The organism is Blautia sp. AM28-27, assembly GCF_003480905.1.
Classification (GTDB): domain Bacteria; phylum Bacillota; class Clostridia; order Lachnospirales; family Lachnospiraceae; genus Fusicatenibacter; species Fusicatenibacter saccharivorans.
The window spans coordinates 1-47,781 of sequence record NZ_QUJK01000022.1 but is presented as its reverse complement, the minus strand read 5'-3'; the positions used below and the strand labels follow the sequence as shown (position 1 = coordinate 47,781).

General features: G+C 44.9%; 40 protein-coding genes, 1 tRNA gene and 1 CRISPR repeat array. Of the genes, 20 read left to right on the top strand and 21 right to left on the bottom strand.

From position 1 onward, the window contains the following. The 18 genes from DW743_RS16490 to DW743_RS16400 all read right to left on the bottom strand — a co-directional run. Nucleotides 1–875 (bottom strand): conjugal transfer protein (locus tag DW743_RS16490; protein ID WP_147398982.1); only part of this gene is annotated, 875 nt, incomplete at its 3' end. 15 nt (nt 876–890) lie between these two features. Continuing rightward, the gene (locus DW743_RS16485) at nt 891–1,898 is read right to left on the bottom strand and encodes a bifunctional lytic transglycosylase/C40 family peptidase (protein WP_118753772.1); all 1,008 of its coding nucleotides are present in this window, start codon (nt 1,896–1,898) and stop codon (nt 891–893) included. Continuing rightward, nucleotides 1,895–4,105 carry a CD3337/EF1877 family mobilome membrane protein gene (locus tag DW743_RS16480; protein WP_117762162.1) on the bottom strand — a complete coding sequence of 737 codons (2,211 nt, stop codon included), beginning with the start codon at nt 4,103–4,105 and terminating at the stop codon, nt 1,895–1,897. The genes DW743_RS16485 and DW743_RS16480 overlap by 4 nt, the downstream gene beginning before the upstream one ends. Further along, nucleotides 4,105–6,555, bottom strand: a complete 2,451-nt coding sequence (locus DW743_RS16475) for an ATP-binding protein (RefSeq protein WP_118760268.1) — start codon at nt 6,553–6,555, stop codon at nt 4,105–4,107. Before DW743_RS16475 ends, DW743_RS16480 begins: the two co-directional genes overlap by 1 nt. Beyond that, a complete protein-coding gene (locus tag DW743_RS16470; protein ID WP_003061368.1) occupies nt 6,533–6,931 on the bottom strand; it encodes a conjugal transfer protein in 399 nt (132 codons plus the stop codon). The genes DW743_RS16475 and DW743_RS16470 overlap by 23 nt, the downstream gene beginning before the upstream one ends. Nucleotides 6,932–7,039: 108 nt before the next feature. After that, entirely contained in the window at nt 7,040–7,543 is a 504-nt protein-coding gene (locus DW743_RS16465; RefSeq protein ID WP_002323345.1) for an antirestriction protein ArdA, read from the bottom strand. A gap of 17 nt (nt 7,544–7,560) precedes the next feature. Further along, the gene (locus DW743_RS16460; RefSeq protein WP_117762160.1) at nt 7,561–8,064 is read right to left on the bottom strand and encodes an antirestriction protein ArdA; all 504 of its coding nucleotides are present in this window, start codon (nt 8,062–8,064) and stop codon (nt 7,561–7,563) included. Beyond that, nucleotides 7,983–8,279 (bottom strand): conjugal transfer protein, encoded by a 297-nt coding sequence (locus DW743_RS16455; protein WP_117762159.1) that lies wholly within the window; start codon nt 8,277–8,279, stop codon nt 7,983–7,985. The genes DW743_RS16460 and DW743_RS16455 overlap by 82 nt, the downstream gene beginning before the upstream one ends. 102 nt (nt 8,280–8,381) lie before the next feature. Further along, a complete protein-coding gene (locus DW743_RS16450; RefSeq protein ID WP_055061723.1) occupies nt 8,382–8,705 on the bottom strand; it encodes a hypothetical protein in 324 nt (107 codons plus the stop codon). A gap of 1 nt (nt 8,706) precedes the next feature. Further along, a complete protein-coding gene (locus DW743_RS16445; RefSeq protein WP_117762158.1) occupies nt 8,707–8,910 on the bottom strand; it encodes a helix-turn-helix transcriptional regulator in 204 nt (67 codons plus the stop codon). A 170-nt stretch (nt 8,911–9,080) separates the two neighbouring features. After that, on the bottom strand, nt 9,081–9,302 hold the full coding sequence (locus DW743_RS16440) for a hypothetical protein (protein WP_009265886.1): 222 nt from the start codon (nt 9,300–9,302) through the stop codon (nt 9,081–9,083). Then, nucleotides 9,303–9,437 (bottom strand): DUF3789 domain-containing protein, encoded by a 135-nt coding sequence (locus DW743_RS16435; RefSeq protein WP_117762157.1) that lies wholly within the window; start codon nt 9,435–9,437, stop codon nt 9,303–9,305. Between the two features lie 12 nt (nt 9,438–9,449). Continuing rightward, nucleotides 9,450–10,646 (bottom strand): MobT family relaxase, encoded by a 1,197-nt coding sequence (gene mobT, locus DW743_RS16430; RefSeq protein ID WP_117762156.1) that lies wholly within the window; start codon nt 10,644–10,646, stop codon nt 9,450–9,452. 183 nt (nt 10,647–10,829) lie between these two features. Beyond that, nucleotides 10,830–12,224 (bottom strand): FtsK/SpoIIIE domain-containing protein, encoded by a 1,395-nt coding sequence (locus tag DW743_RS16425; protein WP_118760267.1) that lies wholly within the window; start codon nt 12,222–12,224, stop codon nt 10,830–10,832. 64 nt (nt 12,225–12,288) lie between these two features. Further along, complete coding sequence (locus tag DW743_RS16420; protein ID WP_117762155.1) at nt 12,289–13,047, bottom strand: helix-turn-helix domain-containing protein; 759 nt, start codon at nt 13,045–13,047, stop codon at nt 12,289–12,291. A gap of 98 nt (nt 13,048–13,145) precedes the next feature. Next, nucleotides 13,146–13,529, bottom strand: a complete 384-nt coding sequence (locus DW743_RS16415) for a YdcP family protein (protein ID WP_117762154.1) — start codon at nt 13,527–13,529, stop codon at nt 13,146–13,148. Nucleotides 13,530–13,544: 15 nt separating this feature from the next. Beyond that, the gene (locus DW743_RS16410; RefSeq protein WP_005339720.1) at nt 13,545–13,871 is read right to left on the bottom strand and encodes a YdcP family protein; all 327 of its coding nucleotides are present in this window, start codon (nt 13,869–13,871) and stop codon (nt 13,545–13,547) included. Nucleotides 13,872–14,109: 238 nt separating this feature from the next. Next, nucleotides 14,110–17,154 carry an SrtB-anchored collagen-binding adhesin gene (locus tag DW743_RS16400; RefSeq protein WP_117762152.1) on the bottom strand — a complete coding sequence of 1,015 codons (3,045 nt, stop codon included), beginning with the start codon at nt 17,152–17,154 and terminating at the stop codon, nt 14,110–14,112. Between the two features lie 391 nt (nt 17,155–17,545). On the opposite strand from DW743_RS16400, the gene DW743_RS16395 reads away from it, so the two are divergent. After that, nucleotides 17,546–18,202 carry an NAD(P)-dependent oxidoreductase gene (locus tag DW743_RS16395; protein ID WP_147345119.1) on the top strand — a complete coding sequence of 219 codons (657 nt, stop codon included), beginning with the start codon at nt 17,546–17,548 and terminating at the stop codon, nt 18,200–18,202. Nucleotides 18,203–18,204: 2 nt separating this feature from the next. Beyond that, nucleotides 18,205–18,726 (top strand): phosphatase PAP2 family protein, encoded by a 522-nt coding sequence (locus DW743_RS16390; RefSeq protein ID WP_055221420.1) that lies wholly within the window; start codon nt 18,205–18,207, stop codon nt 18,724–18,726. Here the strand turns inward: DW743_RS16390 and DW743_RS16385 are convergent. Then, nucleotides 18,662–20,224, bottom strand: a complete 1,563-nt coding sequence (locus DW743_RS16385) for a PucR family transcriptional regulator (RefSeq protein ID WP_055221422.1) — start codon at nt 20,222–20,224, stop codon at nt 18,662–18,664. The genes DW743_RS16390 and DW743_RS16385 overlap by 65 nt on opposite strands. 335 nt (nt 20,225–20,559) lie before the next feature. Here DW743_RS16385 and DW743_RS16380 point away from each other — a divergent pair, with 335 nt between their 5' ends. The 6 genes from DW743_RS16380 to DW743_RS16355 all read left to right on the top strand — a co-directional run bounded on the left by DW743_RS16380 (nt 20,560) and on the right by DW743_RS16355 (nt 29,252). Then, on the top strand, nt 20,560–21,507 hold the full coding sequence (locus tag DW743_RS16380; RefSeq protein ID WP_158568590.1) for a diacylglycerol/lipid kinase family protein: 948 nt from the start codon (nt 20,560–20,562) through the stop codon (nt 21,505–21,507). Continuing rightward, the gene (locus DW743_RS16375; protein ID WP_022463211.1) at nt 21,504–22,376 is read left to right on the top strand and encodes a glycerophosphodiester phosphodiesterase family protein; all 873 of its coding nucleotides are present in this window, start codon (nt 21,504–21,506) and stop codon (nt 22,374–22,376) included. Before DW743_RS16380 ends, DW743_RS16375 begins: the two co-directional genes overlap by 4 nt. A gap of 72 nt (nt 22,377–22,448) precedes the next feature. Continuing rightward, complete coding sequence (locus DW743_RS16370) at nt 22,449–23,120, top strand: phosphatase PAP2 family protein (protein WP_055268197.1); 672 nt, start codon at nt 22,449–22,451, stop codon at nt 23,118–23,120. Nucleotides 23,121–23,366: 246 nt separating this feature from the next. Continuing rightward, nucleotides 23,367–27,164, top strand: a complete 3,798-nt coding sequence (locus DW743_RS16365) for a phosphoribosylformylglycinamidine synthase (protein ID WP_117762150.1) — start codon at nt 23,367–23,369, stop codon at nt 27,162–27,164. Between the two features lie 278 nt (nt 27,165–27,442). Next, a complete protein-coding gene (locus tag DW743_RS16360; RefSeq protein ID WP_022463214.1) occupies nt 27,443–27,970 on the top strand; it encodes an RNA polymerase sigma factor in 528 nt (175 codons plus the stop codon). 223 nt (nt 27,971–28,193) lie between these two features. Beyond that, nucleotides 28,194–29,252 (top strand): lactonase family protein, encoded by a 1,059-nt coding sequence (locus DW743_RS16355; protein WP_117762149.1) that lies wholly within the window; start codon nt 28,194–28,196, stop codon nt 29,250–29,252. An 83-nt stretch (nt 29,253–29,335) separates the two neighbouring features. On the opposite strand, the gene aroC is transcribed toward DW743_RS16355, so the two are convergent. After that, complete coding sequence (gene aroC / locus DW743_RS16350) at nt 29,336–30,442, bottom strand: chorismate synthase (protein ID WP_117762148.1); 1,107 nt, start codon at nt 30,440–30,442, stop codon at nt 29,336–29,338. Nucleotides 30,443–30,660: 218 nt separating this feature from the next. Here aroC and DW743_RS16345 point away from each other — a divergent pair, with 218 nt between their 5' ends. The 3 genes from DW743_RS16345 to DW743_RS16335 are packed head-to-tail and all read left to right on the top strand — an operon-like array spanning nt 30,661 to nt 34,277. Continuing rightward, entirely contained in the window at nt 30,661–31,524 is an 864-nt protein-coding gene (locus DW743_RS16345; protein WP_055228519.1) for a hypothetical protein, read from the top strand. Nucleotides 31,525–31,539: 15 nt separating this feature from the next. Next, the gene (gene pyk, locus DW743_RS16340; RefSeq protein WP_022463218.1) at nt 31,540–32,976 is read left to right on the top strand and encodes a pyruvate kinase; all 1,437 of its coding nucleotides are present in this window, start codon (nt 31,540–31,542) and stop codon (nt 32,974–32,976) included. A gap of 23 nt (nt 32,977–32,999) precedes the next feature. Next, nucleotides 33,000–34,277, top strand: a complete 1,278-nt coding sequence (locus DW743_RS16335; RefSeq protein WP_055221426.1) for a diaminopimelate decarboxylase — start codon at nt 33,000–33,002, stop codon at nt 34,275–34,277. Nucleotides 34,278–34,433: 156 nt separating this feature from the next. Here DW743_RS16335 and DW743_RS16330 read toward each other — a convergent pair. Further along, a tRNA-Leu gene (locus tag DW743_RS16330) sits at nt 34,434–34,516 on the bottom strand. A gap of 413 nt (nt 34,517–34,929) precedes the next feature. On the opposite strand from DW743_RS16330, the gene cas9 reads away from it, so the two are divergent. The 9 genes from cas9 (at nt 34,930) to radA (ending at nt 47,302) form a co-directional block, all read left to right on the top strand. Then, nucleotides 34,930–38,907 (top strand): type II CRISPR RNA-guided endonuclease Cas9, encoded by a 3,978-nt coding sequence (gene cas9 / locus DW743_RS16325; protein WP_117762147.1) that lies wholly within the window; start codon nt 34,930–34,932, stop codon nt 38,905–38,907. Beyond that, nucleotides 38,904–39,770, top strand: coding sequence for a type II CRISPR-associated endonuclease Cas1 (gene cas1, locus DW743_RS16320; RefSeq protein WP_117762146.1), 867 nt, complete (start codon nt 38,904–38,906; stop codon nt 39,768–39,770). Before cas9 ends, cas1 begins: the two co-directional genes overlap by 4 nt. Nucleotides 39,771–39,781: 11 nt before the next feature. Then, entirely contained in the window at nt 39,782–40,087 is a 306-nt protein-coding gene (gene cas2 / locus DW743_RS16315; RefSeq protein WP_117762145.1) for a CRISPR-associated endonuclease Cas2, read from the top strand. Continuing rightward, a complete protein-coding gene (gene csn2, locus DW743_RS16310; protein WP_117762144.1) occupies nt 40,084–40,758 on the top strand; it encodes a type II-A CRISPR-associated protein Csn2 in 675 nt (224 codons plus the stop codon). The genes cas2 and csn2 overlap by 4 nt, the downstream gene beginning before the upstream one ends. 63 nt (nt 40,759–40,821) lie before the next feature. Continuing rightward, a CRISPR array of direct repeats spans nt 40,822–41,385; the repeat unit is 36 nt; unit sequence GTTTGAGAATGATGTAAAAATGTATGGTACTCAAAC. 225 nt (nt 41,386–41,610) lie between these two features. Further along, nucleotides 41,611–42,375, top strand: a complete 765-nt coding sequence (locus DW743_RS16305; protein ID WP_117510241.1) for a type III pantothenate kinase — start codon at nt 41,611–41,613, stop codon at nt 42,373–42,375. Between the two features lie 79 nt (nt 42,376–42,454). After that, nucleotides 42,455–42,841 (top strand): GntR family transcriptional regulator, encoded by a 387-nt coding sequence (locus tag DW743_RS16300; RefSeq protein WP_117510240.1) that lies wholly within the window; start codon nt 42,455–42,457, stop codon nt 42,839–42,841. Between the two features lie 16 nt (nt 42,842–42,857). Continuing rightward, a complete protein-coding gene (locus tag DW743_RS16295) occupies nt 42,858–45,332 on the top strand; it encodes an ATP-dependent Clp protease ATP-binding subunit (RefSeq protein WP_117762143.1) in 2,475 nt (824 codons plus the stop codon). Between the two features lie 103 nt (nt 45,333–45,435). Then, nucleotides 45,436–45,849, top strand: coding sequence for a hypothetical protein (locus DW743_RS16290; RefSeq protein WP_055221437.1), 414 nt, complete (start codon nt 45,436–45,438; stop codon nt 45,847–45,849). Between the two features lie 73 nt (nt 45,850–45,922). Further along, nucleotides 45,923–47,302 carry a DNA repair protein RadA gene (gene radA, locus DW743_RS16285; RefSeq protein WP_117762142.1) on the top strand — a complete coding sequence of 460 codons (1,380 nt, stop codon included), beginning with the start codon at nt 45,923–45,925 and terminating at the stop codon, nt 47,300–47,302. Nucleotides 47,303–47,781: the final 479 nt, after the last annotated feature.

Here is a 47,781-nt window from a genome sequence, read left to right as displayed (position 1 = left end):
ACAAGCTCATACTGCGATACCTGCGTCGCTTTTGTCTGATTATCAAGGAATTTCACAGCTACCTTGACTTTTACATTGTCCCCGTCCTTTGTAAAGATAGGGTTTACCAATTCAGAATAAAGGTAGTCCCTGCCGATAGGCTCAACCACATTTCCAGATACATAGTAAGCAAGCTCTTTTTCCGTAGCTGTCGGGTACAACTTAAAGAATGTTTCCAGAAATGCGGTAGCGTCGTTTACGGTATCAGCGTCTACGCTTGCGTCTGCTTCTGGTGTCTTTGGCTCATAGTCCGATTTTTCGATTGCTGGTGCAAGGGTAGGGTTCTGAACGATTACCATATCCCCGTCAGCGTCCACATGGACTTTTACTGTATAGGTTGCTTTCACATTGTTTGTCTGTTCTCCCTCTTTTATCTGCTGATCTACTTCGTAGGTAGCAGAAAAAGTGTCCGTTCCCGACTGTTCAATACTCCATACAATCACATTTGTAACCGTGGAGCTGGTCGGTATATCCGTTCTGATTGTATCAACATTCAAGTCCTGCAATTCCTTTGTCAGATAACCGTTGATTGCCTGCGTCCTTGCTTCAATCGCTTCTTTGCTGTTATTCCATGTGTAGTAGGACTTCGCAAAATTCTTCACGAAATTTTCAATCCCGTTGGTGTCCTGCAAGCGAAGCTCAATGATTTCTTTTTCGTGGGTCGTGTGCTGGTCGATAGCAGTAAAATTCTTATACACCCCAAAGCTCACGCTTGCAATAAGTACCACCCACAACGCAATCACGGCTTTCTTATGTGTGCCTACCTTAACAGTACGCACCTTTTTTTCTTTTGATTCTTTGATAGTTTCTGTCTGTTTCTTATTCTTCTTAAACATATTTTCAAGTCCTTTCTATTGTTTTACTCGTCCTGCACCGATTAAGTGCTGTTGCCAGTAACTACTACTTAGGTCTGCATATCCTATCGGGTTGCCTGCATGGTACATCTGTGTCGGCGAAACGAGAATACCAACGTGTGTTACATAACTTCCAGCATTATAGGTAGAATGAAAAAACACCAAGTCCCCAGCCTTTGCCTGCGAAAGTGGAAGATGTTGGGTAGCGTCATACTGTGCTTGTGCCGTTCTCGGCAAGGAGATACCAGCTTTTCCATAGCACCATTGAACAAGTCCGCTACAATCAAAGGAAGTGTTCGGGTTACTGCCACCATACACATACTTCCAGCCTTGATATTTCAACGCTTCATTCATAATCGCTTGTGCCGTTGCATTATCAAAATGTGCCACGGTCAGATATTGATTGACTAATTCGACGTAGAACATATTTCCATAGCCATATCGCCAGCCCCCGTTCTTCGCAACAGCTATCGGGTTGGTATAGGTTACTTTCTTTCCACCCGATTTCTCACGGGCAAAATTTTCCGCAAGATTAAAAGTGTGTTTCTTTCCTTTTCCTGCCACATATCCCACATAACCACCGCCATAGTTATAAGACTGTATCGCTACATTCAAATCGTCTATACCTTGATTTTTGCAAGAAGAAAGCAGGGACGCAAAATATTTACACCCCTGCTTGATTGAACTTTCCGTATCTAAAGAGTTGGGCGGTAAACCAAGACTTTCCGAACTCTGCATAACATCTTCTGCCGTACCGCCACTTTCTACTTGAATGATAGCCAACAGCACATTGACATACTCGGAAATACCGTTTTCTCTGGCGTATTTTTCTACCATAGGCTGATGTTTCAAGACTTCTGCGGATAAGTTCATACCCGTAATGCCAGAAGAAAAATTGCTGTTCTCGTCGTCGCTGTCCGCACTAATCAACACACCAAAGAAAAGCACCAGAGAAAAGAGGATAGGAAACAGACTGCCAATGATAGCGATATGTTTCAGTTTCATTTTTTCTTCTGTCCTTTCTTCATCACAAGGTTAGGAGTTTTCTCTGTTGTCTGCTGGTTCTTTTGGACGGTTTGCGTCTGCTGAACCTTTGTCCTACGGTCTTTTGTGTAATTCTGGCGTGTTTCCTGCGATACCACTTTTTCTACATTCTGCCTATGTACTGGCTGTGCAGGTTGGGTCGTTTTCTTATCAGAAGCACCAGAAGATAACGGACGCTCTTTCACAACATTTGTCTTGACTGGCTCACTTGCTTTCGGAGTTGGAGCTGTGGCAGGGCGTTTGACTTCCTGCATTTTTTCCGCACTCGATTTTGGAATGGTTGAAGCGGTGGCTGGTCGCTCATGGGGACGGGTAGCTCCCGTTGTCGCTGATCCGTCAGCCTTTCGCTGTGCCTGCCTTGCTTCTTGTGCCTTTTGAAGCTCCATACGCTTATCAGCGATATTCTTCTTACGCTGTTCCTGCTTTTCCAAGCGTCCCGACTGTCTGGACTGCTCTTCCTGCACCATGCCACGCTTAAAGTCGGACACGCTGGACTTTGCCTTTTCCTTTGCGGAATATACCGCATAAGCGGTCTGTGTCGGCATATCCTTGATATTCTCTTTGACAGCGTTTGCCTTGTCTTTCACTTTATTTTTCGTATCTAAGACAGCACCTACCTTTGAGCCTGCACGTTGTCCCATGCTGGAAGTGGTATTGCCCCGATTTTCTTTAGAAGCTGTATTTTTTCTTTCCGCTCGTTTGCCAGCAACGGCACTTCCAGCTACTGCACCAGCCACACCGCCCGAAATACCGCCAGCACTTACCGCCCTTGCAATACGGTGTTCCATACGTCTAGCCCTATGTCGCATAAACAGATACGGTCTGCGGAAAATTCTTCGTCCCATGCTTTGACTGTCGTTAGCATTAAGCGAGAACATACTCATTAAGTCGCCCAGCTTCATATAGATACCAGCGAAACATACTATCTGCAAGAACGCCACCATGAAAAACGGATAGTCCGTGGAAATATTGTAAAACATACTGGAAATACTGAACGCTACCGTTACAATGAGCGTTATTCCTGCACGTGTCATTATGGTATTAAATACCCTCACGATTGCCTGCTTTGCCATGCTTTCATAGCTCGGTATCATGGAAAGTAAAAAGCTGATAGGTAAAAACATAGCGAATATAATAAAAAGTATCTGGCTGAACAACATCATGCCTGTAAGCAAGAATACAAATATCGTTATCCCTAAGTTGAAGAACAGTAGGAAAAACACCATACCCAAACGGTTTACCACCTGCGGTATCGTCAGATTGTTGTTGTCGTTATCCTCGATTTCTGTTTTCACGACTTCCTCTCTGGTCTTTCCGTCCTCGTCCTCTGGGCTTGCCGATACCAGAGCTTCAACACGGTCTGTCCCGATTTCCTCTGCGTTGCTGTTACCGAATTGTAGAAGTAGCCACGGCTGTTGTACTTGAATAGAAAATAAGCTGTCCCGTATCAAGTCCACGCTGTCCTTGCCCTCGCTGTCAGAGTTGGGGAGCATGATTTTTGTTCCAAAGTCCAAAGAAGCGGTACTGATGTCTGATGAAAACTCATTTATCTTTTTGATGTAGTCGGGAGCATAAGCGATAAACGAAGCGGACAGCACGAACACCACCACAAAGTTGATAACAGCGTGAAGTGCCTTGCTGGTTTCCCGTTTTATCAGTCCCGTATAGGCAACATACATTCCCACCACTAAGATAATGAGAAGCAGGAAACCAACATAGAAGCCCGTAGAAGAAAAACCGTTCTGTGTTACGCCTGCAAGGGTCTGTATGCTCTTTCCGATACTGTCTGCCATATCGTTGATGAAGTCCAGCTTATAGGCTTCCTGCACCACATAACCCGTTGCATTGCTTAAATAAAGGCTTATCGTCCAGACAAAGTTGGTAATGCAGTAAAGCCCGTACTGTACCGATTTTCCAATACCGTCCAGCCAGTTCCACGGAAGCCACGACCAGCTATTATCGACGAAAAAATCAAGTTGGTAGTTGGAAAGCGGATATTTAGAATAAAGATTTTCTGCGTTTATGGTATCGTCCACAAGCCCCGTCGCATGAGCCACCGTCCCCAGAAGTGAAAGCAGGATAAGGGAAAGTGCCACGACAAACAGAGCCATTTTGAGAAAGTGGAAAATCTTCTTTTTTGTGAACGCACCTTTTATCCTTTCTTTCATCACTCCACCTCATTTCTCTGCACGGGCGGTCTGGTATCAAAAGCGTGTAGCAGTTCTTCAAAGACTGGGTGTATCTGCACCACGCCGACACGCCCGTATAAGTCCTGCAATAAACATTGTCCGTTTTCCAAATCACGAAGCCGTTTTTGGTTGTTCTCATCGTCCTTGTCAATACCGAAAAATTCTAGGGTCTGCTTTATCTCGTTGATGTCAGTAGAACGGAAAGCGAATTTCAAGCCGATATTATTTTTCAGACTTTCCTTCGATACGTCGCCAGAGGATTGTGTAACGAAATAAACGCCTGCCTGCATAGCTCGTCCAGCACGCACCAGCTTATTTGATAAAGTTTCGCCTTGTGCCACGTTTAAGAACGCCCACGCTTCGTCCAAATCTACAATCTTAAAAATACTTCTGTCGGAATGGATAAAATCAAGGGCAAAGGTACTAATCACAATGAGCATAGACACCGACAACAATTCAATGGTCGTGTATTCCTCAAAGGTCGTGTCCTTATCTGGCAGTACAAGGTCGGCTACTTGAATGATGTTAAGCTGGTTATCTAAACTGATAGCATTTTCTACCGTACCGTCTGAAAACAGCAGGTGTGCAAAGTCGTAGTCCGTGAAGCTGTCGATATGGTCTGCGATATTTCTTGATATGGGCGTATCTTCACGGCGTAGCTCGTCTATCACATGGAGCAAGCCCCGACTGTCGCTCTGGGTAACGGAACGCACCGCTTTACGAAGTACGGGGAATTTCTCGCCGTCCCTAGAGGAAATACCCGTAAGGAATGTTAAGATGTCGATTGCCAGACTTTCAGCGTCTTTTACATTCTTCATAATCACAAACGGGTCAAGAAGTCCTGCATTGCCTTTATCGCTTGTTAGGTTTACGATATTGATTTCATGGGCGATTTCTGGAAGTGTTTCTTTCCAGTTGCCACGCTCACTTTTAGGGTCTAACAGAAGTGCTTGACCGCCAAACAGCACCGCGTAATATACCAGAAGATTGTTACAGAACGATTTCCCACCGCCAAGCGAACCGACAAAAGCAGACGCTAAAGCGTTGGTAACTGTACCTTTTACACCTTGACTGGCAAGGGACGGTTGCAGGTACACATTTCTTCCCGTATCAACAGAATAGCCCATATAGATACCCGTAGTTTCTCCTAACTGCTGTGTCGCACCAAAACCAAGCCCTGCTAGAAAATCTGATTTTACATACTGCACATAATCATTGATATATCGCTTGCTGGCTGGTAAAAATTCAGAATGAAGCCCAAGCATATCCCCAGCAGGACGCACCAGCTTTACATTGAGGTCGTCGTAAAAGTCCTTGACTTCATCACAACGGCGTTTCAGCTCGTCAAGATCGGGTGCAGACACCCGTATGACGTAGCTTAACTTATACATACTTTCTTTTGTCTGGTCTAAATCAGTTTCCAGCTCGTCCACGCTGTCTAAAGCGTCCACCACATTTGAGCTGGTTTCACTTCCAGCTTGATAGGCGTGATTATCCAAATCTTTCAATTCCTTTTTCTTGTTGCGGACTGTCGTTAATGCTTTCCGATTTTCCACGATTTCTACATTCATAGAAGTATCAACGGGGAATGTGAATTGCTGTTGCTGGAAATAGAAGATTTCACTGGACGGAAAATCCAGCTCGCCCACAATCGCATTGACGGTAAAGTAGGACACATAGCTTTCCTTGTCCTCATGTTCCAATCGTAAATACCTTTGGCTTTCCTCAATCACACATCTTGTCGGACGAATAAGGTCGTAGTATTTTATCTGCGTTTCTCTCCTCAATTTCTTCTTTGGTAACTGATACTCATAATCTTCATAAGCGATACCGTCCCTGCCGTAAAGATGTTCCATGAGATACCCAAAATCATGGATTTCCAAGCGACGCACCTTAAAGCGACGGGAGATTTTATTTTCCAGTAACTTTTCCATTTTCATGTAACGGTTGATTTCATCATTCGGCATGGAAACAAAGTCATTCATCAGCGTGTGGTTTACTTCATGGAGAAATTCCTTGAATGTCAGCCACGCCGATTTTTTGATGTTCTTCAGATTAAGCTGTTCTTCTGTAACCATGAGCTTAAAGCCAAGAAAAAAGCGGTAGTCCACTTGATTGTCCCCAATCATAGATACTAACGCTTCGGTCTGTTCGTCTATCTTCTGATAGGCAACTTCCTTTAATTTTCCAGTTACCAGCTTCTTTGACTGCTCCTGCATACTTCGGATTGAGCTTTCTGTGGCAATCTGCAACGCATGAATTTTACCCTCACGGGACTGTGCGATAAGCTGGCGAAAGCTGTCATGCACGATAAATTTCTGCTCTGCGGATAGAAAAGAATAGTTGTACGGTATCAGCTCATAATAGGCAAACACTTCATTGTCCTTGTTCCAGACAAGGTTGTTGTCAATATATTTTATCGGGAACATAGTTCACACTCCTTACTGCCGTGATTGTTTCATTCAATATCTGCTTATGCAGTTTTACGGCTTTTCCTGCATAAGTGATTTTAGGTCGCAACGCATAAGTTATCTGTGATTTCAAAAAGCTGTACGGCTTCTTTCCGTCAAAAGTTTTCTGCGACATAAACCAAGTGAGAGCAACGGGAATACCGAAATATTTGAGAAATGCTCCCTCAATCATGGAAAGAGGGGGAATATCCCCAAACAGAATGATGATAAATTCTGTAATCACAAACCATGTAATCTGTGTAAAGGTAACGGGAAAGGGTAAGTTAAAGTCATTGATTGCATACAAGACTTTTTCCACGTTCCAGATACCCGTGTAGCTTTTAATCTTTTTCAAGTTCTTTCAGCTCCTTTCAAAATAGAAAAGGACAGCCATTTTCAGACTGTCCCTTAAAAGAGAAATACGCTGTCAGTAGCAACAATGCTTGTCGCTGATCTTCCAGCGTTAGTATGGTATCTCGCACATACCCCGGCTTGTTTCAATAAAGCAACCGCCCATATCCAAATCTCGCCCGTAGGCTTCATAGTCAATATAGTTCTGTAAGCTGGGTGGAATATCTCCTAGTGCCTGCAATTCGTCTATGTAGTAGTAGGCAACGTCTGTCATGGTTTCACAGTCGGGATAATAATAAATATCGTCCTTATGTTCCACGACTTCTTCCAGCGTCCCGTAGTGGCTGATAAATTCGTCCAGACATTCTACGATATAGTCGGGAAGTTCCTCTATCATTTCATACATCTCATTGAGTTCTTCAATGGAAACATACTCGCCAATCGCAATCGGAAAGTTGTCGGTATCATGGATAGCGTATTCCTCATACTGCTCATTCAAGCCGATTTTTTCTTTTACATCTTCCTCGTCAATGGGAAATGTGAACCAAGCACCGACTAAATAGCCCTCATTGTATTTGCCAAGATTAGCAATGTAAACCGCCATATCATCAATCATAAGCACCACCTCTTTTCCTACTCTGGGAGTTCAAAGATACCGTGTTCCGTTACTAAGAATTTCCCGTGTTCCTGCAAGTGAGAAGCGTAGGCTTCAAAGTCAAAGTAATATTCTTGACAGTCCTCGGACAAATGTTTAAATGTCGGGTCGTTCATCAGCTTTTGCCTTGCAACATCTATCATGCTTTTGCAGTCTGGATAAACGGTAATCACGTTCCTGCAAATATAAACTGCTTCTAAATTCTCAAATACCGTAAGTAGTGATACATATTCTTCCTGCATATCACTTGAAAGCTGGCGGTACATAAAATCTAATTCGTTGAGCTGATACACGCTGGTATGTTCGTGAACTTCATCAGCATAAGGCAACACCTTTTCGATAATGCGGTACTCTTGACTTTCCGCACCGACACCTAACTTTTCTTCAAATTCTGAAACATCTATCGGCAGGTCGAACCAGTATGACGTTGTTTCTTCGCCAGTTGTTCCTCTCGTTTCCACCAGCACCCTTGTTTCCTGCATTGTTCCTCACGTCCTTTCTGTTGTTTCATCACATCTTTTAAGGTCTGGTACGACATACCAAACACATATTTAGAAAAATCTTCTAACTGTCTTTCTTCATAGTCGGCAGGGTTCAGTCGTTTCATTTCCTGCCACACCTTACGCTTGTAAGAGGGCAGGTCGGAAATGTATTCACAGCCAACTTTTGCCTGCATATCCTTAAAAATATCGTTCATTTCATCACTCCAATCTGAAATTTTGGTAAGAAAAAAGCAGTCAATCCTAAGACTAACTGCTTTGTGTATAGGTGTATAAAATTATCATATTTTCCTAATGATTTATAACTGTTTATCAAAATACATAATTGCAATCAGTTCAAGCAAATTACGCAAACCAATAAAAAGTTCTCCAAAAAGAATTACTCGGTCAAGTGTAAACATAATTTGAATATCTATAAATAATGGTACTGATGTTGCAATCGCTAATAATATAATCAATGTCCAATTTGCTATATTAGCAGACTGATTTGCTTTTAGCTGTATCGTCAACCAGCGTTCATCACCCTTATATTCAACTTGCTTTTTTGCTTTCAATATATAAAGCCACAACGTTGCTCCTAATGCTAAAACAAGAAAAATCAAGATAATAATTTGCTCATTCATACTATTTGTCCTCCCTATGCTCGAAAACTTCACCAATAGAAACACCAAATACTTCTGCAATTTTAAATGCCAATTCTAATGACGGAGTATATTTATATTTTTCTATTGATATAACTGCTTGTCGTGAAATTCCAACTTTTTCAGCTAAATCTGCTTGTGTCCAGTCCCTTTCAGCACGTAAAACTTTAATTCTGTTCCATATCAAAGTTATCGCTCCTCTCCAAAATATAATGTACTGATTACTTTTAATGTAATGTATTCATTACATTTTGTCAACACAAGAATACATATAGAATTATGATTTAAAGCAAATTTTCAATTTTTATTTTTTAAATTTCTGTTCTAACATTCATAATTGATAATACAATATAAATCCTATGCACCGATAATCTTATTGAATAGCTCTAACAGTACATCTTTCACACCGCCAGCGTTGAATACCAAGCCGACAGCAATCAAGGCAACTACCAAGAAGCCGATAAGTTTGGAAAACTCACGCTTGAAACCTAAGTAGATACCGATAACCACAATCGCCATAAGCACTAAGCTCTGTGCATTGCTTAAAAACCAAGTGTATAAATTTTGTCCGAAATTCATTTAATTGTCCTCACTTTCTTTTAATTGTTTCATTTCACAGTCAGCTTCTTTGCCGACATTCAAAATACACATCAAGACTACGCCGATACCCATTCCTATAGATACCAGCAGGAAGTCTTTTAATAATACCCACATTTTTTATCACTCCTAACTTTCTACTAAATCTTTTGCAGTGGTCGTCTGCTGTTTGATTATCATTTCATGCTTTTCTGTGAGCTTTGCCTGCTGTTCGATTGTTTCCATGTAGTCTGTACCGTTTCCTTTATCAATCTTTTTCAGCATTTTCAAGGTCGGTGCTACCTGCCGTTGTACCCAACGCAATGTGCGGTCTAAAGTATAAGGCTCTGGCTTTGTCGTCAGCTTCAAGCTCTGTCTGTTATCGCCAATAAACCAAGCCCAACGGTCATTGAGTTTCCAGTCATTTTTGCGTTTGTCTGGTTCTTCATCAACAAACCGAACATACTGGTTGATGATAGAAAAAGCGGTCTGTTCTGCGTCATAATAGGTCAGCAAATCTCGTACTGCATAATAGGCACGTTCATTTCTAAGCCGTATCTCAAAACGGTTGATAATGTCGGCTTCTTCCAGCGGTGTCCCTAACTTGACGTACTGCTCATAGTCCTTTTCATAGATACAGAAATACACATCTGATTTCAGCGAACCAAGATAAAGGGTACGCCCCATATATTCTCTGTCGTCCTCTCTGTGCTTGATAAGCTCGCCCGACTGGTAAAACTTATAGCTTCTGGACTTTCCAATATATTCCCGTTTCCTGCATTTTTCCGCAAGCTCTGGAATATCCAAAATACCCGTATGGTCGTTGATAGCAAGGTCGATACGCTTCATCACGCCACCGTCTACGAGTGCGTCCATGAAGAAGTCATACCAGCTTCTTTGCTGTGCCAGCAGGTAACTTTCAAACTGCCTGCAACCACGCCCCTTTAACTCTAAAAGGACACCTTTTTCTTCGTCAGCCGACGTATAGATAAAGATGTCCCCTAAAGAATAATGCTCCGTATAACTGTAATGTCCGTAATCTTCATGGAGCATATAATTGATATTCAGTTTTAATATATCTTTGATGATGTGCTGTATATCCAGCGTAGGAAAACGAATTTTCACATAATCAAACAGCATGGTAAGCGGTGTTTCTGGATTGAACCTTGCCAATTCCTTATGCAAAGTTTCCAGAAGTTCCTTTGACGGCTTCATTTTTCCGCTTTCTATCTTGTTGAGATATTCCCTTGTGATACCAGAAGCCACCGCCAGCCTGCCTTGTGAGATACCGTAAGCAATCCGTTTCTCCCGTAATTCTTTTATCCATTGTTCTTCATTCAGAACCATACCCCCAATCTGTAAAGTGTGAAGTTTTTTAAGGCGACTTCACAACTGAATTTTGCAAGGAAATCATGCCAGAAGCCTTATGTTTCCTATGTTTTTTGTCTATTGTCTATTTGCAAACGTACCCCTCTGTTAGATACCGAGGGGTTTTACCTGCTGGCGTGGCTTACGCCACACCAGCAACGGCTAGTCCGTGCCGTCGCCTTTCGCTTCGCACGTCGCCGTCCCGTCCTGCCTTGCTTGTGCAAGAGAGCCGATAGTCTGCAAAAAATCATGTCCTTTCGGGACTAAAGGCGTGTAAAACTCACTGATAACACTTGTTCCCACATCACAATAGCCACGCCCCTTGATACGCTTCTGGAAAAACTGCTTTTTCACATCTGAACCAAACAGCATACCGTAACCTAATTCGCTGATACGCCCAAGTCCCACACGGAAATTGAAGTTATCTCTGATACCGTCCGAGAAATACTTTGCGTCTGGACGCTGGCAGGCAACGATAAGGAAATAACCTGCTTGTCGCCCTAACATAACGATTTTCTTTAACTGGCTAAGTAGGCTCACGCTTTCTTTTGTCCCCAGCATTTCAAAAAATGCCACATATTCATCAAAGATAAGAAAGCAGGGTGGCAGTCCCAGATAGGCATAGTTTTCGCCCGTCTTATAGTTCGGGTGTCGCTTCATTTCCTCACTTCGCTGTACCATGCCCTCATAAAAGGCATTGACGCAATCTATCATTTCTTCTTTGGTGTGATACACATTTCCCATAACTGTCCCTAAGTCTGCAAGGTCAGCGTTCTTCGGGTCTAAGATATAAAGGACAGCGTTGGTATGCAGTAAGGCTTCAATGAGCGTCAGCAGAAAATAGGTTTTACCGCCACCAGTCCCACCAGCAATCAGAGCATGAGGGAGTGCGTCATATTCCCAGACAAGATTTTTCATCAGTCTAAGACAGCCGTTTTCTGCCCGTACTTCATCAATGGTAATGCGGTTCGCTATCATATCATAAAGCAGGGTATATTCGATATAGCCGTCATGCAGGGTCTTGTCGGTCAGCTCACAATACAAGCCACTTTCCAATTTATCCTCTAACCGTAAAAGCTGGTCTTGATATTTTCCTAATGGGATTTCACATCGGATATGACGCAGTCCCTTTTCCATTTGATAATAAATCTTTGGAAACCAGACGATTTTTTCCCTTGATCTGCTTTGCAGGTCAGTAAAAAAAACGCTGTCTTGTATGGTATCGGCTTCATACCACTTATTTTCCAGTATCATTCTTGCCAGCTTTTGACGGTGCAGGAGCTTCTTGAAACTGTCGTAACAGAATCGGTAATACAGAAAAACGACCAATGCACAAACACCAGTCGCTATCAGTATGGTTATGAAGTTGTAAGGGGAGAGCGTCAAGCCGTTTTCTAACAAGCTGAAATGCTCCCAATCGGTACGCATGAGCTGTTTTATATTCAGTAGCAGAAGAACCGCCACGAATATAAACAGAAGCGTTCCTATGGAAAAATGGTAGACAAGGTGCTTGTCGCTGGCTCTGATACGGTGTCCTTTGTTCCAAATCTTACGCATAAATCAATCACTCCTTTCTGGGTAAGAAAAAAGCAGTCAATCCTAAGACTAACTGCTTATATCATTATTCGTGTTTTTTCCCAACAATATAGGTTGTTACTAACATTCCTATCAGCAAAATAATTATAGCTGGATATTTTACAGTATTCCATAATGAAATGCCACCAACTAAAAAACTGATATAGCAAATAATAGGATATAGAATAGCAGTTCCTAATGTAAATACTCTAAATACTGTTAATACATATCCCCAGTTTGCATTATTAAAAGATAGCCCTGCCATGTGTATTCTGAAAATTCCTTGTGATACAAAATTAACTTTATTTGTATCATAATATGTCGGTAATAATTCTTTCGCAAAAATGCAAAGCCAACTTGCAAACAAAAGCATTAACAAAGATATATACAAACTATCTCCCATTTGTTCTATGGAAATTCCAGAAACAGTTAATAATATTGCCTCTATAACTACCACACCGATTGAGATAAGAAATGCAAATATCCAGTTCTTTTTTCGTTGATGAATTGTATCACGCAACGACAAGTCTAACGAGTTTACAACAAGAGTTTCTACCACATCACTATTTAATGTCTTGTTCTCTTTTAATTTTTCTCCTTGTAAAAGTTCTGTTACTGTAATACCAAGTATATCAGCAATAGGGATAAGTAATGTAACATTTGGCATACTGTTTCCACGTTCCCATTTACTAACTGTTTTATCCGACACAAACAACTTATCTGCTAAGTCCTTTTGTGTCATTTGTTTTTCTTTTCGCACTTCGGCTAAAAATTGTCCAAATTTTTCATTGTTGATTTGATACATTTGTGCCACCTCCTATCGTTATTTTAACCATTTACGATAAGGTAGGCAATCTACTAACGGGAGAGTACCTCTATTTTTCTAACTTATGAGGAGAATTTTTATTTTTTCGGCTGTCCCTGCGGTGCATGGTTCTGTGGACTTCCTGCGTTCTGGTTTCCTTTATTCTTCAATACAATATCCTCTGCCTTTACATACCAGTCCACATCTGCACCCGTATAGGTCTTTCGTGATACCGTATCGGCTACGGGATTGACAAGTTCCACAACTGCATTGTACGGAAATTCTCTTAACGGTACTTCTGGCGGTACAGATACGGGGATAATTCCACCATGCAGACTGCACTTCAAATCATAGATACGCTTTTTAAGCTGGGTACTCGGTGTCCCGTCCTCATTCTGCAAGAATACATCACGCACTGCTGTAAATTTTAATTCTCCAAATGTTTTCTCTTTGTCAATAACAAATCCGTTTGATAATCTCATAACTTCTTCACTCCTTTACTTTTCTTCAACTGCTACAATATCATCAGCAACTAATACATAATCGGTATGTCCCATATCCCCGATTGCGTAACCTCTGCCGTATAACTTCGGATTGACAAGTTTTACTTTCTGCTCATACTTGAACTTCTTTTCGCCAGCCTGCACGGGAATTTCTACCACAACATTTTCGCCTTTCTGTACGTCGGAATAAAGGTTATAGCTTCGTCTGGCTAAGACCCTGCGATTATTTTTATCTCTTTCAAAGACTGGCTCGCTTTCGCCTGCAAATTCAAGAGTTCCAAAAGACTGTGCCATATCTGGCACGACATATTTCATTTCCATATTGTTTTACCTCGTTTCTTTCTATATTTGATAAGTTTTTTAATTGTGATTTCTTATTCTGGCGGTTTGGGAAGTACCAGCAATCCCCCAGATAGTAAAGGGTAAAATCAATGCTTACGCACCCTTGACTATCCGTGTTCTTGCAGGTTGTAGGCAGACAAGCCAGAATAAGCAAAAATCTGCCGTTTGACATCTTCGGCGGAGAGCGTGATTTTTCTTTCATCATACCGTTACCGCCTTATGATTTCTTCATTTTACGGCGTTTGTAAAGATATGTTCCAGCCAGTCCACCAGCAGACGCAAGCAACATCACAACAAATGCCATTACATTTGTACTGTCGCCCGTTTTGGGACTGTCGCTAGGTCTGTTAGGCTTTTCTGGTGTCGGTGGTGTTTCGGGTTTCTCTGGTTCTTCTGGCTTTTCCTTAAAGGTAATCGTCTGTCCCTTATCCTCAATATCCTTATGCTCGGTAACTTTCTTCGGCTCGTCTGGATTGCTTAAATCGTATAATTCCTCAAAAGTTACAAGCTGTTTGCCGTCAAGAGAAGTAGCGTCAAACGTAAAAGCAACTTCCACTTTCATAGTTTCGCTGTCAGCAATAAAAGTGTAATCACTTTCCACACGTTTTCCATTGATAAGAAGTTCTGCATTTTCTTCTTTCAACATCTGCCAGCCCACAAGTTTGTACTGTGTACCGACTTCTAAGCCCTCTAAGGTTACGGTATCAATGATTGTAACATCTTTTCCTGCTTTAAGCTCTTTGTTGCCGTCCTTATCGGTAGCGGTAGTATGTATCTTGATGATACGCTCTGTGATAAGTACCGTTTGCCCGTCGTCCTCAATGTCTTTGTGTTCTGCAACTTTTACGGGTTCGTCTGGATTGCTGAAATCATATAATTCTTCAAAGGTAACAAGGTTTTTGCCACCTAAAGCAGACGCATTGAATGTATAGGAAATTTCCACTTTCATTTCTTCATCATCAGCGACAAAGGTATAATCGTTTTCTACACGTTTCCCGTCAATGATAAGCTCGGCGTTTTCTTCCTTTAACATCTGCCAGCCTTTCAACTGATACTTTGTGCCTTTTGTAAGTCCGTCTAATTTGACAGTATCAACGATTGTAACCTCTTTTCCTGCAAGGATAGTCTTTTCGCCGTCTTTGCTGGTCGCTGTGGTATGAATAGAGATTTCTTTCTCGTATTCATCAGTCAAAGTCCCTAAATCAATTACAAGATTATTTCTTGATACCACGATTTCAAAAGGTGGGATAAGCTCAAAGCCTTTGTTGCTTTCAGAGCGTAATTCCTCGATGATGTAGGTATCATAAGGTAACGCACCCTTGCTGTCGTCTGGTTCAGAAGTTCCAAACCATACACCGTCCTCGCTGGTCTTGCCTGCGTTGGTATTGTGCTTATGTGAAGCCCAGTCAGAAGAAGTGGAGAATTGCCCGTTATTATCAGTTACCACTACATGATTTTCGCCCGTCGTCTTGCTTGTGATCCTAAAGGGAACATCAGCAAGACGCTTGTGTGTGCCTGCACCGATTTTTACACCCTCAATATCTCCACGCTTAATCTGATTATAGATAGAATGAGCTTTGTCGGTTAAGTCCACGATTTTTCCATTTTCTGTGATTGTAAAATCAATCGGTTTTGCACCGTCAGTTAAGTAACCGTCGGGAGCTTCACTTTCAACGATACGGAATTTTCCATAAGGTAAGAGGTCAGCAGAAGTAGAAGCGATACCCTCAATATCGGTACGAATTATCTTTACCACTTCATTTTTCTTGTATAACTTGCCCTCAACCAATACTACATTATCATTTAAGGAAATGATGTCAAAGGCAGTATCTTTCAAAGTGGCACTTCCTTGTGGTTTGGTATCGCCCGTTTCTAAATCTCGTTTCTGAATTTTGACACCGCCACGGATAACCTTGTCAGATACGGAAAACTGGTTATTTCCAGTTAATACGGCAAGGTCGCCGTCCTCGGTAATCTGTGTAAGGTATAAGCCTTTTATCTGTTCGAACTTATCGCCAGCCTGCATATATGCACCCTCTAACAAGTATCCGTTTGGAGCTTTTATTTCCTCAACGGTTAGTGTCCCAAGTGGAAGAAACGCTTTACCGTCCTGCATATAGAAACTGTCGCCAGATACTTGGTATGTGTCCGCTAATTTTGTGATGTAATGAGTTATCCCATTGCTATCAGTTTCAGCGATTGTCTTTGTAATCCATGTACGAGTAGCTTCGGCAGGGAGATTGTCTTTGTTATAGAAGCCTGCATAATACTTCCATGTAAATTCCGCACCTGCTAAAGAAGCATTCCCCTGCGGATTGTCTTTCTGTGTTTCCATATCTATCTTGAAAAGCTCAATCAAAGTGTCTGTTACTTTCGGTGTATCTGATACTTTCAAAGTCGCTGTTTTTCCAGCTTCAACCTTTAAGGAATATACAGTTTTATCTACTTTATATCCTGCTGGTGCGGATAATTCCTTGATATAGACTGTGCCTGCTTTTACCTCTACAACATCTGTATTTCCGTTTTCATCAGTCGTAAGGGTGGCAAGCTGTTTTGTGCAGTCCTTATCAGCAAAGACACCATAGGTTGCACCAGCGATTGAGTAATTCCCGTTACCGTCTGTAATGCTGGCATTACTGGAAGTCTTTTGTAATTTCGCATTTCCGACATTCAGTTTCGCCCAGAATTGTCCCAATTCCTGCCCCTCGCCAGAGTAGATATAACCGCCACATTCATAGCGTCCTTTATTTTCTTTGACAAAGGTTTTTGCACCAGAGAAAACTTCGTCCTGCGTAGTCTTTGGAATTTCATCATAAGAAGCTCGCACGTTATCACATTGCCAGCCAAGATGTACGCTCAATTTCTGCCAGACAACACATTGTTCCAACAGATAGACTTGTTTATAGTTCAATTCCTTGTGAGCTTCGCCATACTGTTTGACATACTCTAAGGATAACGCCACATCTGAAATCTGGTCGGCACTCATGCGTGAGCTTGCGTCAGCTCTGGTCTTATAGCCGTTCTTAAAATCTGTATTGATGTCAATACAATAGGCAGTTTCGCCCTCGACTTTCATATAGCCCTCATTGAATGTCGAACCAATAGAACCGTCATTCATTACTTTTTCAATGATACCGACACGTTCTGCACTTTCCGTCCAGTATTGCTTGCTTTCTGCATGAACGGGTGTAGTCGGTAAAGCAGTAACGACAGTTGCAAGAGCTAAGAAGCCCGTACACAATCGTTTCCATGTCTTTTTCATAAATCTAATGCTCCTTTCATTTTGGGTATAAAAATAGACGCTCATTTCTGAACGTCTACATTATTGAAAGGCTTGTCCTCTCACACATATTTTATTTTAATAGGTACAACAGTTGCCTTTCTCCTTGTATTTTCGTTGTTTTCATTACTTGCGTTATCTACAACCCCCATGTCCGGCATCAATTACGATAGTATAGGGCATAAGATCAAAGCTCCTGAAAATACGGTTCTACTTACGATATGAAGAAAGGACGAAAAAGGTTATACTTTTTTTAGTTTTATTTCATTGTATCGTATACGGGCGGTGTGTTAGAATAGGAGATAACATTAGGAAAGTGTGTCAAAAAATCTGCGGAGGATACAAAAGACACACAGATGAGAGTGAGGATTTCATGAGAATTACAATATTCAGTCTGGGGGGACTGCTTGGGCAGTATGTGACCAACACGGCGCTTCTTCACGGCGCACAGGTGACCGCCTACGTGCCGGATGCAAAAGCGATCTGGCCGAGAAAAAATATGACCGTGATTGAGGGAAGCCTTCAGAACCGGGAACGCGTGCTGGAGGCACTGCTGGAAGCGGATGCAGTCATCAGCGTGCTGACTCCGATGCGTGTGAAACATGTAAAAGAAGAGGAGACACCGCTGGCTGACGGAAACGCAATGATTCTCTCGGCCATGAAGCAGCTTGGAAAAACGCGGTTTGTGACGGTAGGCCATGTCTGCATTCATGCGTTTGGAGACTGCGAGGACAAATACCAGAGAATGAGTACGAAATTCATGCAGATTTTCTGGCCAGGTGTCTATAAAGATATGCAGAAGATGGGACAGGTTCTGGCACGGAGCGATCTGAACTGGACACTGGTGCGGACGTGTCCTGGAAGAGACGGGAAAGTGAAAAAGGTAGGGCAGAACTGCAGTATTTCGCTGGACGGCAGCCAGTTCCGGCCTGGATACTCGAGAGAGGCCCTGGCGGAATTTCTGTACGAGGCGGCCGCCGATCAGCAGATGTACAGCAGAAAAATGCCCATTTTTTACAGAGAGGGGTAAGAATGGATTTTTCAATTTTATATGCACTGCAGCATCTTCACAATGCAGTGCTCGATCGGGTGATGGTGGGAATCACTTCACTTGGAAATGCGGGATGGATCTGGATTGCGCTGACCGCCGTTTTCTTAATCCTTCCGAAATACCGGAAATGCGGTGTAAGAATGGCGATCGCGCTGATTTTAGATTTGATTTTATGTAATCTGGTGTTAAAGCCGCTGGCAGCGCGCCCGCGTCCGTGCTGGATTGACGAGCAGGTAAAGCTGCTGGTTGCCGCTCCGAAGGACTATTCCTTCCCATCGGGCCATTCGGCAGCCTCGTTTGCGGCGGCAGTCTCTATTTTTGTGATGCACAAAAAAGAAGGAGCTGCCGCACTGATTCTGGCCTGCCTGATTGCATTTTCCAGACTGTATCTGTTTGTGCATTTCCCGACCGATGTCCTAGCGGGAATTGCGGTTGGTTTTATCTGTGCTTTTCTGGCTGCGAAGATCCAGAACGGTTTTCTTCTTCATTCTCGAGGTCGATAAAACGGAACGAAAGCATCAGATACAGAATTTCATCCGGGCTGGAAAGATCAGATTCTAAAATTTCCTTGATCTTTTCCAGGCGGTAGAGCAGGGTACTGCGGTGGATAAAAAGCTCACGCGCCGTCTGGACGACATTGCAGTGGTTGTCCAGATAGCAGCGGAGCGTCCGCATATAGTCACTGCCGGAGCTGTCGTCGTGCTCCTGCAGAAAGAGAAGTCTCTCATGGCACAGCATGTAGCCTGGGAGCTTTTTTGTTGCCTGATCGAGGATGTAGTCAAACGAGATATCGTTGAACGGATGCATCCGTTTGTCGGGATATTTTCGCGTACCGAACTGCAGGGCGATTTTTGCCTGGATATACTGGCGGCGCAGATTCATGTGGCCGTTCATGCAGCGCGAAAAGCCGGCATTTAAGGAACTGTCCTCCACAAAGTGCACCATGCGTTCCATCAGATCGGTCATGGAAAAATCGGACAGCGTGAGGTTAAAGAACGCAACGATACCGCCGCCGTGCGGAAACGCGGAGCAGCCGGTCAGAATGTTTTCCAGATAGGCGCAGACCGAGTTTGCCGTCAGGTTTTTCTGATCCATATCGGAGAGCTGCAGATAGAGGCAGCAGTAGGTGTGGCGGGAATGCCAGCCGAGCGCATCGAGAGCCTGGCTGACCGCAATATAGTCGGCCATCCGGTCGTCGAGGGCACGGAGCAGCACGGTGTGAAGCGACTGCGCCGGCGAGGTTTTCTGCATCACATTGTGCAGGAAGGCGTGATGGATCATTTCTGCAAGAAATTCAAGAAGAAAGCCTTCGGAATCAGAAAGATCCTTTTTCGTGTCGAGGAGCAGCAGGCGGTAGGCGCTCTGACCATGCTGCGTGATGTTGACGCAGAGGGAACCAAGTCCCGTTACGTGATCCGGAAAGCGGAACCATCCATCGAGATCGCGGACGGACGCGTATTCGCTGCTTTCTGTCAAGGAGAGCAGAAGCGGGCGCGTTGCATCGAGGGAGCCAAACACCTTTTCGGGAAAAAAGGAAGGTTCTTCGGACGCTGCGGCGATGATGGAAAAATCCATGCCGACCACCATCAGCGGGTGGGCAAAAACAGGCAGGGAGAGATTTAAAAGATGCTGGATCGATTTTCCGTCGAGCCGTGCCTGCATCAGCTCCTTCTGCCAGGAATCGTACGTCCAGAAAAGCTCCTGCAGGAACGAAAAAACAGCGGATACGCTGCTTTTAACGGCGATCGAAACCGGAGCCGGAAGTTCCTCCGGCAGTTCTTCGGTACAGAGAAGAAAAAGGGAGCTGCTTTCTTCAGGGAGGGAGGAAAGAGAGCCGATCTGTTCTTCTGTGCAGAGAAAGACCCGGTGCGCAGTGGCTGCGGAGCTTGTCTGATAAAGAACAGGCAGTTCCAGTGTGCCGGAGAGCGGCAGGTTTTCCGGTGCAAGAACCGAAAAAGCGCTGCTTAGTTTATAAGCGAGAAATGCGGGGGAGAGCTTCATCGTATCATCCTCCCTGCGCGTGTCATATCGTAAAAATTCATAAAAACCTCCTCAGAAATGAGTGACGTTCTGCGGACGAAACCGCGGTACTTTTTATTTTAGCAGAACAAAAAGGTCTGTCAAGAAAGAAAAGACAGGGGTGCGGGAATTTTTACGGCGGCAACAAGTTAAGATTTTGTGAAGATAGTTGTGGTTTGCGGGGAAAACTGCTACAATATGGCTGATTTGGTTACTGTTCACTCAGCAGTGAAACACTTGCTGTTTCGCTGCGTAAGAATATGATTCAGGTGATTTGAAGTGGTTTTTTACAGAAGAAAAAGGAAGGTATGACTTTAATGTATCATATTATAGTAAATAAAAAATCGCGGTCGGGGCGCGGCGAGAAGCTGTGGCCGGTGATTGAGGGCGAGCTTGAGCGGCGCAGGACGGAATTTCGTGTATATCCGACAAAGTATCACGGAAGCGCACGGGAGACGGCAGCACGGCTGACCGCGAAAGGGGTATGGAATCCCGATGATGTCCTTCTGGCGATCGGCGGAGACGGTACGGCGAATGAGGCGGTCGATGGAATCACCAGCCTGTCGGATGTAAAGTTCGGTTATATTCCAACGGGAAGCGGCAACGATTTTGCGCGCGGTGCCGGAATTCCCTCCGATCCGCTGCAGGCGCTGGAAGCTGTGCTGAAAGGGGAGGAAAAGGAGATCAACATTGGAACGGCGCTTCTTGGCAGCCAAAAGCGGAGATTTCTCGTCAGCACCGGCATCGGTTTTGATGCAGGCATCTGCCACGAGGCGCTGGCATCAAAAATCAAGAATACGCTGAACCGGCTGCATCTGGGAAAACTTACGTATGTGATGATTGCACTGCGGCAGCTCTTTTATCTCGAACCGTTCACACTGGATGCAGCGCTGGAAAACGGAGAACACCGTTCGTTTGAAAATGTTCTTTTTGCAGTGACAATGAATTTTCCGTACGAGGGCGGCGGCTTTTGCTTCTGCCCGGAGGCGGACGGGACAGATGATCTGCTCGACGTGATGGTGGTTTCCAATCTTGCCAAATGGAAAGTCAGCTATCTTCTGCCGATGGCGCTGTTTGGACGCCACACGGGATTTCCTGAGGTACATATGGAGCGGTGCAGCAGCCTTTCCTTTCAGACAGACCGCGCGGAACCGGTCCACCTGGACGGAGAATCGGGCGGACACCGCACGGAGGAAAGGATCGGACTGGAAACGGAGCGTCTCCGCCTTTTGGGCGACTGGGTGAAAGAAGGGATGGAAAGATGATGTTCTGGATCATATTTTTTGCAGTGCTTGCCGTCCTGGCAGCAGGTTATTTCTTTTCCATTCTGCCGGCTACATCGAGACGGCAGGAATGTCTGAAATTTGCGGAATGGAATTATGCGCACCGCGGTCTGTGGAACGCGGCGGAGGGAGTTCCGGAGAATTCTCTTCCGGCTTTTGCCCGCGCGGCGGAGCAGGGATATGCCATCGAGCTGGATATTCAGATAACAAAGGATGGACGGATTGTGGTGTTCCACGATGACACGATGAAGCGGATGTGTGGAAACGAGGGAAAAATCAGCGATTATACGTATGAGGAACTCCAGCAGTTCCATCTGGGCGACAGCACGGAAAAGATTCCGCTGCTTCGTGAGGTACTGCAGACGGTAGACGGCCGCGTGCCGCTTTTAATCGAAATCAAGATGCCGGGACTTTCCACGGCGGTCTGTGCGGGATTTCAGAAGGAGATGGAGGGGTACACCGGTATGTTCTGCATGGAATCCTTCAACAGCCTGGCCCTCCGCTGGTGCCGCCGCCACATGCCGCAGACGCTGCGCGGCCAGCTTTCCGGCCGTTTTTCAAAGGATGATAAGGTGCATCTGATCCTGCGGATAATGGCGCGTCATCTGATGCTGAATTTTATCGGGAAACCGGATTTTATCGCCTACGACCACCGCTACGCCGACTGCCCGGGCTTCCTGATCGACCGTATGCTGTTTCGGACACCGGCATTTGCATGGACGGTAAAAGATGAGCATGTATATAACCGGACACGGAAAAAATTCGACGCGGCGATCTTTGAACATTTCCATCCCAAGGACGGTTTTCAGAAACCGATGAATTGTTTCTTAAAAAATAATAAAGCTTATTGACTTCGGTTTTCGGTGTGCTATAATTTCAGCAGGTTGAAGAGAAAAACCTCGTCAGAAAAGTGGAGGGAAACTATGAAGACAATAAAAAAATATAAGCATTTTCTTCCGGTAGTGGTTTATGGTATTTTCTATCTGAAATGTTTTCAATATCTGGAAACGCACATTACGAAAGGTTATCATCTGATTCATACTCCGTTTGATGATATGATTCCGTTCTGTGAGTTTTTTGTGATTCCTTATTTTATGTGGTTTGGATATATTGCATGGTCTGTCCTTTATTTCGGCTTCTGCAACAAGAACCGCAGAGAATATTATCAGCTGATTATCAACCTGGGAATCGGAATGACGGCGTTCCTCGTGATCTCCTATCTGTACCCGAACGGCCAGAACCTGCGCCCGACGGTATTCCCACGGGAGAACATTTTCACGGATCTGGTCAGAGGCCTTTACCTGACAGACACACCGACCAACGTATTCCCAAGTATTCACGTATATAATTCCGTAGCCGTAGCTGTTGCCGTAGAACACAGCGAGCAGCTCAAAAACCGCCCGGTATTCCGAAACGTCTGCCTGGGCCTGACGGTGCTGATTGTGTTTTCGACCATGTTTTTAAAACAGCACTCCGTATCGGATGTGTGCTGTGCGCTTGTTATGAATGCGGGAACCTGTATGCTGCTGTACCGGCCGGCAAAGGCGGGGAATGCACTGCGGACACGGGAGAAAAAAGCGAAATATAGAATGTAAAAACGGAAACGGACGGCCCGCGCACCAGAAGGGGCGCGGGCCTGACGGTTTAGGACGGGAGAGAATGGGTGATGAGTGGGATGGTAGTGCAGGAAAAATGGAATGCGTCCGTCTATTAAGAAACAAAACTTATAAAACATATAAGATATATTAATTTCATTTATAAAGATAAATATGCTATTCTGTAAGTAACGAAAGATTGTCCCGTTTTTGGGGGACTATGATTCAGACAAATGGAGGATAAAAATGAGTACAGTCAGACGCGTTTATGTGGAGAAAAAGCCGGAATTTGCGATTAAGGCGAAAGATCTGAAGCATGAAATCAAGCACTATCTGAACATCCAGACCGTAACCAACGTACGGGAGCTGATCCGGTACGATGTAGAAAATATCAGTGATGAGACATATGAGAAAGCATGTAAAGTAGTCTTTGCAGAGCCGCCGGTTGATATCTGCTATCAGGAAGATTTCCCGCGTGCAGAAGGTGCGAGAGTATTTTCCGTAGAATTCCTTCCGGGACAGTTTGATCAGAGAGCCGATTCTGCCGTACAGTGCGTGCAGTTCTTAAAAGAAGACGAGCAGCCGATCATCCGCTCCGCCGTTACGTATGTTATCGAAGGAGAGATGACTGATGAGCAGTTTGACGCAGTCAAAGCACACTGCATCAATCCGGTAGACTCCAGAGAGACAGGACTTGAAAAACCGGAAACCCTCGTGACAAAATTTGAAGAGCCGGCAGACGTCAAAATCTTCGACGGATTCATCGACATGCCGGAGGCAGAATTAAAAGCCCTGTATGATTCCCTCGGCCTTGCCATGACCTTCAAAGACTTCCTGCATATCCAGAACTACTTCCGCGGCGAAGAAAAACGAAATCCATCCATGACCGAGATCCGCGTACTCGATACCTACTGGTCCGATCACTGCCGCCATACCACCTTCTCCACCGAGCTTACCAACGTGACCTTCGGCGAAGGCGACTACTACGAGCCGATGAAAAAAAGCTACGACCGCTACTTAAGCGACCGTGAGGTACTCTACAAAGGCCGTGACGACAAATTCATCTGCCTTATGGACCTTGCCCTTCTGGCAATGAAAAAACTGAAATCCGAAGGAAAACTCGCAGATCAGGAAGAGTCTGATGAAATCAACGCATGCTCCATCGTCGTACCGGTAGATGTAGACGGAAAAGACGAAGAGTGGCTGATCAACTTCAAAAACGAGACCCACAACCACCCGACCGAGATCGAGCCGTTCGGTGGTGCAGCAACCTGCCTTGGCGGTGCAATCCGTGACCCGCTTTCCGGCAGAACCTATGTATATCAGGCAATGCGTGTGACCGGAGCCGCAGATCCGACCCGTCCGCAGAGCGAGACACTCGAAGGAAAACTTCCGCAGAAAAAACTCGTAAGAGAAGCAGCACACGGCTACAGCTCCTATGGAAACCAGATCGGTCTTGCAACCGGCTATGTCAAAGAAGTTTACCATCCGGACTACGTGGCAAAACGTATGGAGATCGGAGCCGTCCTTGGAGCAGCACCGCGCCGTGCCGTTGTCCGTGAAAATTCCGATCCGGGCGATATCATCATCCTGCTCGGCGGCCGTACTGGAAGAGACGGCTGCGGCGGTGCAACCGGTTCCTCCAAAGTACATACGACAGAATCCATCGAGACCTGCGGTGCAGAGGTACAGAAAGGAAACGCACCGACTGAGCGTAAACTGCAGAGACTGTTCCGCCGCGAGGAAGTCAGCCTTCTGATTAAAAAATGCAACGACTTCGGTGCAGGCGGAGTTTCCGTTGCCATCGGCGAGCTGGCACCGGGCCTTAAGATCAATCTGGACAAAGTACCGAAAAAATATGCCGGCCTCGACGGAACCGAGATCGCCATCTCCGAGTCCCAGGAGCGTATGGCCGTTGTCATCGACCCGAAAGACCGTGAGCAGTTCCTGAAATATGCCGCAGAAGAGAACCTGGAGGCAACCGAAGTTGCAGTCGTAACCGAGGACCCGCGTCTGGTACTCTCCTGGAGAGGAAAAGAGATCGTCAATATTTCCCGTGCATTCCTGGATACCAACGGAGCACATCAGGAGAATGATGTCTTCGTAGAGATTCCAAAAGCAGAGGACACCCCGTTAAAAAGAAGCGGTGACATTGCCGACGTGAAAGAAAAATGGCTGTCCACCCTGTCAGACCTCAACGCATGCTCCCAGAAAGGTCTTGTCGAGATGTTTGACTCCTCCATCGGAGCAGCCAGCGTGCTGATGCCGTACGGTGGAAAATATCAGCTGACTGAAACTCAGGCCATGGTTGCAAAAGTGCCGGTTCCGGATGGAAAAACCAACACCGTTACCATGATGAGCTACGGCTTTGATCCATACGTATCGAGCTGGAGCCCGTATCACGGAGCAGTCTATGCCGTAACCGAGTCCCTGTCCCGCATCGTGGCAGTCGGCGGCGATTACAGCAAAGTCCGCTTCACCTTCCAGGAATATTTCCGCAGAATGACTGAGGATCCGCACCGCTGGAGCCAGCCGTTCGCAGCACTTCTTGGTGCATACGACGCACAGATGGGCTACGGCCTGCCGTCTATCGGAGGAAAAGACAGTATGTCCGGTACCTTCAACCATATCGATGTACCGCCGACACTCGTATCCTTCGCGGTTGACGTTGCAAAATTAAAAGATGTAGTATCTCCGGAGCTGAAAAACACAGGAGACAAACTCGTGTGGATCCACCTTCCAGTCGACGCACATCTGCTTCCAGAGTACGAAGGCGTCATGGAAACCTACAGAAAACTGCATGAGGATATGCAGAACGGCCGTGTGAAAGCCGCTTATGTCGTAGACCGTCAGGGTATCGCAGCAGCCGTATCCAAGATGGCATTCGGTAATGCTCTCGGCGTAACCATCGAGCACAATGTAGACGAGAGAGATCTCTTTACTCCATATATTGCAGATCTGATCTGCGAAGTTCCGGCTGAAAAAGTCGGAGAGCTGGCAAGCACCTACACCGTCATCGGTGAAGTGACAGACAAACCGGTTCTTTCCTATAAAGACACCGAAATCACCATCCGCGAGGCCGTTTCCGCATGGAACAAACCGCTGGAAAAAGTATTCAAGACCGTATCCGGTGCAGAGCTTCCGGAGGTAGATGCCCTGAATGTGGCAGCAGCAGACGAAAACGGAATTGTTGCAGACAGCTGCTATCAGGCAAAGAGCATCCACGTATGCTCCCACAAGCTGGCACAGCCGACCGTATTCATTCCGGTCTTCCCGGGAACGAACTGTGAGTATGACAGCACCAGAGCTTTCGAGCGTGCCGGTGCAAAAGTTATCACTCAGGTATTCAGCAATCTTTCCGCAGAAGACATCCGCGGTTCTGTCGATGCCTTTGAAAAAGTCATCAACCAGGCGCAGATCATCATGTTCCCTGGCGGATTCTCCGCAGGTGATGAGCCGGATGGATCAGCAAAATTCTTTGCAACCGCATTCCAGAATGCGAAGATCAAAGAAGCTGTTACCAAACTGCTGAATGAGAGAGACGGACTTGCCCTTGGTATCTGCAACGGATTCCAGGCACTGATCAAACTGGGACTCGTTCCGTACGGTGAGATTCTCGGACAGACGGAGGATTCCCCGACTCTGACCTTCAACACTATCGGACGCCATATTTCCAAGATGGTTTACACGAAGGTTGTGACCAACAAATCCCCATGGCTGGCAGGCGCCGAGCTTGGCGGTGTTTACACCAACCCGGCATCCCACGGAGAGGGACGTTTCGTAGCATCGAAAGAGTGGATCGACAAGCTGATGGCAAACGGCCAGATTGCAACCCGCTACTGCGATGTCAACGGAAACCTGACCAACGACGAGTACTGGAATGTCAACGGTTCCTACTGCGGAATCGAGGGTATCACCAGCCCGGACGGCCGTGTCTTTGGTAAGATGGCACACGCAGAGCGCCGCGACAACGGCGTAGCAGTCAACATCTACGGAGAGCAGGATCTGAAGATCTTTGAGTCCGGTGTTGCTTACTTTAAATAAAATAAAACCAAAATAGAAGATTCCCGCAGAGAGGAAGAAAGCTCCTTTCTGCGGGAATTTTTTGTCAGAAACAGTAATTTCTGATTTCGAAAGAAAAAATTTGATTATGCGCCGCGGTGCAGTTATAACGCAATATTTTGCTTTATTAACAAAAGTAATAAGGTCAAATAGTAGAAATATTCTGAAAAAACGAAAGATTTCGATAGTCTCAACACATTACATATATGACGGGCCCGGAAGAGAAGGACAGCGAAATAACAGGAGGGAGAAAGAAGTGTATGAGACAAGAGAAGGAACGATTTTTTCAGATCATATTCGAGGAAAACAGTCATGTGCTGTTCCGTTATATCTGCGGTCAGTTGAACAATGACCGGGAGACGGCGAAGGATGTGCTGAACGATGTATGGGAGGTATTGGTGGTAAAATTTGAAACCGTTGCCGATCTCGAAGGAGAAGAGATGACGAAATGGCTGTTCTGTGTGGCAAAAAACAAGATCAAGAATCAGCGCAGAAAACATTATTATCAGAATGAAGTTTCCTATACACAGTATCAGAAAGAGAACAGAAATGAAGGGGAGGCGGCCGCGACAGCCGAGATTGAGGAACGAATGGTGATGCAGAACTGCATCCAGAACCTGAATCCGATGGATCAGCGCATTTTCTGGGGGAGAGCATATGGATTCAGCTACAAAGAGCTCAGCGGATTCTGCAAGAAAAGCGAGCAGGCGCTGCAGTGCCAGTACAGCCGCGCAATCAAGAAACTGCAGGGAATGATGAGTCAGGAAATCAGTCTGACGAGAGCGTAGAAAATGGAAATGGTATGCAGCGGAAACCTCAACTCTTACAATCCAAAAACAATAGAAATATCTAAAAAATTCTCTGCAGGAGAATATCCTGTGTCTAAAAATAAAGTGTTACCGTTTACATATCAAAAATCCGTTTTCCTCGTTGTCGTGGCGCGGAAATTGTGTTAAAATATTTTTAGAAAATTCACACGATGTGCGAGAAGGCAGAAAGGATGAAAACAACATGAAGGATGAGTACGTAGCCTATGTAGGCACTTATACCCATGGAAGCAGCATTGGTATTCATTTATATGATGTAAATGTAGAAGAAGGCACTCTGACAGAGCGAAAAGTCATACCGGTCAACAACTCTTCCCACATTGCCCGTTCCTTAAACGGCAAATACCTGTATTCGATTGCAGATGAAGGCGTTGCAGTGTTTGCAGTGGAGGATGACGGAGACCTGACCCCGATCAACAAAGTAGACATCGACGGCATGCGCGGCTGCTATCTGTCGGTGGACAAAACCGGAAGATACCTGTTCGTGGCAGGCTATCATGACGGAAAAGTAACCGTTGTACATACCCATAAGGACGGCCGCCTCGGAAGTCTGATGGACGGCGTGTTCCACAAGGGCCTTGGCAGTGTGGCAGAGCGTAACTTCCGCCCGCATGTCAGCTGTGTCGTTCCTACACCGGACAACAAATATGTCTGCGCAGTCGACAACGGCATTGACCAGATCAAAATGTACAAGCTGAACACACAGCGTGACCGCCTGAAACTGGTGGATATCCTGCGCTGTGAGCGTGAATCCGGTCCGAGAGAGATCGTTTTCAGTGAATCCGGAAAATACGCGTATGTCATTTACGAGCTGATGAACAAAGTCGATGTATTCAGCTACCGTGATACGGGAAACGGACCGGAATTTGAAAAACTGCAGTCGATCAGCACCACATCCGCGAACGTGGACCAGGCGCACGACGCTGCATCCGGCATGTGCCTTTCCCCGGATCACCACTACCTGTTTACTTCTACAGCCGGAGACAATACCGTAGCAATGTTCCATATCGACCCGGAGACCGGCTGCATGGAGAAGAAGTTTGCACTTCCGATCAGCGGCGAATATCCAAAGGATATTGCAATGTTCCCGGACGGAAAACATATCGCAGTGGCAAACCATGAGTCCAACACGATCACAACATTTACCGTTGATTATGAGAAAAACGTGCTGGTTCAGAAAGGCCGCCCGATGAAAGTGGAGACGCCGAACTGTATTCTGATTACGAAAAAAGGCGTTCACTAAAAAATAACGCAAAAATGCCTGCAGGAAGAACTGTATCCCGCAGGCATTTTTTGTGTTGAAGCCAGAAAGAAGCAGTCCGGCCTTTATTTCTCGTCCAGAGCCCAGACTTTCTTTACATTGTCCAGTTTGGCGCTCATGCCGACGAGCAGTGCGTCCGCCAGGACAAGAGCGGTCATGCATTCCACGACAACAACGGCGCGTGCAACGATGATCGGGTCGTGGCGGCCTTTGATTTCGATGGCAATATTTTCGCCGTCTTTGTTGATGGTCTGCTGGGAAGCAGCAACGGACGGGGTCGGTTTGAAACCAGCCCGGACAACGATATCGCTTCCGTCGCTGATACCGCCTAAAATACCGCCGGCGTGGTTGGTCAGCTTGACAATGGAGCCGTCCGCATTTACATGGAAGGCATCGTTATTGGTAAGCCCGGTAGCTGTGCAGACCGAGAAACCGTCTCCGATTTCCACGCCTTTTACGGCGCCGATGGAGACGAGTGCTTTTGCAAGGTTGGCATCGAGCTTTTCAAACACCGGATCGCCGACACCGGCCGGCATATGGTGAACGACACATTCGACCACACCGCCGACGGAATTTTTTTCCGCCATGGCTTTTGTTAAAAGCTCGGAAGCCTTTTCGGCAGCCTCTGCATCCGGCATATTCAGGGCGTTATTCGCGATTTCAGCGGTATCAAAAGACTGGATTTCCACGTCACCGATGGAGCGGGTGTAGGCGGAAACGGTGATGCCAAGCTCAGAGAGCATTTTTAAGGCAATGGCACCTGCAGCCACGCGTGCGATCGTCTCGCGTCCTGAGGAGCGTCCGCCGCCGCGGTAGTCGCGGAAACCGTATTTTGCATCAAACGTATAGTCGGCGTGGCCCGGTCTGTAATAGGAAGCAATGTCGCTGTAATCTTTGGAATGCTGATCCTCATTCCATACCACCATGGAAATCGGGGTACCGGTCGTTTTTCCTTCGAAAGTGCCGGATAAAATCTGAACGGTATCGGATTCTTTCCGTTTTGTGGTAAAGCGGTTCTGTCCCGGCTTCCTGCGGTCGAGGTAAAACTGAATATCCTCCTCGGAAAGCGAAAGGCCGGCCGGCACTCCGTCCACAACAACGCCCACGCCTTTTCCATGAGACTCTCCCCAGGTGGTCAGTCTGAAGATGGTACCAAATGATGATCCTGCCATATATAAAGTCCTCCTGAATTTTTTCGTATATTTATAAAATAACTGGAAAAGATTTCTAATAAATTATACCGGAAAGTAAAACATTCGTAAAGCTCTTTTTCGGAGACGAAATTCACCGTTATACCGTTTGACAAACGAAAAGGCAGCACGTATAATGAGAATGTATTTTCGGGCAGTGAAAGCCGGTAAAATAAAACAAACAAAAAGGAAGAGTGTGCATGAATTTTTTAGACAAAATGGAGCGAAAATATGGGAGATACGCGTTAAGCCATCTGACGATGTACATTATCGTAACGTACATTGCGGGATATATCATTGCGCTTGCGGCTCCCATCATGAGACAGTATCTGACGCTGGAACCATATTATATTCTGCACGGACAGATCTGGCGTCTGGTGAGCTGGATTCTGATTCCGCCGAGCAGCCTTGATATCTTTACGATCATCATGCTGTTTTTCTATTACTCAATCGGAACAAGCCTTGAGAGAGCCTGGGGAGATTTCAAGTATAATGTTTACATCTTTTCCGGCATTCTGATGACCATTATCGGTTCCTTCCTGCTGTATGGAATCTTATATGCAGTCAACGGATATCCGTCGCTGATGGGAACGGCATTCAGCACTTACTACATCAGCCTCTCGATTTTCCTTGGCTTTGCGATCAGCTTCCCGGATATGCAGGTACTGCTGTATTTCATTATTCCGATCAAAATCAAATGGCTGGCATACCTTGACGTAGCGCTTCTCGCCTACAGCATGATTACCAGCATCATGAGCGGAAACTGGGCAGGATGTGTTGTTATTCTTTGTTCCCTTGCAAACGTCCTTGTGTTCTTCCTGATGACAAGAAAAGGAAAACGCGGCTCTTTCCAGCAGAACAGACGCCGGAAGGAATTTAAAAAGGCCGTTTCAAGAGGCGAAGCCGAATACCGCAATCCGAACGGGATCACAAAACACAAATGTGCGATCTGTGGCCGGACCGAAAAAGATGATCCGAATCTGGAGTTCCGTTTCTGTTCCCGATGCAACGGAAACTATGAATACTGCCAGGATCACCTGTTTACGCATGAACATGTAAAATAAAGAAGGAGAGAAAGTATGAGAAGAACGAAAATTGTCTGCACCATGGGACCAAATACCAACTCCCGTGACCTGATGAAAAAACTGATTGAAACCGGAATGGATGTTGCTCGTTTTAATTTTTCTCATGGAGACCACGATGAGCAGAAAATGCGTATGGATATGCTGAAAGAGCTTCGAAAAGAGCTGAAAACTCCTGTGGCAATCCTTCTGGACACCAAAGGACCGGAAATTCGTACCGGCGTTTTAAAAGATGGAAAAAAAGTGAATCTGGTAACCGGACAGACTTTTACCCTGACAACCGTTCAGGAGACCGGAGATGAAAATCACTGTTCTGTCAGCTACACCGGCCTTACGGAAGATATCAAAGAGGGAGATACGATTTTGATCGATGATGGTCTGATCGGTCTGCGCGTAGAAAAAGTAAATGCACCGGAAATTGTCTGTACCGTAGTAAACGGCGGCGAGCTCGGAGAAAAAAAGGGCGTGAATGTACCAAACGTTTCGATCAATCTTCCGAACCTCACGGAGAAAGACAAAGGAGATCTTCTTTTTGGTATTGAACAGGATATTGATTTTGTTGCAGCTTCCTTTATCCGGAATGCAGAGGCAATTAACGAAATCCGTGAGTTCCTTGTGGCAAACGGAGGAGAGCATATTGATATCATTGCCAAGATCGAAAATGCGGAGGGTGTGCAGAACATCGACAGCATCATCGATGCGGCAGATGGTGTGATGGTTGCAAGGGGAGATCTTGGTGTAGAGATTCCGGCGTGCCAAGTACCGCATGTACAGAAAATCATCATTGAAAAATGCAATCATAAATACAAACCGGTTATCACAGCAACCCAGATGCTGGATTCCATGATCCGGAACCCGCGTCCGACCCGTGCAGAGGTAGCCGATGTTGCGAATGCAATTTATGATGGAACGGATGCGATCATGCTCTCCGGCGAAACAGCAGCCGGAAAATATCCGATCGAGGCAGTTACCATGATGGGAGAGATTGCCGAGCAGACGGAGCGTTATCTGAAATTCGAAGACTACCGCGATGGAAAAGCGCTGGAAGGAAAGCTAAATGTTTCCGCAGCAGTCGGAAGTGCAGCCGTTTCTATGGTAGAACACATCAAAGCAGCCTGCATTGTGACTCCGACGATGTCCGGTCAGACTGCAAGACTGATTTCCAACCTTCGTCCGAGCGTACCGATTTACGGCGTTACCCCATATGAATGGGCAAGAAGAAAAATGCAGCTCTACTGGGGCGTTCGTCCGGTGACCGGATACGAGGAAGATTCTACGGAGAACATCATTTCCCATGCTATGTATATGGTGCGCCGTGAGGAGCTTGTAGAACGTGGCGATATGGTTATTTTTACGGCCGGAGACCCTGCTACTAACGAGGTGACGGGTGAAGGATATATGACAAACATGCTTCACATTATTCAGGCAAAATAAGCAGAAGAAGGAGACAAAAGAGAATGACGAAGAAGCCTTTTGTAACAAAAGAAAAACTGGAAGAAATCGCAGCAGCAGTACCAACTCCGTTTCACATTTACGATGAAAAAGGAATTCGTGAGAATGCGAAAGCGGTAAAGGAAGCTTTTTCCTGGAATCCGGGATTTCGTGAGTATTTTGCTGTAAAAGCGAACCCAAACCCGACACTGATCAAAATGCTGGGTGAATATGACTGCGGATGCGACTGCTCTTCTTACACGGAGCTGATGCTTTCCGATGCGATGGGATTTGAGAAAGATAAAATCATGTTTTCATCCAACGTAACACCGGCTGCAGAGTATCAACTGGCTGCAGAGCTTGGTGCGATCATTAACCTTGATGATATTACGCATATTGATTTTCTTGAGAAAACATTAGGCTACATTCCGAAGAAAATCTGTTGCCGTTATAACCCGGGCGGACTGTTTAAAATCAGCACCGATATTATGGACAATCCGGGAGATGCCAAATACGGTATGACAACCGAGCAGATTTTTGAGGCATTCCGCATTCTGAAGGCAAAAGGGGCAGAAGAGTTCGGCATCCATTCCTTCCTTGCAAGTAATACCGTAACCAATGATTACTACCCAGTTCTGGCAAAAACACTGTTTGAGCTGGCTGTAAAGCTGCAGAAAGAGACGGGCGTGAAGATTAAATTCATCAATCTTTCCGGCGGCGTCGGAATTCCGTACAAACCGGATCAGGAAGGCAATGACATCCGCGTGATTGGCGAGGGTGTACATAAAGTGTACGATGAAGTTCTCGTTCCGGCCGGCATGGGCGATGTTGCAATTTACACGGAAATGGGCCGTTTCATGATGGGACCGTACGGCGGACTCGTTACCCGCGCCATCCATCAGAAACACATCTACAAAGAGTACATCGGCTGTGATGCCTGCGCGGTCAACCTGATGAGACCGGCTATGTACGGCGCTTACCATCACATCACGGTGATGGGAAAAGAAGATCAGCCGTGCGACCACAAATATGACGTAACAGGCTCTCTGTGCGAGAACAACGATAAATTCGCGATCGACCGCATGCTTCCGGAAGTGGAAGTCGGAGACCTCCTCTTCATCCACGACACCGGCGCACATGGATTTTCCATGGGATACAACTACAACGGAAAATTAAAATCTGCAGAGGTTCTGTTAAAAGAGGACGGCAGCTTTGAAGTCATCCGCCGCGCAGAAACCCCGAAGGACTACTTCGCTACACTGGATGGAACACCGGAGTATGAGAAGATGTTTGGAAATAAATAAGAAATAACAACAGTAAAACCCCTTTCAAAAAGAACCATGCGGCAGATGGCCGGTTCTTCGAAAGGGGTTTTCTTTCTTTCAAAAGCTGTTTTTTTGAAGGGAAGACAATAAAAAAGATCTGCATCAACGTTCGTTTTTGCAGATCTTTTTTAGCTATGCCGCTGGCCGGACTCGAACCGGCACGGTTATTCACCGCTTGATTTTGAGTCAAGTGCGTCTACCAATTCCGCCACAGCGGCAGTGTTCGTAATCAGAACAAGATATATTTTACCATAAAAACAAGAAGGACGCAAGAGAAAAAAATGGAATAATTATCATAAAAACTTTCTAAAAAAGATTGACGAAAGGAAAAAATAGAAGTATAGTGTAGATAGTTTAGTACCATACTAAATTTTACATCATAAGTTCAAATAACGATTTATCGAAAACGCCATCGTTAGATGGTCCACAGTGTGTGGAACGAAAACTGTTGTCTTCATAGACAGCAGTTTTTTTGTTGTCTAAAATTAGAAATGAAACATGGTTATGATTCAGTACTGTGAGAACAGCAAGAACCAGGAAGTAGAATTGTTGAAAATAGGAAAGAAAAGATGTAAAAAATCAAAATATATGGTAAAATTAGATAAAATGTAGAAAATGGAGGAAAGAACAGATGAAAGGGGAATATTATCTCGGACTTGATATGGGAAGCAGTTCGGTTGGATGGGCTGTGACAAATGAGAAGTACGAAATTTTGCGCGCACATGGAAAAACACTTTGGGGTGTACGGCTATTTGACAGTGCACAGACTGCAGAAGAGAGAAGAGGGTTTCGGACAGCAAAACGAAGATTGGATCGTCGTAATTGGAGAATAGAATTGCTGCAGAAAATTTTTGCGGAAGAAGTAGAAAAGATAGATGATGGATTTTTTCGCAGAATGAAAGAGAGTCGTTACTGGCCAGAGGATAAGCGTGACAGGCAGGGAAAGTGTCCGGAACTTCCCTATGCATTGTTTGCGGATGATGATTACACAGACAAAGAATATCATAAACAGTTTCCAACCATCTATCATCTGAGAAAATGGTTAATGGAAACTGACGAAACGCCTGATATTCGCCTGATATATCTTGCTCTGCATCATATGATGAAACACAGAGGCCATTTTCTATTAAACGGAAATATCGAACAGGTAAGAGAATTTCAGACAACATTTGAACAGTTCCTTGAAGCAGTGCGGGCAGAAGAACTTGGCTTTTCTTCCGAGATTGGAGTGGAAAGAAGCAAGGAAATAGAGGCAATTTTAAAAGACCGAACATTGACCAAATCTGCGAAAAAGACAAAAGCAGTAAAAGCAATGCGGGCAGAAACATCCTGTGAAAAAGAGTGGCTGGGATTGATTACCGGTGGAACAGCAAAACTGGGAAATCTGTTTGGGGAAAAACAGATGGATACACTGGAACGGCCAAAACTTTGCTTCGCAGATGCAGGTTATGAAGAATACGCTGGAGAGATCGAAGCAGAGCTGGGAGAAAAATATGTATTAATTGAACACGCAAAAGCAGTGTACGATTGGGCTGTTCTGGCTGATATTTTGCAGAACTATTCTTCTCTTTCAGAGGCAAAAGTGGCACTTTATGAAAAGCATAAAAAAGATCTGAAAGATCTGAAAAAGCTGGTCAGAGAGAATCTTTCAAGGGAAGAATATCAGAGACTGTTTGCAAAAAAGGATGAAAAAGCTAATTATTATGCGTATATCAAGGCACCAAAACAATGTAGTCAGGAAGACTTTTACGGTTATCTGAAAAAGAATATTCTGGGCAAGATATCAGATGTGACGAAAGCATCCTGCATGCAGAAGGAAATGGAAATGGGAACGTTTCTTCCGAAACAGACTGTAAAAGACAACAGTGTCATTCCATATCAGATTCATTTATATGAATTAAATGCAATCCTGAAAAATCTGGAAGATAAAGTTCCGCTACTGAAAGAGAATGGAGAGAAGATTCAAAAGATTTTCACATTCCGCATTCCGTACTACGTAGGACCCTTAAACGGAATTCGAAAAAAAGGGGAGAAGAGTAACTGGGCGGTACGAAAAGAAGGCAAAATATATCCATGGAACTTCGATGAGATGGTAGATTTGGAAGCAAGTGCAGAGCAGTTTATTCGAAGAATGACGAATAAATGTACTTATCTGCCAAGTGAAGATGTTTTACCAAAGTATTCTCTGCTGTACAGCAAATACGAAGTTTTAAATGAATTAAATAATCTGCGTTTGGATGGAGAAAAGATATCTGTAGAGCAGAAACAGAAAATATATGAAGAAGTATTCCAGAAAAGCAGAAAGGTTACACAGAAAAAACTGAAAAACTATTTAGTGAAAGAAGGAATTACCGGAAAAGAAGTTGAAATTACCGGAATTGATGGTGATTTCAAGAGTTCTCTTACGGCATACCATGACTTTAAAGAGAAATTAACAAATCTGTCACTGAACCAGGCGGAAAAAGAATGCATCATCCTGAACGTAACGCTGTTTGGAGATGATAAAGCGATACTGAAACAGAGATTAAAGAAACTGTTTCCGGAGTTGACAGAAAAACAAAGAGACAGCATAAGTAAACTGCCGTATCGTGGTTGGGGAAGACTCTCAAAAGTGTTTTTGGAAGAGATGGAAGCACCGGCACCGGAAACGGGAGAGGCATGGTCTATTATTCGGGCTTTGTGGGAGACGAATGACAATCTGATGCAACTGCTTAGCGAAAAATATTTGTTTGCATCGGCAATCGAAGAAAAGAATGGAAACGAACAGAAAAAACGGGATATTTCGTATGAATTAGTCGAGGAGCTTTACGTATCACCGGCAGTGAAGCGGCAGATTTGGCAGAGCCTTTTGATTGTAAAGGAAATCTGTAAAGTGATGGGAAACCCACCGAAACGTGTTTTTATAGAAATGGCAAGAGAAAAAACCGATCAGGGAAGAACCTCTTCAAGAAAAAAGAAACTGCTGGAACTTTATAAAAAATGTAAAGCGGAAGAAAAAGACTGGATAGATGAGATTGAAAAGCGTTCCGATGCGGAAATGAGAAGAGACAAGCTGTATTTGTATTATACGCAAAAAGGAAAATGCATGTATTCCGGTGAAACAATTGAACTGGAGGAATTGTGGGATAATCAGAAGTATGACATTGATCATATTTTTCCACAGTCCAAAGTGATGGATGATAGCCTGGATAACCGGGTACTTGTAAAGAAAAAGTGTAATCAGATGAAAGAGGATAAATATCCGATCGATGAAACAGTTCGGAAAAAAATGCAGCCATTCTGGAAATCTTTAGTGGATGCCGGATTGATCAGTGAAGAAAAATATAAACGGCTGATAAGAGGAAATGGATTTGAACCGTCTGAATTGGCTGGATTTATTTCCAGGCAGCTGGTGGAAACTCGTCAGAGTACAAAAGCGGCAGCAAGTATTCTGCAGCAGGTGATCCCGGATACACAGATTGTTTATGTAAAAGCGCCAACCGTTTCAAAGTTCCGTAAGGATTTTAAATTTCTGAAGGTACGGGAGATGAATGATTATCATCATGCGAAGGATGCTTATTTGAATATTGTCGTTGGCAACGCATATTTTGTAAAATTCACATCAAATCCGATTCACTTCATTAAGGAAAATCCGGGAAGAAGTTATAATCTGAAGAAGATGTTTGAACAGGAAAGAATTGAACGAAACGGAGAAATTGCCTGGGAAGGCGGGAACGGAACCATTGTGACAGTCCGAAAGTTTATGGAAAAGAACAACATTCTTGTGACGCGAAGATCGTATGAGGCAACAGGTGCATTGTTTGACCAGCAGATTGTCAAAAAAGGAAAAGGTCAGGTTCCGATCAAGAGCAGTGATGAACGGCTTTGTGATATACAGAAGTATGGAGGATATAACAAAGAGGCGGGAGCTTACTTTGTACTGGCAGAATCGGAGGGCAAAAAGGGAAAGAAAATACGAACAATCGAGTATGTGCCGATTCGTCTGAAAAAGGAAATTCAGAAGTCAGAAGAAAATATAATTCGGTATCTGGAAGAGGAAAGACAGTTAAAGAATCCGCGAGTGCTGGTGCCGGAAATCAAAATAGATACTCTGTTTTGTGTGGACGGATTTTATATGTGGGTTTCCGGAAGATCAGGGGATCAGCTATTGATGCAAGGTGCAAATCAGCTGGTACTTTCCCAGGAAGAAACAGAAATACTGAAAAAAATAGTACAGTACGTGGAACGTAAAAAACAGAATAAAGAACTGAAAATTTACGATTCCGACCATTTAGAAGAAAAGAAGGTGGTGATGCTGTATGAAACCTTTTTAAATAAATTAACAAATACGGTATATGCAAAAAAACTTGGAGCACAGGCAAAGACATTAACGGAAAAAAGAGAAAAATTTAAAGAATTATGCATAGAAGAAAAGTGTATCGTTTTGTATGAAGTTTTACATTTTTTCCAGTGCCAGAGTGCTGCCGCTGATTTGAAATTAATTGGAGGATCTGGAAGAGCAGGAATTTTGTGTCTCAACAAAAATATAACCGATTGCAGTCGAATCGAAATGATTCATCAATCGCCAACCGGTATCTACGAGCAGACAGTAGACCTGAATGCATTATGAGCTGGCGGATTGTGGTTATTTCCAAACGGGCAAAGCTGGACTATCAGCTTGGTTACCTTGTGGTGCGAAATGAGGAAGTAACAAAAATACATTTAAGTGAAATATCAACCATTCTGATTGAGTCAACAGCAGCAACAGTCACAACAAGTCTGCTGGCAGAGCTGACAAAAAAGAAAATAAAAGTGATTTTTTGCGATGAAAAGAGAAATCCATCGTCGGAACTGGTTGGGTATTACGGAAGTCATGATACCAGCAATAAAATCAGAAAGCAGATTCAGTGGAGCCGGCACAGTAAAGAAGCGATCTGGACAGAAATTGTGACGGAAAAAATACGAAAACAGAAGGAACTGTTAAAAAATATGGGAAAGGAAGAAGCGGGTCTGTTAGAATCATATTTACAGGAGATTGGCTGGAACGATGAGACAAACCGGGAAGGGCATGCGGCAAAGGTATATTTTAATGCATTGTTCGGTATGACATTTACCAGAACTGCGGATTGTCCGGAAAATGCAGCGCTGAATTACGGATATAGCATTTTGTTGTCTGCGTTTGCGAGAGAAATTGTAGCGAGCGGTTATATTACACAGCTCGGACTCTTTCATGATAATATGTTTAATCAGTTTAATCTGGCGTCCGATTTGATGGAACCGTTCCGTGTTCTGATTGACCGGGAAGTAATCCAAATGCAGAGGAAAGAATTTACGCATGAGGAAAAAATACAGTTGGTCAATGTATTAAACAACGAAGTCATGATAGACGGGAAAACACAGTATGTGAATAATGCCATAAAAATTTACTGTAAAAGTGTATTTGATGCCTTAAATGAGAATGACAGTGCATTGATCCGGTTTTATGGCCTATGAGTTATCGTTTTATGAGAGTATTGGTACTGTTTGATCTTCCGGTGCTGACGGGCGATCAGAGAAGAGAATATGCGAGATTTCGAAAGTTTTTATTGAAAAGCGGATTCCTGATGCTCCAGGAATCCGTATACTGTAAGCTTGCGTTAAATACAACTGTAGTGAATGGAATCGTGGATCAGATTCATAAAAATAAGCCGGAAGAAGGTCTGATACAGCTTTTAACGGTGACTGAGAAGCAGTATGCGAAAATGGATCTGATTGTTGGGAACGTAAAGAGTGAAGTGTTGAATACGGATGAAAGGCTGGTGATTTTATGAAACTGGTACATGTGGACTTGGAAAAACCTATTGCGATTCATCGGAACTGTCCCACGGAATGGATTATAGAATCACCGGAGCTGTTTTTAAAATATGTGGAGCAGCTGCAAAAACAAAATCAGGGAGAGAAGGGAAATTTCGTACTTTCTAAAGCTGACACAGAGCTGAATATGAAAAGAGATGTGGAATTGGTATTAACGCCCTTTTCTCTTGATTTTGCGGATCACAGAATACAAAAACGGTTATTTACAGAGCTGGTCAAAAGTGCGCAAAATGAAGAAATGTTTCTGGAAACGCAGAGAATTATTGCGGAACTGAAGAAATACATCTATCAATTGGAAGCTGTCAGTGGGTACGAATTGGAACAAAATGAGGAAATCGATTTGAGCGCACTCCTAAAATTGATGGGAGTTCAGACAGAAACCGAAAAAGAGATGGGGCTTCTGGAAAAATTAACGCAATATATCAAAGTTATGGCCGAACTTCTCCAAAAAGAACTGGTGATTTTGGTCAATATTCGATCCTATCTGAACGAAACACAAATAAACAAACTCTCCCAAATGGCATGCTACTATGAAATATCCTTGCTTTTCATAGAAAATATACAAAGGGACTTTTCGAATCAGAGAGAATATTATATAATTGACAAAGATGGATGTGATGTCTATTAATATCCATCGGATGTTTGAGTACCTGTTTTGTGCAGATGAAAGCAGTTCATTTTTAAATTTGAGGTTTGAGAATGATGTAAAAATGTATGGTACTCAAACTTTTGCCGCGGCGAGTTGTATTCTGTGCAAGTTTGAGAATGATGTAAAAATGTATGGTACTCAAACGCACGATCAGTTGTTTCAATAATTCGAAGCGTTTGAGAATGATGTAAAAATGTATGGTACTCAAACCATTCTGATCTCGACCAATTCCAGATGCGAGTTTGAGAATGATGTAAAAATGTATGGTACTCAAACTTTTCCAACGATCCCATGACACGAAAATGAGTTTGAGAATGATGTAAAAATGTATGGTACTCAAACTTCTGCGGCTCTCCATGCGCTTTCCACTGGGTTTGAGAATGATGTAAAAATGTATGGTACTCAAACCAGACTGGCCCCGATGATCCGCGACACGCCGTTTGAGAATGATGTAAAAATGTATGGTACTCAAACGATTAAACTTGCTTTTGAAAATGGGATTGAGTTTGAGAATGATGTAAAAATGTATGGTACTCAAACTTTCCACCTCCCCTAAATCTGTAAGTAATGGTTTGAGAATGATGTAAAAATGTATAGTACTCAAACATTTTCAGGGCAAATTCTGCTAAATCGTACGTTTGAGAATGATGTAAAATTTATTTTTGTGAACAACAAGAATAGATAATTCAAAATGAAATATTCAGAAGACAGTATGAAATCGACTTAATTGTCTTTTTCTTGCTGTCTTTTTCCTTGTCTCAAAGCGCCGCACCATGTATAATAAAACCACAAGAATTTCATTTCATAGTTTTTACAGGAGGAACCTGAATCATGATCCTTGCAATAGACATCGGCAACACGAACATCGTCCTTGGGTGTGTGGAAGGGAAAAAAACATACTTCATCGAAAGACTCTCCACGGACAAGGCAAAAACAGAGCTGGAATACGCAGTCAGCTTGAAAAATGTACTGGAACTGTATGAGATTCCGGTGGAGCAGATCGAAGGAGGTATCATCTCTTCCGTTGTTCCGCAGGTGACAGAGCTCTGCCGGAGTGCGGCAGAAAAAGTGATTAAAAAGCCGGTCAAAGTTGTCGGCCCCGGTGTGAAGACCGGACTTAATATCAAACTGGACGATCCCGCAACGGCAGGAAGCGATCTTGTTGTTGTAGCAGTAGCAGCGCTGAATGAATACACATGTCCGCAGATTGTTATCGATATGGGAACTGCCACGACGATGAGTGTACTTGATCAGAAAGGAAGCTTCATCGGAGGCGTGATTCTTCCGGGACTTCGTACTTCGCTGGATGCTCTCGTATCAAATGCCGCGCAGCTTAGTCAGACCAGTCTGACAGCACCGAAAAAAGTCATTGGCAAAAATACGCTGGACTGTATGAAAGGCGGTATGATTTATGGAAACGCTGCCAGCATCGACGGCATGATCGAACGGATGGAAGAAGAACTTGGCTGCAAATGCACGATTGTGGCTACCGGAGGTCTGGCGAAAGCTGTGATTCCGCACTGCAGACATGACATCATCATCGATGAGAATCTGCTCTTGAAAGGTCTTCAGATCATCTACGAGAAAAACAGGTAGGGAAACCGTTTGTTGACAAAGTCTGCGAATTGTTATAACATATGTATAACAAAACGATACGAGAAAGCAGGGTGTAACTATGTATTATGAGACAATACAGATCGATTTCAACAGCGATGAAGCGATCTATATCCAGCTGAGAAATCAGATTATTCTGGGTATTGCCACTTCCAGAATTCAGGAAGGAGATACTCTACCTTCGGTAAGACAGCTCGCAGACAATATCGGAATCAACATGCATACCGTAAATAAGGCCTACAGCGTACTCCGGCAGGAGGGGCTTCTTTCGATTGACCGAAGAAAAGGAGCCGTTATCTCTATCGATGCGGATAAACTGTATGCCATGCAGGAACTGCGCGAAGATCTGCAGGTGATTCTTGCAAAAGCCGTCTGCAAAAATATATCAAAAGAAGAAGTACATCAGCTTGTAGATGAAATTTACAGCAATTACGCAGACGAAACATGAAGGAGACAATAGTATTATGAGAGAAGGATATACCAGTCAGGCAAAAAAAGCACTGGCATATGCGGTTAGGACAGCTGAAAAATGTGGACATAATTACGTAGGAACCGAACACCTTCTGATCGGACTTCTGAACGTGGAGGATGGCACAGCAGGCATGGTGCTTTCTGAGTTTCACGTAGATGCCGGACAGCTTACCGAACTGATTGACCGTCTGATTGCACCAGGCGGAAACACCGTGACCGAATCCCGACCGGGCTATACTCCGCGGGTACGCAGAGTGCTTGAAAATGCAGAAGCGGAGGCAGCGCGTTTTAAGAGCAGAGCTGTGGGAACCGAGCATTTGCTGATCGCAATCTTAAAAGAAAGTGACTGTGTTGCTACCCGTTTGCTTTTTACCATGGGGATCAACATTCAGAAACTATATGGAGCAATCCTTACTGCCATGGGCGAGGCACCGCTGCAGGGCGGTGCAAGCGGAAATGCAAATACCGGCCGCGGACCGCAGACAAGAGGTGGAGCGCAGACCAGCGAAACGCCGGCACTGGACCAGTACAGCCGGGATCTGACTGAGCTTGCGCGCGAAGGAAAACTCGATCCGGTTGTCGGCCGTGGGCAGGAAATTGAGCGTGTCATTCAGATCTTAAGTCGCCGGACAAAAAACAACCCGTGTCTGATCGGAGAGCCGGGTGTCGGAAAAACGGCGATTGCGGAAGGTCTGGCGCAGCGGATTGCCCTTGGCATTGTGCCGGAAACGATCCGCGATAAGCGAGTTGTTGTCCTTGACCTTTCCGGAATGGTAGCCGGAAGCAAATACCGCGGTGAGTTCGAAGAGCGTATCAAACGTGTCGTCAAAGAAGTGACGGACAATGAAAATATTCTGCTGTTCATCGATGAACTTCACACCATCATCGGGGCCGGCGGTGCAGAGGGAGCACTCGATGCATCCAATATCTTAAAACCGTCCCTTTCCCGCGGAGAAATTCAGCTCATCGGTGCAACCACGCTCGAAGAATACCGTAAATATATCGAAAAAGATGCCGCATTGGAGCGCCGTTTCCAGCCGGTCAAAGTAGAAGAACCGACGGAAAGCGAAGCACTTGATATCTTAAAAGGCCTGCGCCCATACTACGAACGCCACCACGGCGTGGAAATCACCGATGAAGCACTGGAAGCAGCCGTAAAAATGAGCGTCCGCTACATCAACGACCGTTTCCTGCCGGATAAAGCCATCGATCTGATCGATGAGGCATCCGCAGGCGTACAGCTCGCCGGCTACCAGGTGCCGGACAACATGGCAAAAGAGGAGCAGACACTGTTCGAAGTACAGAAAGAAAAAGAATCCGCGATCAGTACCGGCGATTTTGAGCAGGCAAAAGAACTGCAGGCGCGCCAGCAGGAGCTCGAAAAAGATCTGGAGCAGATCCGAAAACGCTTTGAACGCCGTTGCAAAAACAAAAAACTGCAGGTAACAGAAGAAGAAATCGCAAAAACCGTATCCACCTGGACGAAAATTCCGGTACAGCGTCTCGCGGAAGGAGAATCGAAACGTCTGGCAAGACTGGAGCAGACACTCCATAAACGCGTTGTCGGCCAGGAAGAAGCCGTGACAGCTGTGGCAAAAGCCGTAAAACGAGGCAGAGTCGGATTAAAAGACCCGAACCGTCCGACAGGATCCTTCCTGTTTCTTGGACCGACCGGTGTCGGAAAAACAGAACTTTCCAAAGCACTCGCCGAGGCAGTTTTCGGTACAGAGCAGGCCCTGATCCGCGTTGATATGTCGGAATACATGGAGAAACACAGCGTTTCCAAGCTGATCGGTTCCCCTCCGGGATACGTTGGCTACGAGGAAGGCGGCCAGCTCTCTGAAAAAGTGCGCCGCAACCCGTACAGTGTGATCCTGTTCGATGAGATCGAGAAAGCTCACCCGGATGTGTTCAACATTCTGCTGCAGGTACTTGATGATGGCCATATCACCGACGCGCAGGGCAGAAAAGTTGATTTCAAACAGACCTGCATTATCATGACATCCAATGCCGGAGCACAGAACATTGTAGCGCCGAAACGCCTTGGATTCCTTTCGACAGAAGATGAGCGGAAAGACTACGAATACATGAAGGGCCAGGTGATGGAAGAAGTCAAACGGATGTTTAAGCCGGAATTCCTGAACCGAATCGACGAGATTATTGTATTCCATCAGCTTACCAAGGCGGATATGAAGAAGATTCTGCAGATTCTGCTCAAAGATCTGGAGCGCCGCTGCAAGGAGCAGATGGACATTGAATTGAAAGTCCGTGACACCGTGAAAGAATATCTCGTGGAAAACAGCTTCGACAGCAAGTACGGTGCCCGCCCGTTAAAACGCGCGATCCAGAGCAAAATTGAGGATCCGCTCGCAGAAGCCATCCTGAACGGAGAAGTGAAAAAAGGCGATACCGTTGCGGCTGGAATGAATAAGAAAGAGATTACATTTAAGGTTCTTGAGAAAAAATAATATAAAATTCCATAAATTATATGGTAAAATCTTTTTGATTATGGTATGATTTTCACAAAGAAACGAAACACCACAAAAGACAAGACCAGGAGGGCATTTACAAATGTCAGTAGTAAAAGAATTAATCCGCACAGAGGCAGACGGAGGCATCAGCTTCGGAGATTATGAGCTTGCGGCAAAGGCAAAAAAATCTGATTTTGAGCACAGAGGAGATCTGTATAAAGTAAAAACCTTTAAGGAAATCACAAAGCTGGAGAGAAACGGACTGTTCGTATACGAATCCGTTCCGGGAACCGCAGTTACCGATCTGAACGTATTCGACGACGGCATGACCTTCAAAGTAGAAGGACCGGAGGATGCACAGATCACCGTTGAAATGGAAGCAGAGACCGAATACAAGGTGTTGCTCGACGGCGTAAACGTTGGCCACATGACCACAAACCTCGGCGGAAAACTTTCCTTCAGCGTAGAGCTGGAAAAAGCAGAGGATGTAGCAGTAGAAATCGTAAAAGCATGATGAAATAAGAAAAGAAGGCTGTCGCAGAACGTGTGCGGCAGCTTTTTTTGACAATTATAAGGGAGACACAACTATGGCAAAAGCAAAAAAGACAGCCTTTTTCTGCCAGAACTGCGGCTATGAGTCCACAAAATGGATGGGCCAGTGTCCGGCGTGCAGAGAATGGAACACGTTTGTGGAGGAACCGACAGCGGCCAAAACACCGGCGGGAACGCAGGGGATCGGAAATCACAGCGCGGCGGGCAGAAAGCCGGTGCATTTGATGGAAATTTCAACAGGAAAAGAGGAGCGCATCCCGACGGGAATCGGAGAACTCGACCGGGTGCTCGGCGGAGGAATCGTGCCGGGTTCCCTGACACTGGTCGGCGGCGATCCGGGAATTGGAAAATCCACACTCCTTCTGCAGGTGTGCCGCATGCTGTCCACAGCAGGACATCAGGTTTTATACATTTCCGGTGAGGAGTCCCTGCGCCAGATCAAACTGCGCGCTGTGCGGATCGGAGAATTTAACGAAAATCTGTCCCTGCTCTGCGAGACGAATCTTGATATCATCCGCGCCGTCATGGAAAAAGAGAAGCCGGAGATGGCCGTCATCGACTCGATCCAGACCATGTACAACGAGGAGGTCAGCTCCGCGCCGGGCAGTGTATCCCAGGTCCGGGAATCGACGAATGTGCTGATGCAGATTGCAAAGGGAATGGGAATTTCGATCTTTATCGTCGGTCATGTGACAAAAGACGGTAATGTGGCCGGCCCGCGTGTGCTGGAACACATGGTAGATACCGTGCTGTACTTCGAGGGCGACCGTCATGCGTCCTACCGGATTCTGCGCGGCGTCAAAAACCGTTTTGGTTCTACAAATGAGATCGGCGTCTTCGAAATGCAGACAGAGGGACTCGTGGAAGTGAAAAATCCATCGGAATACATGCTGAACGGACGGCCGGAGGGAGCTTCCGGTTCGGTTGTCGCATGCTCCATGGAGGGAACGCGCCCGATCCTGATCGAGATTCAGGCACTGGTCTGCCACAGTAATTTCGGAATCCCGCGCCGCACCGCAGCAGGATGCGATTTCAACCGCGTGAACCTGCTGATGGCAGTGCTGGAAAAACGCGCAAGAATCAATCTCTCGACAAGCGATGCCTACGTCAACATCGCAGGCGGAATCAAGATGAATGAGCCGGCGATCGATCTTGGCATCACACTTGCCGTCGTATCGAGCTACAAAGATCAGGTGATCGATGAGAAAACGGTCGTATTTGGCGAGGTCGGCTTAAGCGGTGAGGTCCGCGCCGTCAGCATGGCGGAACAGCGTGTACTGGAAGCAAAAAAACTGGGCTTCGAGCGGGTGATTTTGCCTGCTGTCTGCATGAAGTCCGTGGAGAAAATCGGTGGAATCGCACTGATTCCGGTGGAAAATATTCAGGATGCGATTCTGCGCGTGGGGAAAAATTAGAAGGAAGTTGTGGAAAAAGGACCGGCGTGTGATGCGTACGGTCCTTTTTGAAAAATTCAGATAAAATACAAAATATGCAGAATTAACTATATTTTTCTAAAAATAAGAAAATTCGAAAAAAGGTGTTGACTTTTGCTTTGGGCGGTGTTATTATAACTAAGCTGTCAGCGAGAGCTGATGCAAAAGAGTTTCTTTGAAACAGAAAAACCTAGTTCGGAGCCGGGTGGCTGCCGCGGGTTGCAAAAACTGCTTCAAAAAACTTGAAAAAAGTTCTTGACAAAAGCAAACAAGTTTGATAAAATAAACGAGTTGCTGATCGAGAGAACAGCAAAGAAGTTCGAAAGAGCTTCAAAAAATAAATTAAAAAAGTTCTTGACAAACGAAAAGTTCTGTGATAAAACAAATGAGCTGATCCGAGTCGGAACAGCAGAGATCCTTGATAATTAAACAGTGAAACACATCCTCGAAAGTTCTGAATA

Excerpts from the sequence above, each read along its gene's own strand:
- DW743_RS16450 (WP_055061723.1), bottom strand. The coding sequence starts at position 8,705 with ATGAATGAGCAAATTATTATCTTGATTTTTCTTGTTTTAGCATTAGGA.
- DW743_RS16300 (WP_117510240.1), top strand. The coding sequence starts at position 42,455 with ATGTATTATGAGACAATACAGATCGATTTCAACAGCGATGAAGCGATC.
- DW743_RS16385 (WP_055221422.1), bottom strand. The coding sequence starts at position 20,224 with ATGAAGCTCTCCCCCGCATTTCTCGCTTATAAACTAAGCAGCGCTTTT.
- DW743_RS16460 (WP_117762160.1), bottom strand. The coding sequence starts at position 8,064 with ATGCAGGAAACAAGGGTGCTGGTGGAAACGAGAGGAACAACTGGCGAA.
- aroC (WP_117762148.1), bottom strand. The coding sequence starts at position 30,442 with ATGGCAGGATCATCATTTGGTACCATCTTCAGACTGACCACCTGGGGA.
- DW743_RS16295 (WP_117762143.1), top strand. The coding sequence starts at position 42,858 with ATGAGAGAAGGATATACCAGTCAGGCAAAAAAAGCACTGGCATATGCG.
- DW743_RS16400 (WP_117762152.1), bottom strand. The coding sequence starts at position 17,154 with ATGAAAAAGACATGGAAACGATTGTGTACGGGCTTCTTAGCTCTTGCA.
- mobT (WP_117762156.1), bottom strand. The coding sequence starts at position 10,646 with ATGGTTCTGAATGAAGAACAATGGATAAAAGAATTACGGGAGAAACGG.
- radA (WP_117762142.1), top strand. The coding sequence starts at position 45,923 with ATGGCAAAAGCAAAAAAGACAGCCTTTTTCTGCCAGAACTGCGGCTAT.
- cas9 (WP_117762147.1), top strand. The coding sequence starts at position 34,930 with ATGAAAGGGGAATATTATCTCGGACTTGATATGGGAAGCAGTTCGGTT.
- csn2 (WP_117762144.1), top strand. The coding sequence starts at position 40,084 with ATGAAACTGGTACATGTGGACTTGGAAAAACCTATTGCGATTCATCGG.
- DW743_RS16365 (WP_117762150.1), top strand. The coding sequence starts at position 23,367 with ATGAGTACAGTCAGACGCGTTTATGTGGAGAAAAAGCCGGAATTTGCG.
- cas2 (WP_117762145.1), top strand. The coding sequence starts at position 39,782 with ATGAGAGTATTGGTACTGTTTGATCTTCCGGTGCTGACGGGCGATCAG.
- DW743_RS16345 (WP_055228519.1), top strand. The coding sequence starts at position 30,661 with ATGAATTTTTTAGACAAAATGGAGCGAAAATATGGGAGATACGCGTTA.
- DW743_RS16380 (WP_158568590.1), top strand. The coding sequence starts at position 20,560 with ATGTATCATATTATAGTAAATAAAAAATCGCGGTCGGGGCGCGGCGAG.
- DW743_RS16290 (WP_055221437.1), top strand. The coding sequence starts at position 45,436 with ATGTCAGTAGTAAAAGAATTAATCCGCACAGAGGCAGACGGAGGCATC.
- DW743_RS16305 (WP_117510241.1), top strand. The coding sequence starts at position 41,611 with ATGATCCTTGCAATAGACATCGGCAACACGAACATCGTCCTTGGGTGT.
- DW743_RS16435 (WP_117762157.1), bottom strand. The coding sequence starts at position 9,437 with ATGTGGGTATTATTAAAAGACTTCCTGCTGGTATCTATAGGAATGGGT.
- DW743_RS16395 (WP_147345119.1), top strand. The coding sequence starts at position 17,546 with ATGAGAATTACAATATTCAGTCTGGGGGGACTGCTTGGGCAGTATGTG.
- DW743_RS16335 (WP_055221426.1), top strand. The coding sequence starts at position 33,000 with ATGACGAAGAAGCCTTTTGTAACAAAAGAAAAACTGGAAGAAATCGCA.
- DW743_RS16475 (WP_118760268.1), bottom strand. The coding sequence starts at position 6,555 with ATGTTCCCGATAAAATATATTGACAACAACCTTGTCTGGAACAAGGAC.
- DW743_RS16415 (WP_117762154.1), bottom strand. The coding sequence starts at position 13,529 with ATGAGATTATCAAACGGATTTGTTATTGACAAAGAGAAAACATTTGGA.
- cas1 (WP_117762146.1), top strand. The coding sequence starts at position 38,904 with ATGAGCTGGCGGATTGTGGTTATTTCCAAACGGGCAAAGCTGGACTAT.
- DW743_RS16370 (WP_055268197.1), top strand. The coding sequence starts at position 22,449 with ATGAAGACAATAAAAAAATATAAGCATTTTCTTCCGGTAGTGGTTTAT.
- DW743_RS16375 (WP_022463211.1), top strand. The coding sequence starts at position 21,504 with ATGATGTTCTGGATCATATTTTTTGCAGTGCTTGCCGTCCTGGCAGCA.
- DW743_RS16465 (WP_002323345.1), bottom strand. The coding sequence starts at position 7,543 with ATGATTGATGATATGGCGGTTTACATTGCTAATCTTGGCAAATACAAT.
- DW743_RS16485 (WP_118753772.1), bottom strand. The coding sequence starts at position 1,898 with ATGAAACTGAAACATATCGCTATCATTGGCAGTCTGTTTCCTATCCTC.
- DW743_RS16360 (WP_022463214.1), top strand. The coding sequence starts at position 27,443 with ATGAGACAAGAGAAGGAACGATTTTTTCAGATCATATTCGAGGAAAAC.
- pyk (WP_022463218.1), top strand. The coding sequence starts at position 31,540 with ATGAGAAGAACGAAAATTGTCTGCACCATGGGACCAAATACCAACTCC.
- DW743_RS16420 (WP_117762155.1), bottom strand. The coding sequence starts at position 13,047 with ATGTATCAAATCAACAATGAAAAATTTGGACAATTTTTAGCCGAAGTG.
- DW743_RS16390 (WP_055221420.1), top strand. The coding sequence starts at position 18,205 with ATGGATTTTTCAATTTTATATGCACTGCAGCATCTTCACAATGCAGTG.
- DW743_RS16455 (WP_117762159.1), bottom strand. The coding sequence starts at position 8,279 with ATGAACGATATTTTTAAGGATATGCAGGCAAAAGTTGGCTGTGAATAC.
- DW743_RS16440 (WP_009265886.1), bottom strand. The coding sequence starts at position 9,302 with ATGAATTTCGGACAAAATTTATACACTTGGTTTTTAAGCAATGCACAG.
- DW743_RS16355 (WP_117762149.1), top strand. The coding sequence starts at position 28,194 with ATGAAGGATGAGTACGTAGCCTATGTAGGCACTTATACCCATGGAAGC.
- DW743_RS16425 (WP_118760267.1), bottom strand. The coding sequence starts at position 12,224 with ATGCGTAAGATTTGGAACAAAGGACACCGTATCAGAGCCAGCGACAAG.
- DW743_RS16410 (WP_005339720.1), bottom strand. The coding sequence starts at position 13,871 with ATGGAAATGAAATATGTCGTGCCAGATATGGCACAGTCTTTTGGAACT.
- DW743_RS16480 (WP_117762162.1), bottom strand. The coding sequence starts at position 4,105 with ATGAAAGAAAGGATAAAAGGTGCGTTCACAAAAAAGAAGATTTTCCAC.